General features: G+C 71.7%; 49 protein-coding genes and 1 other annotated feature (1 of these 50 only partly in view). Of the genes, 21 read left to right on the forward strand and 28 right to left on the reverse strand.

From position 1 onward, the window contains the following. Positions 1 to 1,006, forward strand: the 3' portion of a protein-coding gene (locus MFF56_RS09425; RefSeq protein WP_066925203.1) for an efflux RND transporter periplasmic adaptor subunit. The gene continues 269 nt to the left of window position 1, outside the view; 1,006 of the gene's 1,275 nt are visible here — the last part of the coding sequence; its start codon lies beyond the left edge, outside the window; it ends in the stop codon at positions 1,004 to 1,006. A gap of 48 nt (positions 1,007 to 1,054) precedes the next feature. On the opposite strand, the gene MFF56_RS09430 is transcribed toward MFF56_RS09425, so the two are convergent. The 5 genes from MFF56_RS09430 to MFF56_RS09450 all read right to left on the reverse strand — a co-directional run bounded on the left by MFF56_RS09430 (position 1,055) and on the right by MFF56_RS09450 (position 5,479). Beyond that, positions 1,055 to 2,488, reverse strand: coding sequence for an FAD-binding oxidoreductase (locus MFF56_RS09430; protein WP_066925206.1), 1,434 nt, complete (start codon positions 2,486 to 2,488; stop codon positions 1,055 to 1,057). A gap of 156 nt (positions 2,489 to 2,644) precedes the next feature. Then, entirely contained in the window at positions 2,645 to 3,193 is a 549-nt protein-coding gene (locus MFF56_RS09435) for a MaoC family dehydratase (protein ID WP_066925209.1), read from the reverse strand. 74 nt (positions 3,194 to 3,267) lie between these two features. Continuing rightward, positions 3,268 to 4,458, reverse strand: coding sequence for a beta-ketoacyl-[acyl-carrier-protein] synthase family protein (locus tag MFF56_RS09440; protein ID WP_066925212.1), 1,191 nt, complete (start codon positions 4,456 to 4,458; stop codon positions 3,268 to 3,270). Next, positions 4,455 to 4,766 carry an acyl carrier protein gene (locus tag MFF56_RS09445; RefSeq protein WP_066925215.1) on the reverse strand — a complete coding sequence of 104 codons (312 nt, stop codon included), beginning with the start codon at positions 4,764 to 4,766 and terminating at the stop codon, positions 4,455 to 4,457. Before MFF56_RS09445 ends, MFF56_RS09440 begins: the two co-directional genes overlap by 4 nt. 353 nt (positions 4,767 to 5,119) lie before the next feature. Next, entirely contained in the window at positions 5,120 to 5,479 is a 360-nt protein-coding gene (locus tag MFF56_RS09450; RefSeq protein ID WP_066925218.1) for a cupredoxin domain-containing protein, read from the reverse strand. Positions 5,480 to 5,804: 325 nt separating this feature from the next. Between MFF56_RS09450 and MFF56_RS09455 the strand changes: the two genes are divergently transcribed. Further along, entirely contained in the window at positions 5,805 to 8,549 is a 2,745-nt protein-coding gene (locus MFF56_RS09455) for an EAL domain-containing protein (protein ID WP_156453896.1), read from the forward strand. A 191-nt stretch (positions 8,550 to 8,740) separates the two neighbouring features. Here MFF56_RS09455 and MFF56_RS09460 read toward each other — a convergent pair whose 3' ends face one another. Continuing rightward, on the reverse strand, positions 8,741 to 10,138 hold the full coding sequence (locus MFF56_RS09460) for a class II 3-deoxy-7-phosphoheptulonate synthase (RefSeq protein WP_066925224.1): 1,398 nt from the start codon (positions 10,136 to 10,138) through the stop codon (positions 8,741 to 8,743). A gap of 180 nt (positions 10,139 to 10,318) precedes the next feature. Then, entirely contained in the window at positions 10,319 to 10,675 is a 357-nt protein-coding gene (locus tag MFF56_RS09465; protein WP_238229963.1) for a hypothetical protein, read from the reverse strand. Positions 10,676 to 10,876: 201 nt separating this feature from the next. Between MFF56_RS09465 and MFF56_RS09470 the strand changes: the two genes are divergently transcribed. Further along, entirely contained in the window at positions 10,877 to 11,329 is a 453-nt protein-coding gene (locus tag MFF56_RS09470; protein ID WP_066925226.1) for an OsmC family protein, read from the forward strand. Positions 11,330 to 11,410: 81 nt separating this feature from the next. On the opposite strand, the gene MFF56_RS09475 is transcribed toward MFF56_RS09470, so the two are convergent. The 10 genes from MFF56_RS09475 to MFF56_RS09520 form a co-directional block, all read right to left on the reverse strand. After that, positions 11,411 to 12,892, reverse strand: coding sequence for a SulP family inorganic anion transporter (locus tag MFF56_RS09475; RefSeq protein ID WP_066925229.1), 1,482 nt, complete (start codon positions 12,890 to 12,892; stop codon positions 11,411 to 11,413). A 62-nt stretch (positions 12,893 to 12,954) separates the two neighbouring features. Further along, positions 12,955 to 13,010: a sequence feature (sul1 is cis-regulatory element that is thought to sense ions involved in sulfur or methionine metabolism; They are found in Alphaproteobacteria), on the reverse strand. A gap of 96 nt (positions 13,011 to 13,106) precedes the next feature. Continuing rightward, positions 13,107 to 13,385, reverse strand: coding sequence for a hypothetical protein (locus MFF56_RS09480; protein WP_066925232.1), 279 nt, complete (start codon positions 13,383 to 13,385; stop codon positions 13,107 to 13,109). A 60-nt stretch (positions 13,386 to 13,445) separates the two neighbouring features. Continuing rightward, the gene (locus MFF56_RS09485; RefSeq protein ID WP_238229964.1) at positions 13,446 to 15,344 is read right to left on the reverse strand and encodes a hypothetical protein; all 1,899 of its coding nucleotides are present in this window, start codon (positions 15,342 to 15,344) and stop codon (positions 13,446 to 13,448) included. A 126-nt stretch (positions 15,345 to 15,470) separates the two neighbouring features. Further along, positions 15,471 to 17,288, reverse strand: coding sequence for an ATP-binding cassette domain-containing protein (locus tag MFF56_RS09490; RefSeq protein WP_238229965.1), 1,818 nt, complete (start codon positions 17,286 to 17,288; stop codon positions 15,471 to 15,473). 52 nt (positions 17,289 to 17,340) lie between these two features. Next, positions 17,341 to 17,550 carry a hypothetical protein gene (locus MFF56_RS09495; protein WP_066922701.1) on the reverse strand — a complete coding sequence of 70 codons (210 nt, stop codon included), beginning with the start codon at positions 17,548 to 17,550 and terminating at the stop codon, positions 17,341 to 17,343. 79 nt (positions 17,551 to 17,629) lie between these two features. Beyond that, positions 17,630 to 17,944: a polyhydroxyalkanoic acid system family protein gene (locus MFF56_RS09500; RefSeq protein ID WP_066922699.1), complete on the reverse strand. Its 315-nt coding sequence runs from the start codon at positions 17,942 to 17,944 to the stop codon at positions 17,630 to 17,632. A gap of 235 nt (positions 17,945 to 18,179) precedes the next feature. Then, complete coding sequence (locus tag MFF56_RS09505; RefSeq protein WP_066922696.1) at positions 18,180 to 18,533, reverse strand: septal ring lytic transglycosylase RlpA family protein; 354 nt, start codon at positions 18,531 to 18,533, stop codon at positions 18,180 to 18,182. A gap of 587 nt (positions 18,534 to 19,120) precedes the next feature. After that, positions 19,121 to 20,023 carry an SMP-30/gluconolactonase/LRE family protein gene (locus MFF56_RS09510; protein ID WP_066922694.1) on the reverse strand — a complete coding sequence of 301 codons (903 nt, stop codon included), beginning with the start codon at positions 20,021 to 20,023 and terminating at the stop codon, positions 19,121 to 19,123. Between the two features lie 11 nt (positions 20,024 to 20,034). Next, on the reverse strand, positions 20,035 to 20,484 hold the full coding sequence (locus tag MFF56_RS09515; RefSeq protein WP_066922691.1) for a cupin domain-containing protein: 450 nt from the start codon (positions 20,482 to 20,484) through the stop codon (positions 20,035 to 20,037). Positions 20,485 to 20,497: 13 nt separating this feature from the next. Then, positions 20,498 to 21,007: a DoxX family protein gene (locus tag MFF56_RS09520; protein WP_238229966.1), complete on the reverse strand. Its 510-nt coding sequence runs from the start codon at positions 21,005 to 21,007 to the stop codon at positions 20,498 to 20,500. 174 nt (positions 21,008 to 21,181) lie between these two features. Between MFF56_RS09520 and MFF56_RS09525 the strand changes: the two genes are divergently transcribed. The 4 genes from MFF56_RS09525 to MFF56_RS09540 all read left to right on the forward strand — a co-directional run bounded on the left by MFF56_RS09525 (position 21,182) and on the right by MFF56_RS09540 (position 24,763). Next, a complete protein-coding gene (locus MFF56_RS09525; protein ID WP_066922689.1) occupies positions 21,182 to 22,747 on the forward strand; it encodes a GMC oxidoreductase in 1,566 nt (521 codons plus the stop codon). A gap of 165 nt (positions 22,748 to 22,912) precedes the next feature. After that, positions 22,913 to 23,038: a type B 50S ribosomal protein L36 gene (ykgO, locus tag MFF56_RS09530; RefSeq protein WP_003601867.1), complete on the forward strand. Its 126-nt coding sequence runs from the start codon at positions 22,913 to 22,915 to the stop codon at positions 23,036 to 23,038. A gap of 133 nt (positions 23,039 to 23,171) precedes the next feature. Further along, on the forward strand, positions 23,172 to 23,777 hold the full coding sequence (locus MFF56_RS09535; RefSeq protein WP_066922687.1) for a tetratricopeptide repeat protein: 606 nt from the start codon (positions 23,172 to 23,174) through the stop codon (positions 23,775 to 23,777). Continuing rightward, complete coding sequence (locus tag MFF56_RS09540; protein ID WP_238229967.1) at positions 23,774 to 24,763, forward strand: alpha/beta fold hydrolase; 990 nt, start codon at positions 23,774 to 23,776, stop codon at positions 24,761 to 24,763. The genes MFF56_RS09535 and MFF56_RS09540 overlap by 4 nt, the downstream gene beginning before the upstream one ends. A 19-nt stretch (positions 24,764 to 24,782) precedes the next feature. Here the strand turns inward: MFF56_RS09540 and MFF56_RS09545 are convergent, their stop codons facing one another. The 5 genes from MFF56_RS09545 to MFF56_RS09565 all read right to left on the reverse strand — a co-directional run bounded on the left by MFF56_RS09545 (position 24,783) and on the right by MFF56_RS09565 (position 27,948). Further along, positions 24,783 to 25,040 carry a hypothetical protein gene (locus tag MFF56_RS09545; RefSeq protein ID WP_066924936.1) on the reverse strand — a complete coding sequence of 86 codons (258 nt, stop codon included), beginning with the start codon at positions 25,038 to 25,040 and terminating at the stop codon, positions 24,783 to 24,785. Between the two features lie 158 nt (positions 25,041 to 25,198). After that, the gene (locus MFF56_RS09550) at positions 25,199 to 25,633 is read right to left on the reverse strand and encodes a TIGR02301 family protein (RefSeq protein WP_238229968.1); all 435 of its coding nucleotides are present in this window, start codon (positions 25,631 to 25,633) and stop codon (positions 25,199 to 25,201) included. A 29-nt stretch (positions 25,634 to 25,662) separates the two neighbouring features. Then, entirely contained in the window at positions 25,663 to 26,121 is a 459-nt protein-coding gene (locus MFF56_RS09555; RefSeq protein WP_066918658.1) for an NUDIX hydrolase, read from the reverse strand. Next, positions 26,118 to 27,233, reverse strand: coding sequence for a hypothetical protein (locus tag MFF56_RS09560; protein WP_066918660.1), 1,116 nt, complete (start codon positions 27,231 to 27,233; stop codon positions 26,118 to 26,120). Before MFF56_RS09560 ends, MFF56_RS09555 begins: the two co-directional genes overlap by 4 nt. After that, positions 27,226 to 27,948, reverse strand: a complete 723-nt coding sequence (locus MFF56_RS09565; RefSeq protein WP_238229973.1) for an SDR family NAD(P)-dependent oxidoreductase — start codon at positions 27,946 to 27,948, stop codon at positions 27,226 to 27,228. The genes MFF56_RS09560 and MFF56_RS09565 overlap by 8 nt, the downstream gene beginning before the upstream one ends. 226 nt (positions 27,949 to 28,174) lie before the next feature. Between MFF56_RS09565 and MFF56_RS09570 the strand changes: the two genes are divergently transcribed. Beyond that, a complete protein-coding gene (locus MFF56_RS09570) occupies positions 28,175 to 28,750 on the forward strand; it encodes a carboxymuconolactone decarboxylase family protein (RefSeq protein WP_066927422.1) in 576 nt (191 codons plus the stop codon). Between the two features lie 16 nt (positions 28,751 to 28,766). Here the strand turns inward: MFF56_RS09570 and pdxH are convergent, their stop codons facing one another. Further along, complete coding sequence (gene pdxH, locus MFF56_RS09575) at positions 28,767 to 29,345, reverse strand: pyridoxamine 5'-phosphate oxidase (RefSeq protein ID WP_197430761.1); 579 nt, start codon at positions 29,343 to 29,345, stop codon at positions 28,767 to 28,769. Positions 29,346 to 29,498: 153 nt separating this feature from the next. Here pdxH and MFF56_RS09580 point away from each other — a divergent pair, with 153 nt between their 5' ends. From MFF56_RS09580 to fabI, 3 genes are all read left to right on the forward strand, one after another. Further along, positions 29,499 to 30,002, forward strand: a complete 504-nt coding sequence (locus MFF56_RS09580; protein WP_066927425.1) for an RT0821/Lpp0805 family surface protein — start codon at positions 29,499 to 29,501, stop codon at positions 30,000 to 30,002. Positions 30,003 to 30,191: 189 nt separating this feature from the next. After that, positions 30,192 to 31,139 (forward strand): DnaJ C-terminal domain-containing protein, encoded by a 948-nt coding sequence (locus MFF56_RS09585; protein WP_238229969.1) that lies wholly within the window; start codon positions 30,192 to 30,194, stop codon positions 31,137 to 31,139. Positions 31,140 to 31,274: 135 nt separating this feature from the next. Further along, positions 31,275 to 32,129 (forward strand): enoyl-ACP reductase FabI, encoded by an 855-nt coding sequence (fabI, locus tag MFF56_RS09590; protein WP_066919174.1) that lies wholly within the window; start codon positions 31,275 to 31,277, stop codon positions 32,127 to 32,129. Between the two features lie 38 nt (positions 32,130 to 32,167). Here fabI and MFF56_RS09595 read toward each other — a convergent pair whose 3' ends face one another. After that, positions 32,168 to 33,151, reverse strand: a complete 984-nt coding sequence (locus MFF56_RS09595; protein ID WP_066919172.1) for a polyphosphate kinase 2 family protein — start codon at positions 33,149 to 33,151, stop codon at positions 32,168 to 32,170. A 132-nt stretch (positions 33,152 to 33,283) separates the two neighbouring features. On the opposite strand from MFF56_RS09595, the gene MFF56_RS09600 reads away from it, so the two are divergent. Continuing rightward, a complete protein-coding gene (locus tag MFF56_RS09600) occupies positions 33,284 to 33,871 on the forward strand; it encodes a histidine phosphatase family protein (protein WP_066919170.1) in 588 nt (195 codons plus the stop codon). A gap of 214 nt (positions 33,872 to 34,085) precedes the next feature. Next, positions 34,086 to 38,183: a Pls/PosA family non-ribosomal peptide synthetase gene (locus tag MFF56_RS09605; RefSeq protein ID WP_066919168.1), complete on the forward strand. Its 4,098-nt coding sequence runs from the start codon at positions 34,086 to 34,088 to the stop codon at positions 38,181 to 38,183. A gap of 39 nt (positions 38,184 to 38,222) precedes the next feature. Here the strand turns inward: MFF56_RS09605 and MFF56_RS09610 are convergent, their stop codons facing one another. Further along, positions 38,223 to 38,879 carry an alpha/beta hydrolase gene (locus MFF56_RS09610; protein ID WP_066919166.1) on the reverse strand — a complete coding sequence of 219 codons (657 nt, stop codon included), beginning with the start codon at positions 38,877 to 38,879 and terminating at the stop codon, positions 38,223 to 38,225. Between the two features lie 297 nt (positions 38,880 to 39,176). On the opposite strand from MFF56_RS09610, the gene MFF56_RS09615 reads away from it, so the two are divergent. The 7 genes from MFF56_RS09615 to MFF56_RS09645 all read left to right on the forward strand — a co-directional run bounded on the left by MFF56_RS09615 (position 39,177) and on the right by MFF56_RS09645 (position 46,166). Beyond that, positions 39,177 to 40,355 carry a cysteine desulfurase family protein gene (locus tag MFF56_RS09615; RefSeq protein ID WP_066919164.1) on the forward strand — a complete coding sequence of 393 codons (1,179 nt, stop codon included), beginning with the start codon at positions 39,177 to 39,179 and terminating at the stop codon, positions 40,353 to 40,355. A gap of 61 nt (positions 40,356 to 40,416) precedes the next feature. Continuing rightward, positions 40,417 to 41,886 (forward strand): Fe-S cluster assembly protein SufB, encoded by a 1,470-nt coding sequence (sufB, locus tag MFF56_RS09620; RefSeq protein ID WP_066919162.1) that lies wholly within the window; start codon positions 40,417 to 40,419, stop codon positions 41,884 to 41,886. 28 nt (positions 41,887 to 41,914) lie between these two features. Then, complete coding sequence (locus MFF56_RS09625) at positions 41,915 to 42,154, forward strand: cytoplasmic protein (RefSeq protein WP_066919160.1); 240 nt, start codon at positions 41,915 to 41,917, stop codon at positions 42,152 to 42,154. Positions 42,155 to 42,169: 15 nt separating this feature from the next. Continuing rightward, a complete protein-coding gene (gene sufC, locus MFF56_RS09630) occupies positions 42,170 to 42,922 on the forward strand; it encodes a Fe-S cluster assembly ATPase SufC (protein WP_066919158.1) in 753 nt (250 codons plus the stop codon). 3 nt (positions 42,923 to 42,925) lie between these two features. Then, on the forward strand, positions 42,926 to 44,248 hold the full coding sequence (locus tag MFF56_RS09635; RefSeq protein WP_066919156.1) for a SufB/SufD family protein: 1,323 nt from the start codon (positions 42,926 to 42,928) through the stop codon (positions 44,246 to 44,248). A 245-nt stretch (positions 44,249 to 44,493) separates the two neighbouring features. Next, positions 44,494 to 45,738, forward strand: a complete 1,245-nt coding sequence (locus MFF56_RS09640; RefSeq protein ID WP_066919154.1) for a cysteine desulfurase — start codon at positions 44,494 to 44,496, stop codon at positions 45,736 to 45,738. 44 nt (positions 45,739 to 45,782) lie between these two features. Beyond that, positions 45,783 to 46,166, forward strand: a complete 384-nt coding sequence (locus tag MFF56_RS09645; RefSeq protein WP_066919151.1) for an SUF system Fe-S cluster assembly protein — start codon at positions 45,783 to 45,785, stop codon at positions 46,164 to 46,166. A 10-nt stretch (positions 46,167 to 46,176) separates the two neighbouring features. Here MFF56_RS09645 and MFF56_RS09650 read toward each other — a convergent pair whose 3' ends face one another. Beyond that, entirely contained in the window at positions 46,177 to 46,764 is a 588-nt protein-coding gene (locus MFF56_RS09650) for a Uma2 family endonuclease (RefSeq protein WP_066919149.1), read from the reverse strand. 148 nt (positions 46,765 to 46,912) lie between these two features. On the opposite strand from MFF56_RS09650, the gene MFF56_RS09655 reads away from it, so the two are divergent. Continuing rightward, positions 46,913 to 47,287: a HesB/IscA family protein gene (locus MFF56_RS09655; protein ID WP_066919147.1), complete on the forward strand. Its 375-nt coding sequence runs from the start codon at positions 46,913 to 46,915 to the stop codon at positions 47,285 to 47,287. 10 nt (positions 47,288 to 47,297) lie between these two features. Here MFF56_RS09655 and MFF56_RS09660 read toward each other — a convergent pair whose 3' ends face one another. After that, positions 47,298 to 48,362, reverse strand: coding sequence for a GGDEF domain-containing protein (locus MFF56_RS09660; RefSeq protein ID WP_066919145.1), 1,065 nt, complete (start codon positions 48,360 to 48,362; stop codon positions 47,298 to 47,300). 233 nt (positions 48,363 to 48,595) lie between these two features. Continuing rightward, positions 48,596 to 50,050: a DEAD/DEAH box helicase gene (locus MFF56_RS09665; RefSeq protein WP_066919143.1), complete on the reverse strand. Its 1,455-nt coding sequence runs from the start codon at positions 50,048 to 50,050 to the stop codon at positions 48,596 to 48,598. Positions 50,051 to 50,873 lie beyond the last annotated feature (823 nt).

A 50,873-nucleotide genomic window follows, 5' to 3' on the forward strand; every position in this document is an offset into this window, starting at 1 on the left:
CACCGGCTACGTCGCCGAGCGGCGGGTCGATCTGGGCTCCCGGGTCAAGGCGGGCGACGTGCTCCTGCGCATCGCCGCGCCCGACCTCGACCAGCAGCTCGCGCAGGCCGAGGCGCAGGTCGGGCAGATGCGGGCGCAACTCCTCCAGGCCCGCGCGCAGGTCGATCAGGCCCGCGCCAACGTGAACCTCGCCAACGCCACCAACAGCCGCACCTCGACGCTGGCCACGCAGGGCTGGGCCTCGCGCCAGACGGCGGACAACACCCAGGCGAGCGTGCTGAGCCAGACCGCCACCCTCGCCGCCGCCGAGGCGGGCGTGAAGGTCGCGGAGGCGAACCTCAAGGCCCAGGAGGCGACCGTCGACCGCCTCAAGGCGCTCACCGGCTTCAAGGACGTGGTCGCACCCTTCGACGGGGTGGTGACCACGCGCAGCGTCGAGGTCGGCGACCTCGTGCGCGCGGACGGGGGCGGCACGCCGCTCCTCAGCATGGACCGGGACGACGTGCTGCGCATCAGCGTGAACGTGCCCCAGAACGCGGCGGTCGGGGTCAGGCCCGGCGTCGAGGCCGCGATCCGGGTGCCCCAGATCCCGGACCGCACCTTCCGGGGAGTGGTCGAGCGCTCCTCGGTGGCGCTGCTGACCGCCTCCCGGACGCTGACCACGCAGGTCGACGTACCGAACCCGGACGGGGCGCTCAGGGCCGGCCTCTACGTCTACGTCACCCTGCAGATCCCGCGGACCGAGCCCGGCGTGACGATCCCGGCCGAGGCGCTGGTGTTCAACCAGCGCGGCACGCAGGTGGCGCTCGCCGGAGAGGACGGACGGGTCGCGTGGCGCAGCGTCCGGGTCAAGCGCGATTTCGGCCAGACCATCGAGGTCGATCAGGGGCTCGAGGGCCGCGAGCGCGTGGTCCTGAGCCCGCCGGCCGACCTGCGGGACGGCCAGGCCTACGAGCGCGGCGACGAGCCGGAGCGCGACCGGCCGATGCAGGCGGCGAACGGGTAGGGGACCGGGATCCGGGGCGGGGCGCCCCCGCTGCGGTGATGCGGCGGGTCAGGCGCCGGACGACCCGGTCATCGCGCCCGCGTTCATCAGGCCCTGCGGATCGACGGCCCGCTTCACCGCCTCGATCAGGGCGAGGCGGGCCGGGTCGCCGTAGCGCGCGAGCAGGCCGCGCTTGAAGCGGCCGATGCCGTACTCCGCGCTGAAACTGCCGCCGAGGTCGATCGCCACCGCGTAGACCGCGTGGGCGATCCCCGCATCGACCGCCGCGGTGTAGGCGAGCCGGTCGCTTCCCGCCGGCACCATGAGATTGAAGTGGATGTTGCCGTCGCCGACATGGCCGTAGAACGACAGGCGCGTCCCCGGCGCCTCGGCCTCCACGAGCGCCCGTGCCCGGTCCAGGAAGCGGGATACGGCGGAGGTCGGGACCGCGATGTCGAGCTTCACCGACCCGCCCGCGTGCTTCTCCGCCTCGGGGATCGTCTCGCGGATCGTCCACATCTCGCGCCGCTGCCGCTCCGACTGGGCGAGCACCGCGTCCTCGACATGGCCGGCCTCCATCAGCGCCTCCAGGGTCCCCAGGAGGATGTCGTCGAGGGGGATGCGTTCCGAGGAGGCCGAGAGTTCGAGCAGCACCGCGCCGCCGGGACCGGCCGCGAGCCCGAGTTCGGCGCCGCGCATCTCGGCGACGAGCGCCAGCGACGAGGCTGAGATGAGCTCGAAGGTCGAGGCGAGGTCCGCGGTCTCCCGGCGCACCAGGGCCGCGATCTCGGGAATGGGCGCGTCGGCCGCGAGCTGCATCCAGGCCGTGGCGCGCCGGGTCTGGGCGGGCCAGAGCTTGAGCACCACGCCGGTGACGATGCCGAGCGTGCCCTCGGCCCCGATGAAGAGCTGCTTCAGGTCGTAGCCGATGTTGTTCTTGCGCAAGGTCCGCATGTCGGAGAGGAGCGACCCGTCCGGCAGCACGACCTCCAGGCCCAGCACGAGGTCGCGCGTCATGCCGTAGCGCAGCACCTGCAAGCCCCCGGCATTGGTGCCGACATTGCCGCCGAGGCGGCAGCTGCCCTCGGCGCCCAGGCTCAGCGGCAGCAGGCAGCCCCGGGCCTCGGCGGCGGCCTGCGCGTCGGCCAGAATGGTGCCGGCATCGCAGGCGAGGGTGAAGCCGGTGGCATCGACGTCGCGGACCCGGTTCATCCGCTCCAGGCTCACGACAAGCTGCCCGCGGCCGGGCTCCGGCGTGGCGCCGCCGACATAGCCGGTGTTGCCGCCCTGGGGCACGAGGCCGAAGCCGAGGCGGCCGGCGAGGCGGACGATCTCCTGGACCTCCCCGGTCGAGCGCGGGCGCAGGACGCCCGGGGTCTGCCCCCGCATCAGGGCGCGCTGGTCATGGGTGTAGCGGGTCAGGCTGTCGGCATCGGTGACGAGGCCGCCCTCGCCGAGCAGCGCGCGGAAGGGTTCGAGGCCGGCGGAGGACAGGTCTGGCATCCGGATGGGGTGGCTCGCGGCAGGTCACGGGCAGGGCCCGCGGGCAGGGCCGGAGGCGGACGCCCCCGCGCCGACGCCCGGCGGGCACGGCGCGTCACTGTATCGGGTCGGATCCGGGCCGCAACGGCTTCGGCGCGCTCCCGCGCGACGCCGCGCTCACGGGTGCGGCGTCGGCCCGGCGGGCTCCTCGAGCAGGAGCATCAGGGTCAGCTCCGCGGTGAGCGCGCGCGCGCCGCCCTCGGCCTCCACCGTCGCGCCGAGGCGCAGCGCCGCCTTGCCGCCCGGCAGCGCGCCGACCCCGTTGAGCGTGAAGACCGCGCGCACGCGCGTGCCCGCCCGGACGGGGCTCAGGAAGCGAACCTTGTCGGCGGCCATGTTGAGCACCGCCCGCACGCACGGGTGGGCCGGCAGGGCCTCGCCCACCGCCCCGCCGAGCATCGACAGGGTGAGGTAGCCGTGCGCCACCGTCCCGCCGAAGGGCGTCTCGGCCGCGGCCCGCGCCGGATCGACGTGCACGAACTGCCGGTCCCCCGTGGCCTCGGCGAACCGGTCGATCCGGGCCTGATCGACCAGGGTCCAGGCCGAGGCGCCGACCTCGGTGCCGACCCGGCCGCGGAGGTCGGCGAGGAAGGCCTCGGTGCCGGTCGGCGGGGCCTGCCCGGCGCTGTCCGGCTCGGGCCGGGGGAGGGTTTGCGCGCGCGTCATTCCGGATGTCCTTTGGCCGCTATGGCGACCGCCAGCGCCCCGGCAGGCCACCGTTCCGTCCGGCAGGTGCCCCATCAGATCTGACGCAGCACGAGGCTCGCGTTGAGGCCGCCGAACGCGAACGAGTTCGAGATCGCCGCCGGGATCGGCATGGGGCGCGCCTCCACCGGGATCGCGTCGATGTCGAGGTCGGGATCGGGATCGGTCAGGCCGGCGGTCGGCGGCGCCAGGGCGTGCGTCATCGCCAGCACGGTCGCGACGGCCTCCAGCCCGCCGGCCCCGCCCAGCGCGTGGCCCGTCACCGCCTTCGTCGAGGAGACCGGGGGCGGGGCGCTGCCGAAGACCGAGCGCAGGGCCTGGACCTCCGTCAGGTCGTTCGCCCGCGTCCCCGTCCCGTGCGCGTTGACGTAGGCGATGTCGGCCGGTGCGAGGTCGGCCTCGGCCAGGGCCGCGCGCATCGCGCGGGCCATGCCGTCCGCCGAGGGGGCGACGATGTCGCCCGCATCCGCGCCCGCGCCGAGGCTCGCCACCGCGACCTGCGGCCTGCACCCGCGCGCGCGGGCATGCGCCTCGCGCTCCAGGATCACGATGCCGGCGCCCTCCGCGACGACCAGTCCGTCGCGGTCGCGCGAGAACGGGCGGCAGCCCGTGCGGCTCATGATCTTCATGGCGTTCCAGGCCATCAGCGTGCCGCGGGAGAGCGGCGCCTCGGTGCCGCCCGTGATCGCCACATCGACGATTCCGGCGCGCACGAGCTGGGCCGCCACGCCGATCGCCTGCGTGCCCGAGGCGCAGGCGCTCGCCACCACGAAGCACGGCCCCTGCGCCCCGAACGCGATCGAGACCCAGCTCGCCGCGGAGCTGCCCATCGCCCGCACCACCGAGAACGGGTGCGGCCGCTTGTTCTCCACGAACAGGCGCTCGTACTGGGTGTCGAGGCTGGTGAGGCCGCCGCCGCCGTTGCCGATCACCACCGCGACGCGCTCGGGGGCCACGGAGCCCGGCGCCAGGCCGGCATCCGCCATGGCCGCGCGCGCGGCCGCGACCGCCAGGAGGGCGTTGCGGTCGCAGGCGCCGGGCATCGGGATCGGCAGGTCGGAGAAATCCGCGGCGACCGGGATCTCGGCGGCGATGACGCCCGACTCCGGCAGCGCGCGCGCCGGGGTGAAGACCGGGCGGCCCGCGACGAGGCTCGACCAGAAATCCGCGACGGTGAGACCGCAGGGGGCCGCGACGCCCAGGCCGGAGACGACGACGGCACTCACGCGGTGCGGGCCTTGCGCGCGAGGGCGCTCCGGATCAGCGCGACGACGTTGCCGAACGTCATCTCGCCGACGGGCTGCTCGTTCGCGTTGAAGTTCAGCTCGATGCCGAACTTGTCCTCGATCTCGAAGACCAGCTCGACGAAGTCGAGGGAGTCGATCTGCGCCTCCTCCAGCCGGGTCTCGGTGTTCCAGTCGGCGTCGGCCGTCTTCAGATACTTCTTGGCGATCTCGAAGACGCTGGTGACCACCTCGTCGCCGGCATCGGATCCGATCTGGGCGGCGGGTAGGATCGCGGCGGTAGCGGCCATGTGAGAACTCCTCTCGCAAGAACGAGATCAGTTTCAATATTCGGTCGTCATTCCGCAAGTCGTTTATTGGATGTCGAATGTTGAATGGTGTTCATAGTAAATCTCAATGCTCAACTAGCGGTTGTTTCGATTCGCGCTTCTCCCGCGGCGCCGGGTGGCGGCGATCCCTGCCGGGACGAATCGTGTGGGGCCAGGGCGCAGGACGGGCGGCGCTGCGGTCGCTGCGGTCGCGGATCGATCCCGCAGGCGCGGGACCGCGCGCGCCGCGCGAGCGGACGGCGCCCCGGCCCGAGGCAGCGCCGAGCCGGCCCCGGGCTACATCGCAGGGACGGGGTCGCGGAGGCGAGGTGTCGTCAGTTCACCCGGACCAGGAGCTTCATCTTCGGGTGGATGCCGCACAGCACCAGGAAGGTCCCGGATTTCCGGAACACGATCGGCGTGCGGCTGCCCGGTGCCTGATCACCGGAGTCGAAGGTGAAGGCCTCCGACTCGATGTAGACGTGGTGCAGCAGGTCGCTGTCGTCGTTGACGATGGTGACCGTGTCGCCGCGCCCGACCACGAGGCTGCCGGGCTGGAAGGCGCGCCCCTTCTGGGACACGACGTAACCCTCCGGCCCCGCGAGCGCGAGCGCGGCCGTCACCAGGGCGCCGGTCGTCATGCCCGCGGCGAGCGCCAGGGCGGGGAGGGCGAGGCGTCGCGGGAGCGGGCGCATGGGGGCGTCTGGCAAAACCTGTCGGGAGTGTCAGCATAGCGGAGGTGCGATTGATGAAATGTTGTCGTGCTGCGACGCCGTGCGGGATGAACGAGATGCCGTGCGCCTGCTCGGTTCGGCCGAGGCTAATCGCCTCTTAAGATCTTGCACGCATCCTGCGAGAACCTGCTCGGCGAGCGGGCCACAACTTGGCAGGGTTGCCTTGGAACGGAACACGGAACGGCAGGGATTGCCGCCGCATCCGCCATCCGGCGGGCGGGCATGGCGGCGGATCGGGAACGCGGCGGCGACGATCCGCGGCCGGATCCTGTTCGCGTTCCTGACCATGAGCCTCCTGACCGGAGCGCTCGGCCTCTACGCCATCGGCGGCATTCAGCGCGTCGGCGATCTCGTCTACCGGACCTACGACGAGTCGCTGATGTCCATCAACTACGCGCGGGCCACCGCGGCGGACTTCGCCAAGATGCGCGCCGCCTTCGCCCGGCGCAGCGTGGCCGCGGAGCCCGCCGTCGTCGCGAGCCTCGACGGCGAGATCACGGACCTGGCCACGGCGCTGGCGGAGGATCTCGCCATCGCGGTCGAGCGCGCGCAGTCGGAGCGGGCGGTGCGGGCCGGCGAGGGGGTGCAGACGGCGGTAGCGACCTGGGACGAGATGCGCCGCGCCGTCGCGCCCGGGCCCCGCGCGGGCCGCAGCGAGGCCTGGGCCGCCCTCGACCGGCAGGCGGCCGCCGTCGACGCGCAGATCGACCTCTTGGTGAACTACACGGCCGGCGACGGCTTCACGTTCCGGCAGGCCGCCCGGACCCTCGTCGACGAGCAGATCCGCTTTAACGCCGCCGCCACCGGCGCCGCGCTGTTGCTCGCGGGCTTCGTCGCGTGGCTGCTGCACCGGCGCATCGTCGGGCCGCTCGGCGCGGCCTCCGCCGTGGCGCAGCGCATCGCGGCGGGCCGGCTCGACGTCGCGGTTCCGGCCGGCGGCCGGGGCGAGCTCGGCCGCCTGCTCACCGCCATGGCGCAGATGCGCGACAACATCCAGGCGATGATGGAGCGCGAGGTCAGCCAGCGCCGCTCGGCCGAGACGCTGCTCGCCGACGCGCTCCAGAGCTCGCGCGAGGGCATCGTCGTCGTGGACGGGCAGGGGCGCATCGTGCTCGCCAACGCCCGGGCGCTGGAGTTCTTCGAGGGCCTCGGCGGCGCCGTGCAGGCCGGCACCGCGGCGATGCCGGGGACAGGCGCCGCCCCGACGACCGACTACGCCCGGGCGCTCGCCCGGGACGGGGAGACGCGCCTGCCCGACGGGCGCCGCCTGCGGGTCAGCCGCAGCGCCGTGCAGAACGGCGGCTTCGTGGCGGTCTGCACCGACGTGAGCCTCGTCCGCGAGCAGGAGGACCGCCTCACCGAGACCAACAACCGCCTCGATGCGGCGCTCGACAACATGTCCCAGGGCCTGTGCCTCTACGATGCCGGCCGCCGCCTGATGGTGGTGAACCGGCGCTACTGCGAGATCTACGGCCTGCCCGCCGAGGCGGTGGTCCCCGGCATGAGCGCCGAAGAGGTCGTGACCCGCAGCATCGAGGCCGGCAATCATCCGGGCCGCGGCGTCGCCGAGCTGATGCGCCAGGGCCGCAAGGCCTTCGCCAGCACCCTGTTCCAGGAACTCGGCAACGGCCGCGTCGTCGCCATCGCGGCGCGCGAGACGCGAGAGGGCGGGTTCGTCGCCACCTACGAGGACGTCACCGAGCAGCGCCGCGCCGAGGCGCGCATCGCCTTCCTCGCCCACCACGACGCGCTGACCGGCCTGCCCAACCGGGTGAAGTTCGGCGAGCAGGTCGATGCCGCGATGGCGCAGGCCGGCCGCGACGGCGGCGGCTTCGCGGTGTTCTCCCTCGACATCGACGGCTTCCGCCCGATCAACGACACGCTCGGCCGCGCGGTCGGCGACGAGGTGCTGCAGGCCGTGGCCAACCGCCTCTCGGCCTGCGTGCGCGAGATCGACGGCGTCGCCCGCGTCGGCGCCGACGAGTTCGCCATCCTGCAGCGCGGGGTCGAGGGTCCGGAGGAGGCCGCCATCCTCGCCCGCCGCATCCTCGACGTGGTGAGCGCCCCCTACCGCCTCACGAGCCACGGCGTCACGCTCGGGCTCACGCTCGGCATCGCGCTGGCGCCCGGCGACGGCTCGAGCTGCGACCGGCTCCTCAAGAGCGCCGACATGGCCCTCGACCGGGCTAAGCTCGAGGCGCGGGGCGCCTTCCGGTTCTTCGAGCCGGAGATGGACGCGCGCATCCAGGCGCGCCGCCTCGTCGAGCAGGATTTGCGCGCGGCGCTGGCCGCCGAGGCCTTCGAGCTGCACTACCAGCCGATCTACGACCTCGCCTCCGACCGGATCTGCGGCTTCGAGGCGCTCCTGCGCTGGAACCACCCGACCCGCGGCCGGGTGTCGCCGGCCGAGTTCATCCCGGTGGCGGAGGAGATCGGCCTGATCGTGCCGCTCGGCGAGTGGGTGCTGCGCCGGGCCTGCGACGAGGCGAGCCGCTGGCCGGACGGGATCAAGGTCGCGGTCAACGTCTCGGCGGTGCAGTTCACCTCGGCGAGCCTCGTGACGGCGGTCCGCGACGCGCTGCGCAATTCCGGCCTGCCGGGCCGCCGCCTGGAGCTGGAGATCACCGAATCCGTGCTGGTGGCCAATCCCGGCGCGACGACCGCGATCCTGCACAGCCTGAAGGGCTTAGGGGTACGGGTCTCGATGGACGATTTCGGCACCGGGTACTCGTCGCTGAGCTACCTGCGCTCCTTCCCCTTCGACAAGATCAAGATCGACCAGTCCTTCGTGCGCGACCTCGGCGGCCCGAACGGGACCGACTTCATCGTGCGCGCGGTGATCGGGCTCGGCGACAGCCTTGGCATGACGACCACCGCCGAGGGCGTCGAGACGGAGGCGCAGCTCGCTACGCTGCGCGCCGAGGGCTGCGACGAGGTCCAGGGCTACCTGTTCAGCCGCCCGGTGCCGGTCGAGGACGTGCCGGCCGTCATCCGGCGCTGGAACGGCGCCATCCAGCGCGCCATAGCCTGAGACTGGGAACCCTCCGCTGAGCCGCCCCGTTGAATGCAGCTTGCAGTTGTAGGAGTTCCGCGATGCTCAAAGGTGGCCTGCTCTGGCTGATCGGCATACCGCTGCCGATCATCCTCCTGATCTACTTCTTCACCGGCTGGCTGCGCTGAGCCGGGCCGGCGGCGGGCGGGACCCGCCGCCGGCCGGTCGCATCACTCGGCCGCGTCGAGGCGGGGGCGCTCGATCTCGGCGCGCTCCCGCTTGATCAGCTCGGCCGTCAGGAAGGCCACCTCCAGCGCCTGCTCCGCGTTGAGGCGCGGGTCGCAGTAGGTGTGGTAGCGGTCCTGCAGGTCGTCGGCGGTGAGCGCGCGGGCGCCGCCCGTGCACTCGGTGACGTCCTTGCCGGTCATCTCCAGGTGGATGCCGCCCGCGACCGTGCCTTCCGCGCGGTGCACGCCGAAGAAGCCCTCGATCTCCTGCATCACCCGCTCGAACGGCCGCGTCTTGTAGCGGCCGGCCGCGACCGTGTTGCCGTGCATCGGGTCGCAGACCCAGGTCACCGTGCGGCCCTCGCGCTCCACCGCCCGGACGAGCCTCGGCAGGTGCTCGCCCACCTTGTCCGCGCCGAAGCGGCAGATCAGCGAGAGGCGCCCCGCCTCGTTCTCCGGGTTAAGCTGGTCGATCAGGCCGATCAGCCCCTCGGCGGTCATGGACGGGCCGCACTTCAGGCCGATCGGGTTCCGGATGCCGCGGGCGTATTCCACGTGCGCGTGGTCGGGCTGGCGCGTGCGGTCGCCGATCCACAGCATGTGGCCCGAGGTGGCGTACCAATCGCCGGAGGTCGAATCGACGCGGGTCAGCGCCTCCTCGTAGCCGAGCAGCAGCGCCTCGTGGCTGGTGTAGAAATCGGTCGTGCGCACCTCCTGGTGGGTCTCGGGGTTGATCCCGATCGCCTGCATGAAGTGCAGCGCGTCCGACATCCGGCCGGCCACGTCCTGGTAGCGCGAGGACTGGGGCGAGTCCTTCACGAAGCCCAGCATCCAGCGGTGCGCGTTGTCGAGGTTGGCGTAGCCGCCCGTCGCGAAGGCGCGCAGCAGGTTCAGGGTCGCGGCCGACTGCCGGTAGGCCTCGATCTGGCGGCGGGGATCCGGCACGCGGGCCTCGTCCGTGAAGCCGATGCCGTTGACGATGTCGCCGCGGTAGCTCGGCAGCGAGACGCCGTCGAGCGTCTCGGTCGGCGAGGAGCGCGGCTTGGCGAACTGGCCCGCGATGCGCCCGACCTTCACCACGGGCGAGCCGCCCGCGAAGGTCAGCACCAGCGCCATCTGCAGGAAGACGCGGAAGAAGTCGCGGATGTTGTCGGCGGAGTGCTCGTCGAAGCTCTCGGCGCAGTCGCCGCCCTGGAGCAGGAAGGCCTCGCCCGCGGCGACGCGCGCGAGCGACGCCTTCAGCTTGCGGGCCTCACCGGCGAAGACCAGGGGCGGAAAGCTCGCGATCTGGTCCTCGACCGCCTTCAGCACGGCGGCATCCGGATAAGCCGGGACCTGCTGGATCGGCAGACCGCGCCAGCTCTTCGGAGACCAAGTCTTTGACGTCGAACGCTCGCCCATGATCGTAACTCCCGCCACCTCGCGGCGTCGTTTGGCGCGAATCCTCGCGCGAAGCGGCGCTTATAGGGAGGTTCCGAGGGCTTTGCGAGTGTTCGATGCGCGCCTCCGCCCGGCGTCGCGCGCGGGCGACACCGGTCGGAAGCCGCCGCTTGGATCGGCCGCCGCGATCAACCGCCGCGATCAACCGCCTCTTCGCATCGAGCCCGGCAGGTGGTCCTTCGGGTTGACGCGCCCGCCGCCCTCGTCCGGGGTCACGGCGGTCGAGGGCTTGAGGGCCCGCGGGGCCGACACGCCGTCGTTCGGCTTGTGGGGCGCCTCCGGATGCGCCTCATTCACGGTCGTGGTGCCCGGCGGCAGGGTGCCGGCGGTGGGCTGATCGATCCGGCTCGCGGCCGACTGGGCCGAGGCCGGCGCGACGAAGCGGGCGCCCAACGGCGCGGCCGCGCAGACGCCCAGGATGGCGACGAACAGGGCGGTCGCGGGCCCGCCGGCACGTGGACGCAGCCCGCGGTGGGGTCGGTTGTCAGGATGGGGCATCGGGTTGCACCCTGTCGGTGTTCGGTGGGGGGAGCCTGAAGGCTCCTGCTCGAGGATCAGAACGCGGCGTGCGCGCGGTCCGGTTCCCGCGGTGGCCGCGTCGGCGGTCCCGCAGGCGCCGGATGGCTCTCCCGGCGTGTCCGGCGACACGTCCCGCGCGAGCAGGGCGCCCGGGGGCGGGATGAATTCAGGGATGGGATCATGTCGACGCACATCGCCGAGATCGCCTGGGCCCTTCGGCCCGGTGAGGATTTCCCGAACGGACGCTACAGCCGCGGACACAGCCTGAGCTTCGACGGCGGCGCGACGCTCGCCGGTTCCGCCTCGCCCCACGTCGTCGGCAGATGGGCCGTGCCCGCGGCGGTCGACCCGGAGGAGATGCTGGTGGCGGCCCTGTCGAGCTGCCACATGCTGACTTTCCTGCACCGCGCCCGGCTGGCGGGCTTCGTCGTCGGCGCCTACCGCGACCGCGCCGAGGGCGTGTTGGCGGAGATCGCCCCGGGCCGCCGGGCGGTGACGCGGGTGACGCTGCGCCCGGAGATCGCTTGGGCGGGCGGCGAGCCCGATGCGGAGGCGCTGGCCCGCCTCCACCACGAGGCGCACGCGGAGTGCTTCATCGCGAACTCGGTCACGACCGAGGTGGTGGTGGCCTGAGGTCGGAGCCGGTCGATCGCGTCCGCCGTCCTGGATCCTCTCTCGGATCCCCTCTCCCCGCGCGGCGAGAGGGGGCCCCGCTCAATGTGCGGGCTGGGACGGCACGCCCTCCTTGTCGTGCGTGCCGAAGCGCTCCACCAGCGTGGCGCTGGCCGCGTTCAGGCCGATCACCGTGACCTGCCGGCCCTGGCGGCGCGCCTTCGTCACCACGCGGTCGAGGGCGCCGACGGCGGAGATGTCCCAGAAATGGGCCGCGTGCACGTCGATGACGATGCCCTCGAGCGGCTCCAGCACGTCGATGGCATCGCCGAAGCCGCCGGCCGAGGCGAAGAAGATCTGGCCCGTGACGCGGTAGGTCCGCACCCGGCCGTCCGCCGACAGATCGGACGTGACGCGGCTGAGCCGCGAGACCTTGCCGGCGAAGAACACGCCCGAGAGCAGCACGCCCACGAGGACGCCGATGGCGAGGTCCTTCGTGGCGACGACGACCGCCACGGTCGCCAGCATCACGGCCGAGGAGGGCAGGGGGTTGGTGCGCAACGACAGGAGCGAGCGCCACTGGAAGGTGTTCAGCGAGACCATGATCATCACGGCGGTCAGCGCCGCCACGGGCACGATCGCCAGCAGGTCCTGCAGCGCGACCAGGAGGACGAGCAGGGCGCTGCCCGCCACGAAGGTCGAGAGCCGGCCGCGCGCCCCCGACGAGACGTTGATCACCGACTGGCCGATCATCGCGCAGCCGCCCATGCCGCCGAAGAGCGCCGAGGCCATGTTGGCCACGCCCTGGCCGGCGCATTCGCGGTTCTTGTCGCTCGGCGTGTCGGTCATGTCGTCCACGATCTGGGCCGTCAGCAGGCTCTCCAGCAGGCCGACCGCGGCCAGCGTCGCCGCGTAGGGCAGGATGATGCGCAGGGTCTCGAAGGTGAGGGGGACGTCCGGCAGCGCGAAGCTCGGCAGCGCCGAGGGCAGCGCGCCGAGATGCGCGACCGTGCGCACGTCGAGGTGGAACAGAGCGGTGATCGCGGTGAGCGCCGCGATCGCGATCAGCGGAGACGGCACCGCCCGGGTGATGCGCGGGACGCCGTAGATGATGGCGAGCCCCAGCGCGATCAGCCCGTAGGTCGCCGGGGTGACGCCGGTGAGTTCCGGCAGCTGCGCCAGGAAGATCAGGATCGCGAGCGCGTTGACGAAGCCCGTCATCACGGATTGCGAGACGAAGCGCATCAGCCGCCCGAGCCTGAGCAGGCCGGCGAGGATCTGCAGCAGACCCATCAGGATGGTGGCGGCGAACAGGTACTGCACGCCGTGGTCGCGCACGAGATCGACCATCACGACCGCCGTCGCGGCGGTCGCCGCCGAGATCATGGCGGGCCGCCCGCCCGCGACCGCGATCACGCAGGCGATGACGACGGAGGCGTAGAGGCCGACCTTCGGATCGACCCCGGCGATGACGGAGAAGCCGATCGCCTCGGGGATCAGGGCGAGGGCCACGACGATGCCGGAGAGGATGTCGGCGCGCAGGCGCGTGAGGCCGGCGCGCGGTTGGGCTGGGGAACGGGTCATGGAATGTCCGCAGGAGACGTCGGCCCGCACGCGGCGCGTGGGGGTACGGACGGTCTCGATTGCGTGGTCCGGCGGATCGGCGGCCGGAAGAGCCACCCGGGCTTTCACCGGGTCCAGGCGGATGAGGGCGGTCTAGCAGACTTGCGGTGCATCGCAACATGTTGCGGGCGCGCCGCGTCCGCTGTCGCGTCCCCCACCGCGTCCCTGCTTCGCCTCAGGCGCCGTCCGGGCCGGTGCGGTCGGGGCGCACCAGGCTGCCGAGCGCGCAGCCCGCCGCGTAGGCCGCGAGCATCAGCGCGCCGCCGTCCAGCCAGAGGCCGGCCACCCCCGTGACGAGCCCCGCGGCGGCGACGCCCCCGAGGCCGAGCACGGCGGCGGCGAGGCCGAGCGGGACCGCGCGGTCCCGCGGCCAGCCCGAGAGGGCGCCGATGCCGAGCCCGAGGAGGAGGGCCACGGCTAGTCCCGGCCAGAGGCCGGCCAACAGAACGATCACGCGGCGTCACCTCCCAGCGGCCCGCGGCTGGCATGCGGGCGCGTCCGGCGCAAGGATGGGTCAGGGGCTCGGCGCCAGGGCCACGCTGCGGCGCTCGCCCGCCGGCCCGTCGCCGAGCGCCACCTGATCGGCGCCCGCGCCCGCCTGGAGGAGATAGTCCAGAACCGCCTGGGCGCGCAGCCGGGCGAGATCCTCGCCGGAGGGCTCCGGTGCCGGCTCCGGCTTCGCGGCGGACTTCGCCGCCGGCTTGCCCTTGGCCGCCTTTCCCTTCGTGCCTTTCTCCGGAGCCTCGGCCGGCTTGGGCTCCGGTGCGGGCTCCGGCGGCTTCACGTCCTGCGGCCGCTTGGTGCCCGGCGGGTCGGCGTGGCCGGTCACTGCGAGCCGCAGGGTTGGGCAGGCCTTCGCGAGGGCGGCGGCGGCGTCGAGGATCGGGTACATCGCCGCCGTCAGGGCGGTGCTGCCGGGCTCGAAGCGGAGGCGCTCGTTCCAGGCGGCGTCGAAGCCCGCGCGGCAGGACTCGGCGTCGCGCCGCGGCGCGGCCCCGCGCGGCAGCACCGCGACCCGGCTGGTCCAGCCCGCGGGGAGCGCCCGGGGCAGACTCTCGGCCACGCGCGCGGCGCTCTCGCGATAGAGGCTCTCGCCGGTGAGCGCGAGCTGGGCGTCCGCCACCGCGATCTCGCCCTCGGCGAGGTTCGCCAGCGCCGGCACGGCCGCCTCCAGGGCGGCGGCGAGGTTCGGCGGCGCGCCGTCCGCCAAGCGGGTTCGGTCGAGGACGCGCTCGCGGAAGAAGCGCGCGCGCAGGGCCGCCAACAGCCGCTCGCGCGCCTCCGGGCTCGGCAGGTGGCCCGCGACCACGACGCTGTCGGCCTCGCGGCGCAGGCTCACCCGGTAGGGCGAGAGCGGCCGCACCGCGAGCGTCATCGTGCCGGCCGCGACTCCCTTGGGCAGGCGCGCGCGCATCAGCGCCTCGGCCTCGCCCACCGCCTGCGCGTCGAGGGCGTCGCCCGTGACGGTGACCCGGCCGTTCTCGAAGGCGACGCGCCCGCTCTGCAGGAGGTCGGCGAGCGCCAGCATCGCCCCGGCCAGCGCGCGCGGCTCGATCCCGGGGGCCAGGCCGCGCGCGGTCCGGGTGCGGTCGTCCACGAAGGCGCCGCCCGCGGCCTCGGCGGCCGCCCGCCGGATCTCGGCCCGCGCGCTCTCCGAGACCGTGTTGCCCGTGAGCACGAGACCGCCGCCGGACACGCGCTCCACCCCGAAGCGAAAATCGGCCACGCTCGGCGGCAAGATGTCGATGCGCCCGATGCTGTAGCCGCGCGGCGGCTCGCCGAGGCCGGCGCGCAGCGCGTCGTAGGCCTCCACGTCCACCGCCTCGCCGGAGGCCGAGATCACGGTGTCGGTGAGGCTGACCCGGGCGCCGGGGGCGAGGCGCGACAGTTTCGCGGCGGCGTAGGCGGCGGCCGCGGGGAAGTCCGGCGGGGCGCCGCGGGCGGCGCGGGCCTCGTCGTCGAGGGCCGCGCCGGCCGGCAGGGCGGCGACCAGCACCGCCTCGAAGGCGCGGCGGCCGATCTCGGCCGGGCGGCTTCCGGTGAGTGCGACGCCCGTCCCGGTGCGCTCCGCCGACCAGACGAAGGGCGCGGCCGTCTCGACGAGGCCGATGTCGGAGACGATCCGGCGCGGGCTCGGCAGGGCGGCGAGCCGCGTCAGGGCGGCGGCGCGCTCGGCCTCGCCCGGCGCCTCGCCCCGGGCCGCGAGATCGCGGCCCCGCGCGGCGACCCGCAACCAGGGTTCGCCCTCGCGATCCTCCGTGAGGCGCACCACCTCGCGCGCCTCCGCCTCGATCCGCTCGCCGATCCGGGGCGCGGCGAGCAGGGTCGCGCCGCCCCAGGCGACGGCCAGCAGCGGCAGGCCGGCGAGCCAGCCGAACCGGCGGAGACGGGTCTGTCGATCGGGCAGCGGCACGGGCGCTCTCGCAGGGCTGATCCGCAGGCCGTCAGATCAGCCCGACTTTCCGGCATCTTGAAGGCCGCCGTCCATTCCCCCGCCTGCAGAAGGGGCGGGAGGGCGTCGCCCTGCGCGAGCCCCGCCTCAGCCGCCGGCCGCCTCGCGCAGCATCTCCAGTTCGAGCCAGCGGTCCTCGGCCCCCGCGAGTTCGGTCTCGGCCTGGGACAGCATCGTGCTCGCCTTGTCGAAGCGGCCGGGGTCGCGGGCGTAGAGGCCGGGATCGGCCAGGATCTCGCGCAGCTGCGCGATCGCCGCCTCCAGCTTCTTCATGCGCTCGGGCAGCGTCTTCAGTTCGTGCTGGTCCTTGAAGCCGAGCTTCGGCCGCCCCGCGGGCGCGGCGGCGCGCTCGCGCGGCTCGGCCTTCTCGGATCTCGTTTCCTTGCGCCCCGCGGCCGTGCGGGCCTGCACGCCCGCGCCGCGCTGGCCGATCATGTCCGAGTAGCCGCCCGCGTACTCGATCCAGCGGCCCTCGCCCTCCGAGACCAGCACGCTGCCGACGACCCGGTCGAGGAAGTCGCGGTCGTGGCTCACGAGCAGCAGCGTGCCCGCATAGTCGTCCAGCATCTCCTGCAGCAGGTCGAGGGTCTCGAGGTCGAGGTCGTTCGTCGGCTCGTCGAGCACCAGCAGGTTCGAGGGCTGCGCCAGCGCCCGGGCGATGAGGAGCCGGTTGCGCTCGCCGCCCGAGAGCACCGAGACCGGCGTGCGCGCCTGCTCGGGCGCGAACAGGAAGTCCTTGAGATAGCCGATCACGTGCCGGCTCTGGCCGTTGACCGTGACGGAATCGCCGCGCCCGCCGGTGAGCACGTCGCTCACGGTCTGCGTCGGCTCGAGCGTCGCCCGCGCCTGGTCGAGGATCACCGGCTGCAGGTTGGTGCCGAGCCGGATCGTGCCGGAATCGGGGGCGAGCTGGCCCATCAGCAGGTTGAGCAGCGTCGTCTTGCCGGCGCCGTTCGCCCCGACGATTCCGAGCCGGTCGCCGCGGGTGACGCGCAGCGACAGCCGATCGACGATCGTCCGCGCGCCGTAGGCCTTGGCGATGTCCTTCGCCTCGATCACCAGGGTGCCGGAGCCGTCCGCCTCGCTCGCCTGCATGCTGACGCTGCCGACCGGGCGCCTGGCCTCGCGCCGGGCCTGGCGCAGGGCGTGCAGGTTGCCGAGCCGCCGCACGTTGCGCTTGCGCCTGGCGGTGACGCCGTAGCGCAGCCAGTCCTCCTCGGCGGCGATCTTGCGGTCGAGCTTGTGCCGGTCGCGCTCCTCCTCCTCGAAGAAGGCGTCGCGCCACGCCTCGAAGCTGGAGAAACCCTGGTCGATCCGCCGCGTCACGCCGCGGTCGAGCCAGACGGTCGCCCGCGACAGGGCCGAGAGGAAGCGCCGGTCGTGGCTGATCAGCACCAGCGCCGCGCGGCTCCCGCGGAGTTCCCCTTCCAGCCACTCGATCGCCGGCAGGTCGAGATGGTTCGTCGGCTCGTCGAGGAGCAGCACGTCGGGCTCGGGCGCCAGCGCCTGGGCGAGCGCGGCGCGCCGGCCCTCGCCGCCGGAGAGCTTCGTCGGGTTCTCCTCGCCGGTGAGACCGAGGCTCTCCAGGAGGTAGCGGGCGCGGTGGCTGGCATCGCCCGGGGCCAGCCCCGCCTCCACGAAGGCGAGCGTGGTGGGATAGCCGGAAAAATCCGGCTCCTGCGCGAGGTAGCGGATCGTGGTGCCGGGCTGGACGAAGCGCTTGCCGGCATCGGCCTCGACGAGGCCGGCGGCGATGCGCATCAGCGTGGACTTGCCCGAGCCGTTGCGGCCGACGAGGCAGGTCCGCTCGCCGGGCGCGATGGCGAGCTCGGCACGCTCGATCAGCGGCGTGCCGCCGAAGGTCAGCGCGATGTCCTGAAGGGTGAGGAGCGGTGGGGCGGCCATGCGCGGGCTTATGACAGCGCGCGCCGGCCTTCACAAACGCCGCGAAGCCGCCTCAGGCCGTCGGGTTCGCCGGGCCGGTCGGGGAGGACGGTGTCGGGTCGACGACCGGGATCTCGGTCGGCTGGCCGCCGGGCGTCTCGGGCGGGCTGTTGGCCGGGACCTCCGCCGGGCCGGGGCTCGGCACGGTCGGCGGCTCGTAGGGCGTCTCGGATGGGGGACCGGGCTGGTCCGGCACCTCGGGGACTCCGCCGGGATTGGCCATGGCTACGCTCCTGCGCTGGCACGCCGAACGGCCTCGGCGTGTCGCCGCTAACGGGGCGCGGGACAGCCGGTTCCGCCGCCTACTTCTTGGTCAGGAGCAGGGTACCCTCCTTGCCGAGCGACTTCTGGATCTTCTCGGCGAAGATCGCGAGCAGGAAGGGCAGCTTCACCTCGACGCGCACGCTCTCGGGCCCGACATCGATCGCGCCCTCGACCTTCTGGGCGAGGGCCGAGAGGCCGAAATCGAGGCGATCGCCCGTCCAGGCGAGGCGGTCGAGCGCGACGCCGCTCTTGGCGAGCATGCCCTTGCCCTGCTCGACGCCGGTCTCGATCCGGCGGCGCGCCTCCTCGCGGCCGAGGTCGTGCGGGATATCGACGATCAGGGGTTTTGCCATCGCGCGGGGGTTCCTGCTGTGTCAGGCGCGAGATGGGGGCGCGGGCCGCCGGCGGCAACGCCGCGCCTCCGGCTGTGCATGAGGCCGCGCGCGAGACCGCGCGAGAGACCGCGCGAGAGACCGCGAATGCGCGCGCCGGCCCCACCGCGGCATGGGTGGGGCCGGCGCGCGGGTCTCGGGCGAGACCCCGGTCTTCCGTGCGGAGAGATCGGTCCGCCGGTCGTTCGGCGCCGTGTCAGTCCATGACCTGGAGCGAGACGTAGGTCGTGCCGCCCATGCCGAGCGCCCGGGCCGAGCCGCGGGACAGATCGATGATGCGCCCGCGCACGAAGGGGCCGCGATCGTTGATCCGCACGACGACGGAGCGCCCGGTGCGCTTGTCGGCGACCCGCACCCGCGTGCCGAAGGGCAGGCTGCGATGGGCGGCGGTCATGCCGTTGGGGTTGAAGCGTTCTCCGTTCGCGGTCCGATGTCCGCTGCCGTACCAGGAGGCCGCTCCGCTCTGGGCGGAGGCCGGCACGCTGGCGGCGAGCGCCGCGACGGTGCCGAGGATGGCGGCGGTGGTCCGGCAGACAGGCTTCGTGGCCATTCGCATTCCCTTTGTTGTTTGCGACGGCGGGGCCAATCAAACCCGGGCTCGGCCAAAATGAGGCAGGCTCGCGCTGCCCTATTCGCATCACATTTTGGGCGACCGCGCCCTATGCGTTGAGCTTTCATTAAGGGGTGATGCGGCGAAGTATTGTTTACTTCGTTTTTTCTTGGGGGGATGTGCTGGCGGCCGGCGAATGTCAGTGCTCGGAAGCAATCGGCACGATGCGAAAAATTACCTACCATGCCGTGAGATCTGCGCGTGGCGAAACCCTGGATCCCGCTGAATGGGATGCACGTCGGGAACCAGCGGGTCCGAGAAGGGTTCGAGCGCACCGTTCGCGGCGCAGGCCTCCCCGCTTCCCGCCCACGGGAAGAGGCTCGCAGGCCTCGTGTCGTCTCCTCGTGAAGCGCGGGCGACGCCGGTGCGGCGGTGAGGATGGCGGATCCGAAGGAGACGTGCCCGTCGAAGCTCCCTCGACCACGCCCGCGCGTTCGCTCAGCCGACGACAAGTTCGGCCGAGCCCGTTGCCCGCACCCCAGGGAAGGGAGATCCGCTCGATCCGGCGCGATCGACCGGAGGCCGTCTCACACCAGCGCCGCACCGCGCCGGTTGACGTAGATCGCCATCAGACTGTGCGAGACGCAGAGGAACAGGCGGCTGCGGTAGCGGCCGCCGAAGCAGAGGTTCGACACCGCGGCTGGGGTCCGGATCTTGCCGAGGAGCGCGCCGCCCGGGTCGATGACGTGCACGCCGTCGCCCGCGCTCGACCAGAGGTTGCCTTCCTCGTCGCAGCGAAAGCCGTCCGCCATGCCGGGCGCGACCGTGTGGAAGACCTGCGGGTTCGAGAGGCGCCCGTCCTCGCCGACGTCGAAGACCCGGATGTGGCGCGTCGGATCGTCCGCGAACTGCAGGCCCGTCTCGGCCACGTAGAGCCTGCGCTCGTCCGGCGAGAAGCAGAGCCCGTTCGGACCCTCGAAATCGCCCGCCGCCACGCTGAGCGAGCCGTCGCGCGGATCGAAGCGGTAGAGGTTGGCCGGCAGCTCCGGTGCCTGCTTGCCGCCCTCGTAGTCGGTCTGGATGCCGTAGGGCGGGTCCGAGAACCAGATCGTGCCGTCGGACTTGCAGACGATGTCGTTGGGCGAGTTCAGCCGCTTGCCCTGGTACGAAACGACCAGCACCGTGACGCTGCCGTCGAGCTCGGTCCGACTGATCCGGCGCAGCCGGTGCGAGCAGGAGAGGAGCCGCCCCTGCCTGTCGCGGGCATGGCCGTTCTCGAAGCCGACATGCGCGCGGTAGACGCTGAGGCCTCCGCCCTCGCTCCAGCGCATCACCCGGTCGTTCGGAAGGTCGGAGAACAGCAACTCGTCCCGGTCCCCGAACCAGACCGGGCCCTCGCACCAGCGGAAGCCTTCGGCCAGGGTCTCCAGCGGCGCGTTGGGCAGGACGAAGCTCTTGAAGCGCGCCTGCGTGACCTCGAAACCCTCCATGCCGAGCGCCCCTACTTGAACCGCCCCGGCCTGTTCACCGTGGGCTCAACGTCGAGCCCGGTGACGATCATGGTGCAGGGCTCGTCGCCCACCGTGCCCGAAAGGTGGCCCTTGCGGCCGTCGCGCTCGCGGGTGTTCTGGTCCTCGCCGAACATCAGCTCGCCGGGGCCCATCTCGACCCGCTTGCCGTCCATCGTCTCCACGAACCAGCGGCCGGTGAGGATCGCGATCCACTGGGGCTTGGGATTCTCGTGCCAATCGCCGACCCAGCCGACCGGCAGGACCGTGAAGGTCACGCCGGCCTCCGACGGGTCCATCTTGTCGTTCCATTGCGGTGCCACGCCGGGCCCGACGCCCTGGAACTGGAAGTCCGTGAGTTCGAATCGCTCCTGGCGGCTCACGCCCTCGGCGTCGGTGTAGACGTGCCAGTACGGCATGGCGGGAGATGTGGGCTCGGACATCGCGTCGGATCCTTCAGGGTTTGGCGGGCGCTTCGGCCGCGTAGGGGCCGGACGAGAGCGGGTGGCGGACGATCTCGGAGGCCGGCGTGTAGCTGCCGCCGATCACCACGAGCAGCAGCCCGCCCACGAGGCCGAAATTCTTGAGGAAGTCCCAGAAATGGGCCCGGCCGGCGCCGTTGCGCGACCAGAAGGCCGGGTATTCCCAGAACCGGTGGAACAGCACCGCGGTGACCGCGCAGAAGCCCATCAGCACGAAGGCGGCGGCGCGGTCGTACCAGCCGATCACGATCAGCACGGGCGCTACCGTCTCGACCAGGATGCCGAGCACCAGGAGGAGCGCCGGGAAGGGCAGGGGGCCGGAGGCGGCCTGCTCCATCGCCTCGTCCCAGTGCACGACCTTGTCGAGCGCGCTCGGCGGGAACATGCCGACGAGGCAGATCTTCGCCGCGAGCGGCACCGCCACGAGGTTGAGCCAGGTCGCGAGGTCCATCGGGGCGTGCGGGCTCCGGTACGGCGGGGCCATCCCCGATCCGTGCCGCCAACGTTCGCCACGGGTGGGGGTTTCCGGCGACGTGGCACGGAGCGCGGCGCCTGCCGCATCGCAGCGAGCACGATCCCGTGACGGTGCCCGCCGGAACGGCTCGGGAGAGGCCACGTTGCCGGGCTGTCCTATCCTTGCCGCGCGGCGGACCGACCGATGCAGGACCATTACGACATCATCGTCATCGGCTCCGGCCCGGGCGGCGGCTCGCTGACGGCACGGCTCGCCGGGACCGGCAAGCGCATCCTGCTCTTGGAGCGGGGCGACTACCTGCCCCGCAGCCAGGAGAATTGGAGCGCCAAGGCGGTCTTCGTCGATGGCAAGTATCAGGCGGCGGAGACGTGGTACGGCGGCGACGGCCGGGCTTTCCACCCGGGCCTGCACTACTACGTGGGCGGCAACTCGAAGGTCTACGGCGCGGCCCTTCTGCGCCTGCGCGAGCGCGATTTCGGCACGGTGCAGCACGTCGATGGCGTGTCGCCGGCCTGGCCAGTCTCCTACGCGGAGTTCGAGCCCTACTACGCGCAGGCGGAGCGCCTGTTCGCCGTCCACGGCAACCGCGGCGAGGACCCGACCGAACCCTGGGCGAGCGGCCCCTACGACCACCCGGCGGTGAGCCACGAGCCGCGCATCCAGAAGCTCTCGGACGATTGGGCCCGGCACGGCCTCAGGCCCTACCACCTGCCGCTCGGCATCAAGCTCGACGAGCGCAACGGGCGTCCGACGCCGACGAGCATCTGCATTCGCTGCGACGCCTTCGACGGCTTCCCCTGTCTCCTCAACGGCAAGGCCGACGCGCAGGTGATGACGGTCGACCCGACGCTCGCCGCCCACGACAACGTCACGCTGCTCGTCAACGCCTACGTCTCGCGGCTGGAGACCGACCCGTCGGGTAGGACGGTCACCGGCGTGCGGGTGACCCGGGAGGGCCGCGAGGAGCGCTACCGCGCCGATATCGTCGTGGTGGCCTGCGGCGCGCTCTCGTCGGCGCTGCTCTTCCTGCGCTCGGCCAACGCCGCGCACCCGAACGGCCTCGCCAACGGCTCCGATCAGGTCGGGCGCAACTACATGCGCCACAACATGTCGGTGCTGATGGCGCTCTCGAAGGAGGTCAACGACACCGTCTTCCAGAAGACCCTCGCGCTCTCCGACTTCTATTTCGCGTCGAAGGACTGGGCGTTCCCGATGGGCCTGATCCAGATGTGCGCCAAGACGCATCCGGACCAGATCCGCGGCGAGGAGTTTCCGCGATGGACGGGCTTCCTGCCGGACGCGCCCTTCGAGATGGCGGCGCGCCACGCCATGGACTTCTGGCTGCAGAGCGAGGACCTGCCGCACCCGGACAACAGGATCAGCATCGATCGCGAGGGGCGCACGATCCTCGACATCCGCGAGACCAACCGCGAGGCGCACGACCGCCTGCGGGCCAAGCTCTCGGACCTCCTGGAGCCCGCCGGCGCCTATACCTACCTGTTCGAGCGCTCGCTCTATCTCGGCAAGAACATCCCGCTCGGCGGCACGGCGCACCAGGCCGGCACCCTGCGCTTCGGCACGGATCCCAGTTCCAGCGTGCTCGACCTCGACTGCAAGGCGCACGAACTCGACAACCTCTACGTCACCGACGCGAGCTTCTTCCCCTCGATCGGCGCCGTGAACCCGACGCTGACCATCATCGCCAACGCCCTGCGGGTGGCCGACCGCATCGCCGAGCGGATCGCCTGAACGCCTAGATGGCGTCGTAAGCTCAGGCTTGCCTGCCCGGGACGAATCCTGTTAAGGGGACCGCCTTTCCGCGATGCGTTGCGCCGCCATCGCAGGGGGCCCTTCGGGCTTCCCGCTCCCGAAACCCTTGCACGGACGGCAGGCACGCGCCCGCCGAAGCAGAACATGAAGATCCGCAACTCCCTCAAGTCGCTCCGCGGCCGTCACCGCGACAACCAGCTCGTGCGCCGCAAGGGCCGGGTCTACGTCATCAACAAGACCCAGAAGCGCTTCAAGGCCCGCCAGGGCTGAGGCCGACCGCCCGCTTCGGTGGGCGTGCGATCGGAATTCGAGAGGCAGGTGCCGCCCGCGGCGCCTGCCTCTTCGCGTTGGCGCGGCGCTCCGGCGCGTTGACGGGGGGCGCGGGCGCGCACAAGCTCGCACCATGCTGCGCTCCGTCCTCCCCGGCCTGCTCGCCGCCCTGATCGCGGGCTCCGCGCTCGCCGCTCCACCGGGTTTGTCCGGCCGCCCCGAGGCGGAGCAGCCGGCCGAGCGGAAGAAGCCCGCACCGGCGATCAGCCTGGACGATCTCTTCGCGCGCCTGCGCGAGGCCGACGACGACGAGGAGGCCAAGGGTGTCGCCAAGCTGATCGAGCGCCGCCTCGACCGCTCCGGCAGCGCTACGGCGGATCTCCTCACCGACCGTGCCCGGCAGGCGATGAGCGCGAAGGATTTCGCGCTCGCGGCCGAGTTGATGGACCGGGTCACCGCCCTCGAGCCCGCCTGGTCTGAGGGCTGGAACCGGCGCGCCACGGTGTTCTGGCTGCTCTCCGACAAGCAGGCGGCCGTGGCGGATCTGCAGCGCGCCCTGGTTCTCGAGCCGCGCCACTTCGAGGCCTGGGCGGCGCTCGGCCGGATCTACCTGTCGATGGACGACAAGGCGCGGGCGCTCAACGCCTTCCGGCGCGCCGCGGCGCTCTACCCGCGCATGGCCAAGGTCAACGAGGCGATCGACCGCCTCGCTCCCGACGTCGACGGCCGCGACCTGTGAGGGCCGTCCTGGCGGTGCTCGCAGTCCTGGTCGGTACGCCGCTCCTCCTCGGGCTCTGCATCCTGGCGGCGGGCGCGGTCGCGAGCCTCCTGATCGGATGGCGCGCCGGTGCCGCATACCCGCCGGCCGGCCCCTTCGTGCCCGTCGCGGGCGGTCGCCTCGCCACCCTGCAGGCCGGGCCGGAGACGGCCGCGCGCGGAACGGTGGTGCTGATCCACGGCGCGTCGGCCAACGCCGCCGACCCGATGGAGGGCGTCGGCCGTCTGCTCGCGGCGCGGGGCTTCCGGGTGATCGCCTTCGACCGGCCGGGACACGGCTGGAGCGACCGGCTCGACGCCGCGACGCCCGCCGCGCAGGCGGGCCGGATCGCCGAGGCGCTGGTCGCGCTCGATGCCGGTCCCGTGATCGTCCTCGGCCATTCCTGGGGCGGCGCCGCGGCGCTGGCGCTCGCCCTCGACCATCCGGAACGGGTCTCGGCCCTCGCCCTGGTCGCGCCGGTCGCGCTGCCCTTTTCCCGAACGATGACGCTGCCCTGGTACTGGCGGCTCGCCGCGCAGCCGCCCGTCGCGTGGCTGCTCAGCCGGACGCTCGGGCCGCCGCTCGCCCTCTACTACCTGCGCGGCGCCGCGTCCCAGGCCTTCCGGCCCCAGCCCCCGGCCGCGGACTACCTCGGCCGGGCGCGGGTGCCGCTGGGGCTCCGGCCGGGCGCGCTGCTCGCGAATGTCGAGGATCTGATGGGGCTGCCCGCCGCGCTCGAGCGGCAGAGCCCGCGCTACGAGAGCTTGCGCCTGCCCGCGCTGGTCGTCTCGGGCGATGCCGACCCGCTGGTGCGGATCGAGGCCCAGTCCGAGCCGCTCGCGGCTCGCATCCCCGGCGCGCGGCTCCTGCGCCTGCCGGGTCTCGGCCACATGGTGCCGTGGGTGGCGGGCGACCGCCTGGCGGAGGCGGTCGCCGATCTCGCACCGGTCGCGTCGGCGACGCGCTGATCTCCGCGCGGCGGGGCCCTCAGTGCTGCAGGGAGGTGGTGAAGGCACCGCCGCGGATGCGCTCGGGAAACCCTTCCGCGTAGCGGGCGGTGGCCTCCTCGCCGTAGGTCGTGACGAGTTCCTGGAAGGCCGCGAACAGGGCGGCCTGGGCCATGCAGTCGGCGTCGAGCCCGTCCAGGCACCCTTCCGCGAACGCCTCGGAGACGTAGCTCAACGCGACGCGCTTCTCGTCCACATCGGCCTCGATGGGGGCGGTGGTGTGAGTCGAATCGAGCATGGCGTCAAACATCCTTCGCGCCCGACCGGAGGTCGAACGTTCCCGAGGATGATAGGCGGCTCCGCCGCGGCCGGCCAGCCAGGAATTGCGAAGCGGTTAACGCGACCGGTCGATTTGGCGCGATTTCCCAGGTCGCGTTCCGCTGTTGCGCGCCTGCATCATCCGCCGAACCGGCCGGCCAGCGCCTGCGACAGACGCTCGCCCTCGGCGACGAAGCGGGCGGCCGCCTCCTGCGCGGAGGGCGTGCAGATCCGATAGGTCACCGCATAGCTGCGGTAGCCGCGGTTGAACGCCCCGGCAAGGCGGTCGCGCCGCCCCGGTGTGATGCCCTCGGCGTCGATCAGCGCGCGCATCCGGCCGGACCACTCTCCGGCATCGGGCGCCGCGCAGAGCCCGCGCAGGAAGGCGAGCGAGCCGATGATCTCGGACAGGCGCATCAGGTCGCGGTCGTAGGGGGCCGGTTGTTCAGGGGGCGGAGCGGGCTCCTTCTCGGGCGCCTTCGGGGCGGCGCGGGTGGGATTCCGCTGCTGGGCGAGGGCGGGGAGGGAGGCGAGCGGCGCGCAGGCGGCGAGCAGACAGAGGAGAGCGGGCAATCCGGCTCTCGCTCCTTCGCGGAAACCCCTCACAGCACCGGCTCCAGAGCGCTCACGCGGGCGAAGGCCTCGGTCAGGGTACCGACGAGACCGGGCGTCGTGGCGAGTTCCGCCACCTCGTCGAGCCGTGCCCAGCGCACCCCGAGCGCCTCGGGCCCCGCCACCGGCTCGCCGCCCTGCCAGAGCGCCGCGTGCGGGTGCACGACGTAGTGATGGCGCGCGCGGCCCTCGGCGTCGCGATCGATGATCTCGGTCGGCGAGAGCACGCCGACGACCCGCGCTTCCAGCCCAACCTCCTCGCGCAGCTCGCGCAGCGCCGCCTCGGCCAGGGTCTCGCCGGCTTCCACGAGGCCGCCCGGCAGGGTCCAGACGCCGCGCATCGGCGCGTTGGCGCGGGCGGCGAGCAGCACCCGGTCGTCGCGGATCACCGCGATCGAGGCGCCGACGAAGGGGCGTGCCGGAAACAGGCGGCTCTCGGACTCGCTCACGGCTTCGCGCCCTCCGGTGCCACCACGGCGACGCGCCCGTCGGCGAGGCCGACGAGGATCCGCGCGCCCGTCCCGCGCCCCAGCACCGCGACGCCGTGCTCGGCCGCGGCCGGCAGCGCCGCCCGCAACCGCTCGGAGACGCCGCCCTTCACCGACACCAATGCGAGGGCCTGCCCGCCGGCGACCGGCAGCGCGAGGTCGGCATTCCCGGTTCCATCCGGTTCGACCGGCGCGGCGAGATCGGCGTCGGGCGCGCCCGCGCCGTAGCCCTCGGCCTCGGCCGCGAGCGTCACGGCGTCCGCTCCGAGCGTCCAGAGCTGGAGCACGCCGTCGCCCCGCAGGGTCGCCGCCTGCGGCGTGCCGGAGCGCGTGAAATCCGCCAGTGCGGCGATCCGCGTCGGCGCCGTCGGCTGGACCGGCGCGCGCGCCAGGACGCTCCAGTCGGCGCTCCCTGCCCGATGGCCGATCAGCGCGAGGCCGGACCCCGAGGTCCCGTCGAGGGTGGCCGCGAGGAAGGCGGGCCGGCCGGCGAGACGCAGGGCGCGCGGACGCGCGGACGCGAAGACGGAATCCGCTCCGGCCGAGACCGTCACGGTCTTGACCGGCACCGTCTTCGGCTCGGCGGTCACGCCCAGGGGCTGGCGCTCGCGGATGGTGAGGCCGGCCGCACCCGGGACGCCGGCGGCGCGGGTTGGACCGGTCAGGTAGGCCGAGAGCCCGCCGGAGACGGCTCGGCGCGAGCCCGGCAGAGCCCCGCGCGGCGTCTCGGCGGCAGCCAGGCCCTCGATCGCCTCGGCGCCGAGCAGGGTGGTGCGGACCGCGCCGTCCGCGAGCCCGAGCGCGGCGCCGCCGCCCTCGCCCCAGACCACGACGATGGGCGCGCTGTCCTCCTCGCCGGTCTCGAGGGCCGGGACGGCCGCGCGGGGCTTGGCCAGCGGCAGCAGGCCCGAGGTCGCGACCGCGACCGCGACCTCGCTCGCGGGGCCGCGCATCGCGGTGACCCGGAAGGGCAGGTCGAGCACCGTGACGGCGGGCTGGGCCACGGCCGGGGCCGCGATCGCCGCGACGAGCAGCCCCAGCACCGGACCGGCCCCGAACGGGCCGTCAGACATGCTGGCCGCCGTTGATGTGCAGCTCGGCGCCGTTCACGTAGGAGGAGGCCTCGGTGCACAGGAAGTAGATCGCCTTGGCGACCTCGTCCGGGGTGCCGAGCCGGCGCTGCGGGATCTGCTCGACGAGCTTCTCGGTGCCCGGCGAGAGGATCGAGGTGTCGATCTCGCCGGGCGAGATCGCGTTCACCCGCACGCCGAGGGGGCCGAAATCGGCCGCCATCTCGCGGGTCAGCCCCGCGAGCGCCGCCTTCGAGGTGCCGTAGGCCGCACCCGCGAAGGGGTGGACGCGCGAGCCCGCGATCGAGGTGACGTTGACGATCGAGCCGCGGGCGCGGGCGAGCTCGTCGCACAGGCCCCGCGCCAGCAGGATCGGCGCGAAGAAGTTGACCTGGAACACCCGCTGCCAGTCGGCCCAGCCGGTGGCGATCGCGCCGAGCCGCTCGCCCTCGGGGCCCTTGGGCGAGATGCCGGCGTTGTTGACGAGCGCGTGCAGGACGCCGCCCTCGGCCTTCAGGCGCTCGGCCACCTCGCGCACGCCGCGCATCGTGTCCTCGGCGTCGGCGAGATCGACCTGGAGGTGGTCCTCGGGGCCCATCTCCCAGGGGCAGTTCTCCGGGAAGGCGTGGCGCGAGCAGGTGATGACCCGCCAGCCGGCGGCGGAGAACCGCTTCACCGTGGCGTGGCCGATGCCGCGGCTCGCCCCCGTGAGGAGCATGATCCGTCGACGGTCGTTGTGGGGTGGGGCCACGGCCTGCCTCGCTGAGCATTCCGCGGCGGGCGAGCCGCGCCGCCGACGGGCTTGAGGGCCCGGTCTAAGCGCTGCAGCCGTGAAAATCCAGGGCGGCGACCCGCTCGCCGCCGCGGTGCAGCACGGCCGGCGCCTTGACCGGCTCGCTCCGCGCGGTGTCTGCGATGCGGCTCATCCGATCCGGAGCCCGCCGATGCCCGATCCCAGCCGCGACCGCCTCCCACCCCTCGCCGAGACGGCGCTGACGCCCGCACAGCGGAGGGCGGCGGAAGCTTTCGAGACCGCCCGCGGGACCCCTGTCTTCGGGCCGTTCTGGCCCCTGCTGCGCAGTCCCGATCTCATGCTGCGCGCGAGCGAGATGGGACTGTACCTGCGCTACGGCAGCGCGCTGCCGCTCGCGCTCAGCGAGTTCGCGATCCTGATCGTCGCGCGGCTGTGGAGCCAGCAGCTCGAGTGGCACATCCACCATCCGATCGCCCTGAAGGCCGGCGTCTCGCCGGAGACCGCCCAGGCGATCGCCGAGGGCCGTCGCCCGGAGGGCATGAGCGCGGACGAGGAACTGGTCTGGACCTTCTCGACCGAGCTTCAGCACAATCGCGCCGTCAGCGACCCGACCTACGCGGCGCTCGTCGCCCGCTTCGGCGAACGGGGCGCGGTCGATCTGGCGGGCATCAACGGCTACTACGCGCTGCTGGCCATGACGATGAACATGGCCCGCACCGCCTTGCCGGAGGGCGCCGAGCCGCCGCTCCGGTCGCTGACGCCCTGAGGGGCGGAGGCCGGCCTCAAGGGTAGAGCCGCGACCGCGTCCAGCCGTCGCCGGACCGGGTGAAGCGCACCCGGTCGTGCAGGCGATAGTCGCCGTTCTGCCAGAACTCCAGGCTGGTCGGCTCGATCCGGAAGCCGGTCCAGTGCTCCGGCCGCGGCACCGGCTCGTTCTCGTAGCGCGCGGCGAGTTCGGCCACGGCCGCCATCAGGGTCGCCCGGTCGGCGAGCGGGCGCGACTGCCGGCTCGCATGCGCGCCGAGGCGGCTCTGCGGGTGGCGGCTCGCGAAGTAGGCGTCCGCCTCCTCGGGCGTGACAGGCGTGACCGCACCGCGGGCGCGCACCTGCCGGCGCAGGCTCTTCCAGTGCAGCACCAGGGCCGCCTGTGGATTCTGGGCAAGCTCCTCGCCCTTGGTCGATTCCGTGTTGGTGTAGAAGACGAAGCCGCGCGCGTCGAAGCCCTTGAGCAGCACGATCCGCACGTCCGGCAGCCCGTCCGAGCCGGCGGTGGCGAGCGCCATCGCGTTCGGGTCCTCGGGCTCGGCGGCCTCCGCCTCCTTCATCCAGGCCGCGAACAGGGCGAACGGATCCTCGGCCAGGGTGAAGTCGGCCGGCACCGCGCCCGGCGCGTGGGCGGAATCACCGATCGTTAACGGCTCCACGGCTTAGTCCTCTCTCATGGCATCCGGTCGGGGGCACCGATGGGGCGCTCTAGCGTTGGGCCTCACGCGGTGGCGGAGAGTTCAGGTGTAATGCGGCAGGGCGCGTGTAAAGACCCCCGGGGGACCCCCGTCGGCCGGGCGTGCCGGCTCGTGATCGGCGCCGGGCTCCTCGCGCTCCTGTGCGGGTGCAGCCAGCCGCTTCTGGTGTTCCGTCAGGCGCCCGAGGAGCCCGCCCGCGCCGAGGCCGCGGAGGCGGGTGCCGAGCCGGCCGTCACCGGCAGCATCTCGAAGCGCCCGTCGAGCTTCGGCCCCGACCTGGGCGAGGAGGATTGGCGCCGCGCCCGGGCCGCGCTGGGTGTCGCCCTCGATCCGCAGGGCAACGGCCGCCCGGTGAAGTGGGACAACCCGGAATCGGGCCTGCGCGGATCGATCAACCCGACGGGGCTTCCCTATGTCGCCAACGACCTGATCTGCCGCGACTTCCTCGCCTCGGTGATCGCGCCCGAACGCAGCCGCTTCGTGCGCGGAACCGGCTGCAAGCCCTCCGGGGGCAGCTGGGAACTGCGTCACCTGCGCGCTTCCAGATCGGCCTGACGAGCCGGTCCGTCAGCGCGCCGCGCGGGCCATCCCCCGCGGCGCTTGACGGCGCGCGCAAAGGAGCCGACTTTCTCCGGTCAGGCCGTTGCGGAAAAGCAACACAGGTCCCACATCCGGGCCGAGATCGCCGGACAGGCGCGAACCGCCGGTCCGGCAACGGTGCACGACAGCCAGTCCCAAGAGGCCATGCGCAATCCCTACGACGTGCTGGGCGTTCCCAAGAACGCGAGCGAGGCCGACATCAAGAAGGCCTATCGCAAGCTGGCGAAGGCCCACCATCCCGACCGCAACAAGGACGACGCGAAGGCGAAGGACCGCTTCGCCGAGGCCAACAGCGCCTACGAGATCATCGGCGACGCCGACAAGCGCAAGCAGTTCGACCGCGGCGAGATCGACGCCGACGGCAAGCCGCGCGCGACCGGTTTCGAAGGGTTCGGCGGCTTCGGCGGCGGGCGCGGGGGCGGGGGCGGGGGCGCCTACGACTTCGACTTCTCCGGCCGGAGCGGCCGTGGCGGCGGCATGGGCGGTGGCGGCGGGATGGGCGAGGACATCTTCTCGCACATCTTCGGCGAGGCCTTCCGGGCAGGCGGCGCCGGTCCGGGCGCCGGGCAGCAGCGCCAGGCCGCGCGCGGCGAGGATGTCGCGGCCGAACTCAGCGTGACGCTGGAGCAGGTCGGCGGCGAGGAGAAGCTGCGCCTCGTCCTGCCCACCGGCCGCGAGGTCGACGTGGTGATCCCCAAGGGCGTGGTCGATGGTCAGACCATCCGCCTGCGCGGCCTCGGCCAGCCCGCCATGCGGGGCGAGCCGGGCGACGCGCTCCTCACCATCCGCGTGCTGCCGCACCCGCGCTTCAAGCCCGAGGGCGCCGACCTGCGCGTCAGCGTCGACGTGCCGCTGGAGGACGCGATCCTCGGAGGCACCATCCGGGTGCCGACGCTGACCGGTGCCGTCGAGATGAAGATCCCCGCGATGACCAGTTCGGGCCGCACCTTCCGCCTGCGCGGCAAGGGCCTGCCGAGGAAGGACGGCAGCCGCGGCGACCTGCTCGCCACCAGCGCGATCGTCCTGCCGCCGGCCGACGAGGCGGCCCTCACCGAGTTCGCGAAGACCCGCCGCGCCGCCAAGGCGGTCTGAGACCGGCCCCGCCGTCGCCGCCCCAGGCTTCCGTCAACGGTGAGGCTCCGCTAAGGAGACCCACGGCGCAGAAGGCCGCCCGGTCCCCGGACCGGGTGCACCTCTGGCGTCGGCGGCATTCTTCTCGGGTGAGTCATGGCGGATATCGGCGCGGGTGAGGATCGCGGGGCACGCACCGGGACCGGTCTCCTCGCCGGCAAGCGCGGCGTCGTCCTGGGCGTCGCCAACAACCGCTCGATCGCCTGGGGCATCGCCAAGAGCCTGCACCAGCACGGCGCCAAGCTCGCCTTCACCTACCAGGGCGAGGCCCTCAAGAAGCGCGTCGAGCCGCTGGCCCGCGAGGTGGACGCCCACGTGGTCGGCCATTGCGACGTCACCGACCCGGCCTCGATCGACGCCGTCTTCGCCGAGACCGCGAAGGTCTTTCCCGAGGGCATCGACTTCGTGGTGCACTGCATCGCCTTCTCGGACAAGGACGAGCTGACGGGCCGCTACATCGAGACCTCCGAGGGCAACTTCTCGAAGTCGCTCCTGATCTCGTGCTACTCCTTCACGGCGATCGCCCAGCGGGCCGAGAAGCAGATGCGGGAGGGCGGCTCGCTCCTCACGCTGACCTATTACGGCGCCGAGAAGTGGATGCCGCACTACAACGTCATGGGCGTGGCCAAGGCCGCGCTCGAGGCCTCGGTGCGCTACCTCGCGGCCGATCTCGGCCCCTCGAACATCCGCGTCAACGCGATCTCGGCCGGCCCGATCAAGACGCTGGCCGCCTCGGGCATCGGCGATTTCCGCTACATCCTGAAGTGGAACGAGTACAACGCGCCGCTGCGCCGGACCGTGACGATCGGCGAGGTCGGCGAGACCGCGGCCTATCTCGTCTCCGACATGAGCCGGGGCATGACCGGCGAGATCCTGCACGTCGATGCGGGCTACCACGTCGTCGGCATGAAGAACCCGGACGCGCCCGACCTCAGCCTCGACAGGGACTGAGGTCGAGCCACCGTGCCCGAACGGCCGTCCGAAGACCCTCAGTCGGGCACCTTCAGGTCGGCGATGCCCCGCGGGGCCTCGGGGAATTGCGGGTCCATCGCCTCCAGCGTGTCGGCGATGGTGCGGGCGATCACGAGGTTGCGGAACCACTTCCGGTTGGCCGGCACCACCTGCCAGGGCGCGTGCGGCGTCGAGCACTGGTTCAACGCGTCGTCGAAGGCGGCCTGGTAGGCGTCCCAGGACTTGCGCTCGACGAGGTCGGCCGGATCGAACTTCCAGTGCTTCTGCGGGTCGGCGATGCGGGCCTCCAGCCGCTCCCGCTGCTCGTCCTTCGAGATGTGCAGGAAGAACTTGAGGATCGTCGTGCCGGAGGCTGTGAGCAGGCGCTCGAAATCGTTGATCAGGTCGTAGCGCATCCGCCAGACCGGCTCGGGCACGAGGCCCTTCACCCGCACCACCAGCACGTCCTCGTAGTGGCTGCGGTTGAACACGCCGATCATGCCGCGGCCGGGCGTGCGGGCGTGGTAGCGCCAGAGGAAGTCGTGATCGAGTTCCTCCGCGCTCGGCACCTTGAACGAGGCGACCGCGCATCCCTGCGGGTTCACGCCTTCGAGCACGGCGCGGATGGTGCCGTCCTTGCCGCCGGTGTCGATCGCCTGCAGCACGATGAGCAGGCTGCGGCGGCGCTCGGCGTAGAGCCGCTCCTGCAGATCCTGGATCCGGGCGCGTTCGGCGGCGAGCATGGCCTTGGCCTCCTGCTTGTCGAGGCCGCCGTCGGCGTTCGGATCGATCGCGGCGAGGCTGAAGGGGCGGCCCGGCTCGACCGTGACGACGCCCGCCGCTGCGCGGACCGGCGGCAGCGCGATGGCCGCCCCCTGGCGCCGCTCGATCCGCTCCGCCGCGTCCACCCAGTCGGCGGAGGTCGGCGGATGTGGATCGGGTGCGGAAGAGCCGCGCAGCTTTGTCGCGGGTTTCGGGGCCTTGTGGGATGCGCGGCGCTGCTGTCCCTGCTTCTTTGGCATGAAACTCTCGTCGTCCGGACAGAGGCCGTCCGATCAGGCATCTGAGGAGGAATCGTGAGCTTGGCAACGACCGGCGCGCCGCCGCGTTCCGAAACCTGCGGGGACGCGGCCTCGTCCTCGATCCGGGCTACCATGCGGACCATCTACTTCATCCGGCACGGCCAGACCGCGTGGAACGCGGAAGGACGCCTGCAGGGCCAGCGCGACATCGACCTCAACCCGACCGGCGAGGCCCAGGCCCGCGAGGTCGCCGACCGGCTGGCCGATGTCGCGGGCGACGACCTCGCCACGGCCGATTTCGTGGCGAGCCCGCTCACCCGTACCCGCCGCACCATGGAGATCCTGAGGGCGCGCCTCGACCGCGACCCCACCGCCTACCGCGCCGACGACCGGCTCCGGGAGATCAACTTCGGGGCCTGGGAAGGCTCGACCTGGGCGGAGATCCGGCGGCGCGACCCCGGCGGAGCCCACGCGCGCGACCGCGACCGCTGGCGCTACCGCCCGCCGGGGCTCTCGGGCGAGAGCTACGCCATGCTGACCGAGCGCGTCGCCCCGGTCCTGGCCGAACTCGGTCCCGCGACCGTGATGGTGGCCCATGGCGGCGTCGCGCGGGCGGTGCTGGTGGCGCTCGGCCATCTCGACGCCTACGCCGCCCCGCGCATCGGGATCCGACAGGGCGTGGTTCTGGTGCTCGATGCGAAGGGCTGGCGCTGGGCGTGAGAGCGCCGGGCCGATCCGGCGTTCCACCCGGATTCACTCTTCCGGCCCTATGGTGCAGGCGTGCCGGTGGATCTATCTCCGGCCCCGCCCCGATCTCGGCGCGATCGGGGGTTAGAGCGCGCCGCGTCCCGGTCTTTGTTCCGGACGCGACCGCGGCGCCTCGCCGGGGCGCGGACGACAGGTATCCGGTCGAGGGCCGGAAGCGGAGTAGCGTATGAGCAGTCTCGCCGAGGGTATCCGGCCCGAGACGGATGGTGGCGAGGCGGATCGGCGCGCGCGCTCGGCCGGCCGCGCCGTCCTGCGCGGGCCTGTCCGGCCCGACCTGATCCGCGACGAGGTTCTCCCCGAGATCTTTCGCAAGACCGCCCGCCTGCGTGGCGCGCACCCGGCGCTGATCGACGGCGCGACCGTGGTCGCGGGCGGGCGCCACCCGCACCTCACCTACGCGGAGGTCCTGGGGCGTGCCGAGCGGATCGCCGCCGGCCTCGCCCATCGCGGGATCGGGCCCGGCGACGTGGTCGGGCTCTGGATGGCCCGTGGGCCCGACCTGCTCGTCGCGCAGGTCGGCATCGCCCTGTCGGGCGCGGCCTGGTTGCCCTTCGACGCGGAGGCGCCGGCCGACCGCGTCGGGATCTGCCTCGACGACGCGGCCGCCGCGGCGCTCCTCGTCTCGGAGGCGCTGGCCGCGCAGGCACCGGACGCAGCTCCCGTGCTCACGACCGCTGCCCTCGACGCGCAGACGCCTGCCGGTGCCCCCGTGCCCGACCCGCGCGCGGCCGGTCTGACGCCGGGCCATCCCGCCTACCTGATCTACACCTCCGGCTCGACCGGCGTGCCGAAGGGCATCGTCATCAGCCACGCCAACATCTGCCATTTCCTGCGCTCGGCCAACGCCCTCTACGGGATGCGGGCGGACGACGTGGTGTTCCAGGGCGCCTCGGTGGCCTTCGATCTCTCGATGGAGGAGATCTGGGTGCCCTACCTCGTGGGCGCGACGCTCTTCATCGCCTCGCCGACGATGATGGGCGACCTCGAATCGCTGCCGGGCATCCTGGAGGCGGAGGGCGTCACGGTGCTCGACACCGTGCCGACGCTGCTCGCCATGATCGCGGGCGACCTGCCGCGGCTCCGGCTCGTGCTGCTGGGCGGCGAGGCCCTGCCCGAGCCGCTGGTCGCGCGCTGGGCGACGCCAGGGCGCCAGCTCTTCAACACCTACGGGCCGACCGAGGCGACGGTGGTGGCCACCGCCGCCGAGATGCGCCGGGGTGAACCCGTCACCATCGGCGGGCCGATCGCCAACTACACCGTCTACGTGGCCGACGAGGCGCTCAACCTGCTCGGGCCCGGCGAGCAGGGCGAGTTGCTGATCGGCGGCCCCGGCGTCGCGGCGGGGTACCTGAAGCGGCCCGAGCTGACGGCCGAGAAGTTCGTCCCGAACCCCTTCGGTGGGGACGGCATCGACCCGGTGCTCTACCGCTCGGGCGACGCGGTCTCGCTGGACGCGGCCGGCAACATCCTGTTCCACGGCCGTATCGACGATCAGGTCAAGGTCCGGGGCTTCCGGGTCGAACTCGGCGAGATCGAGTCCCGCATCCGGGCCGAGGCCGGCATCAATCAAGCCGCGGTGGTGCTGCGCGCCGACGACGGGGTCGATCGCCTCGTCGCCTTCCTGGTGCCGGAGCGCGGCGCGGAGATCGACCGCTCGATCCTGCGCCGCGCGCTCTCCGAGCAGATGCCGCCCTACATGGTGCCGGCCCATTACGAGGTCGCCGAGAGCCTGCCGCGGCTCACCTCCGGCAAGGTCGACCGCAAGGCGCTCCGCATCGCCCCGCTGACGGTGGTCGCGGCCGAGGCCGACCAGGAGCCGCCGAGGAACGAGACCGAGGCGGCGCTGCTGGCGGCCGCCCAGCAGGTCTTCGGCAATCAGCCGATCGACCTCGCCGGCGACTTCTTCGCCGATCTCGGCGGCCACTCGCTGCTCGCCGCCCGCTTCGTCTCGGCGGTGCGCGAGGTTCCGGCGCTCGCGGGCATCACCCTGCCGGACGTCTACCGCGAGCGGACGCTCCGGGCGATGTCGGACGTGCTGATCGCCCGCACCGGCGGCGTCGGCGCCGAGGCTGCCGTGCGCGACCTCGCCTTCGCGCCCCCGCCGCTCCTGCGCCGGGCGCTCTGCGGCCTCGCCCAGGCCATCGCTCTGCCCTTCGTGATCGCGCTCGCCACCTCCCAGTGGCTCGGCATCTTCGTCACCTACCTGCTGCTCACCGGCGGCGGGCTCGGCTTCTTCGGCGAGATGGCGGTGCTGCTCGCCGTCTATGTCGGCATCAACGCGGTCACCGCGACCGTCGCGGTCGCGGCCAAGTGGTTGGTGCTCGGGCGGACCCGGCCCGGGCGCTACCCGCTCTGGGGCGTGTACTATTACCGCTGGTGGCTGGCCCAGCGCCTCGCGCCCCTGGTCCACGTGAAGTGGCTCCAGGGCTCACCCGCCATCGCGATCTACCTGCGCCTGATGGGGGCCAGGATCGGACGCGACGTGCTGATTTCGGACATCGAGATCGGGGCACCGGACCTCCTGACCATCGGCGACCGCGCCTCGCTCGGCGGACGCCTCGTGATCGCCAACGCCGAGATCGTCGGCAACGAGCTGGTGATCGGCCGCGTGGCGATCGGCGCGGAGGCCGCCGTCGGCACCTCCTGCGTGGTCAGCCACGACACCGTGATCGGCGACTACGCCGAGATCGCCGACCTCACCACGGTCCCGACCGGCTCACGCGTCGGCCGGGCCGAGCGCTGGGACGGCTCGCCGGGGCGCCGGGTCGGCACGGCGGATCCCGCGGCCCTGCCCGCCCAGGCGGAGGCGTCGCCCGGCCGCCGCGGCCTCTTCCTGGCCCTCTACGTCCTGCTGCTCGCCGCGATTCCGGCGGTCGGCCTGCTGCCGATCTTCCCGGCCTTCTACATCTTCGACCAGATCTCGGACTCGCTCAGCGACCTCACCGACATCGACTACCACTTCTACCTGCCGCTGCTGACTTGGCCGACCGCCATGCTGATGACGGCCGGCACGGTGCTGCTCATCACCGGGATCCGCTGGCTCGCGCTGCCGCGCACGCGCTCGGGCACCCACTCGGTCCATTCCTGGTTCTACCTGCGCAAGTGGTCGCTGGCGCTCGCCGTCGAGGTGACGCTGGAGACGCTCTCCTCGCTCTTCGCCACCGTCTACATGCGGGCGTGGTACCGGCTGATGGGCGCCCGGATGGGGCAGGGGGCCGAGATCTCCACGAACCTCGCCGGGCGCTACGACCTCGCGGAGATCGGGGCGAAGAACTTCGTGGCCGACGAGGTGGTGTACGGCGAGGAGGAGATCCGCCGCGGCTGGATGCATCTGGCCGAGACCCGCACGGGCGCGCGCGTCTTCGTGGGCAACGACGCCGTGGTGCCGCCGGGTGCGGTGATTCCGGACGACGTGCTGATCGGCATCAAGTCGAAGCCGCCGGAGAACGCCGCGATGGCTCCGGGCGAGACGTGGTTCGGCTCGCCGCCGATCCGCCTGCCGGCGCGCCAGCGGGTCGATCTCGGCTCGAACGCCCAGACCTACGAGCCGGGCCTCTGGCCGAAGCTGCGCCGCGGCATCTTCGAGGCCTTCGCGACCTCGTTCTCGCCGATGCTCTACATCACCCTCGCGATCACCGCGATCGACTGGTACTTCTATCCCGCGATCCTGGAGCGGGATTGGTGGGGGCTGGCTTTCGCCTTCGTGGCGGTGAGCGTGGTCATCGCGCTGATCCAGTCCTCGGCCGTCATCGGGATGAAGTGGCTGCTGATGGGCGTCTACAAGCCCGGCATGCGCCCGATGTGGTCGTGGTGGGCGATGCGCACCGAGGCGATCGCGGTGGCCTACTGGGGGCTCGCCGGCAAGGTGCTGCTGGAGCACCTGCAGGGTACGCCCTTCCTGCCCTGGGTGCTGCGCCTGTTCGGCGTGAAGGTGGGACAGGGCGTCTGCATGCTCACCACCGACGTCACCGAGTTCGACTGTGTGGAAATCGGCGATTACAGCGTGATCAATCGGACCTCGGCGCTGCAGACGCACCTCTACGAGGACCGCATCATGAAGATCGGCCGGGTGAAGATCGGCCGCGGCGTCTCGGTCGGCGCCTTCGCGACAGTGCTCTACGACACGAAGGTCGGCGACTACGCGCGGCTGCGCCCGCTCACCATCGTGATGAAGGGCGAGTCGATCCCCGCCAGCACCGAGTGGGAGGGCGCGCCGGCCGTGCCGGTGGTGCACGCACCGGAGGCGCAGAAGGCCGCGGTGTAACGTTCCCTCCCCCGCAGAAGGGGGAGGGTGTGCGATCCGCTACGCCACCTCGTCCCGGCCGCCCAGCCGCTTGTCGAGATAGGTGTCGACGGTCTGGGTCAGCTCGTCGACCTTGCCGTCGAAGAAGTGGTTGGCGCCCTCCACCATCTGGTGCTCGATGATGACGCCCTTCTGGGTCTTCACCTTCTCGATCACCGGCATCACCTCGCGCGCCGGGGCCACGCGGTCCTCCGAGCCGTGCACGAACAGGCCCGAGGACGGGCAGGGCGCCAGAAAGGTGAAGTCGTAGCGGTTGGCCATCGCGGCGATCGAGATGAAGCCCTCGATCTCGGGGCGGCGCATCAGGAGCTGCATGCCGATCCACGAGCCGAACGAGACGCCCGCGATCCAGCAGGACTTCGCCTCCGGGTTCACCGACTGCACCCAGTCAAGCGCGGCGGCCGCGTCCGAGAGTTCGCCCGAGCCGTGGTCGAACGCGCCCTGGCTGCGGCCCACCCCGCGGAAATTGAAGCGCAGGGCCGCGAATCCGCGGTTGGCGAAGGTGTAGAAAAGATTGTACACAATCTGATTGTTCATCGTACCCCCGAATTGGGGGTGCGGATGCAGGATGATCGCGATCGGGGCGCCGCGCTTCTTCGGCGCCTGATAACGGCCTTCCAGTCGGCCGGCCGGACCGGTGAAGATGACCTCGGGCATACTTGTCTCTGACTCCTGTGGCGGATGCAGGTGCACGCCTGCGTCACGCCGCGCTTCGTCCCGCGACCGCCTTGACTCGGCTCGCGCCCGACTTACAAGCGCTCTTAGAACGGTTCTAGGCGATTAGAATCGTTCTAAAATAAGGTTCGGTCGCGATCGGCACACCGGTGCTGCTTCGGCCAAACCCTTCGCGCGTCGTCGTTCCTCGGCCCTGATCGTGCGGGTTCCGCGGGGGCTTAGCACGATGGTGGGGGCGAAAAGCAAGGAAATGTCACACCTGAGGATGACGAAGAGCCGATGAGCCCGGAGCGCGCCTATCTCGACCACAACGCCACCTCGCCGGTCCGGCCCGAGGTTGCGGCTGCGGTCGCGCGCGCGCTGGCACTGCCGGGCAATCCCTCCTCGGTGCATGCCGAGGGCAGGGCGGCCCGGGCCGCCCTCGAGGCCGCCCGCGCCCAGGTTGGCCGGCTCGTCGGCGCCCCGGCCTCCCGCGTGGTGTTCACCAGCGGCGGCACCGAGGCGGCCAACGCCGCGCTGTCGGGTGCGCTGCGTCGCGCCGGCTCGCCCGCGCCGACCCGCTTGCTTGTCGGTGCGACCGAGCACCCCTGCGTCGCCGTCGGCCACCGGTTCGCGGAGGGCGCGGTCGAGGTTCTGCCGGTGACCGCTGCGGGCGTGATCGACCTCGGCGCGCTGGCCTCCCGTCTCGATGCCCTGCGCGACGAGGCGGTCCTGGTCTCGGTCCACGCGGCCAACAACGAGACCGGCGTGGTCCAGCCGCTCGCCGAGATCGTCGCTCTGGCCCGGCGGCATGGGGCCGCGCTGGTGCACAGCGACGCGGTGCAGGCGGCCGGGAAGATCGCGTTGGATTTCACCGCCCTCGGCCTCGACGCCCTGACGCTGTCCGGCCACAAGTTCGCCGCCCCGAAGGGCGTCGGCGCGCTCGTGCTCGGCGCGGGCGTGAGCCTGGAGGCGGCCTTCGTCCGCGGCGGCGGCCAGGAGGCGCGCCTGCGCTGCGGCACCGAGGCCCTGCCGGCCCTGGTCGGTATGGGCGTGGCGGCGGAGATCGCGCATGCCGTCCTTGCGGAGGAGGGCGCCCGGCTGGCGGGCCTGCGGGACGCGCTGGAAGCGGGCGTTCTGGCGCGTGCTCCCGACGCGGCGGTGTTCGGCGCGGACGCGCCGCGGCTGCCGAACACTTTGAGCTTCGCCGTGCCGGGCCTCGACGCGCCGACCGCCCTGATCGCCCTCGACCTCGCCGGTGTCGCGGTGTCGTCGGGTTCGGCCTGCGCGTCCGGCAAGGTGGCGCGCTCTCCCGTGCTTGCCGCGATGGGCGTGAGCCCTGCGCTCGCCACGGGGGCGCTGCGCGTCAGTTTCGGCTGGAATTCGGGCATTGAGGACGCATCGCGGTTTCTCGACGCCTTCGAACGGGTGATTCACACCCTATATAAGCGGCGAGGGGAAGCGGCCCGAGCCGCGTAGAACCCAAGCCATCCGAGAGACAGCCCCGGTCCTTGAAGCCGGTGATGCTTAGGAGACGCTGATGCCTGCTGTGCAGGAAACCATCGACCGGGTCCGTTCGATCGACCTGGACCAGTACAAGTACGGGTTCGAGACCGTGATCGAGATGGAGAAGTCCGAGAAGGGCCTCTCCGAGGACGTCGTCCGCTTCATCTCGGCCAAGAAGAACGAGCCCGAGTGGATGCTGCAGTGGCGCCTCGACGCCTACAAGCGCTGGCTCACCATGAAGGAGCCGGAGTGGGCGCGCGTCTCCTACGACCGGGTCGATTACGACAACATCTACTACTACGCCGCGCCGAAGCGGAAGGGCCCCGAGTCGCTCGACGAGATCGATCCCGAGATCCTGAAGACCTACGAGAAGCTCGGCATCCCGCTGCGCGAGGTCGAGGTGCTGGAAGGCATCGCGCCGGAGCGCCGCGTCGCGGTCGACGCCGTGTTCGACTCGGTCTCGGTCGCCACGACCTTCAAGAAGGAGCTCGAGAAGGCCGGCGTGATCTTCATGCCGATCTCCGAGGCCATCCGCGAGTACCCGGACCTGGTGCAGAAGTACCTCGGCTCGGTCGTGCCGGTGACGGACAACTTCTTCGCGACGCTCAACTCGGCCGTGTTCTCGGACGGCTCGTTCGTCTACATCCCGCCGGGCGTGCGCTGCCCGATGGAGCTGTCGACCTACTTCCGCATCAACGAGCGTGACACCGGCCAGTTCGAGCGTACGCTGATCATCGCCGACAAGGGCAGCTACGTCTCGTACCTTGAGGGCTGCACCGCCCCGAAGCGCGACGACAACCAGCTCCACGCCGCGGTGGTCGAACTCGTCGCGCTGGACGACGCCGAGATCAAGTACTCGACCGTCCAGAACTGGTACCCGGGCGACAACGAGGGCAAGGGCGGGATCTACAACTTCGTGACGAAGCGCGGCGATTGCCGCGGCGCCCGCTCCAAGATCTCGTGGACGCAGGTCGAGACCGGCTCGGCCATCACCTGGAAATACCCGTCCTGCATCCTGCGCGGCGACGAATCCCGCGGGGAGTTCTACTCGATCGCGGTGTCGAACGGTATGCAGCAGGTCGATTCCGGCACCAAGATGATCCACCTCGGCAAGAACACGACGAGCCGGATCATCTCGAAGGGCATCTCGGCGGGCCGCTCGCAGAACACGTATCGCGGCCTCGTCTCGGCCCACAAGAAGGCCAAGGGCGCCCGCAACTTCACGAACTGCGACTCGCTGCTGATCGGCGACCAGTGCGGCGCACACACCGTGCCCTACATCGAGTCGAAGAACGCGTCGGCGGTCTTCGAGCACGAGGCCACCACCTCGAAGATCTCCGAGGAGCAGAAGTTCTACTGCCAGCAGCGCGGCCTCTCCGAGGAGGAGGCGACCGCGCTCATCGTCAACGGCTTCGTCCGCGACGTGCTGCAGCAGCTGCCCATGGAGTTCGCCGTCGAGGCCCAGAAGCTGATCTCGATCAGCCTGGAAGGCTCGGTGGGCTGATCGCCTGGGCGATCCTTACGAAGACGACGTGCTGCGGGCGGCCCACCGGCACTGCTCGCGGCACGCCGACGAGGTGACGAGCAGCGCCGCGTGCGGCTGTTTCTACTGCCTGGAGATCTTCGCGCCGGACGAGATCGAGGAGTGGATCGCCCAAGAGGGCACCCCCCTCTGCCCCCGGTGCGGCATCGATGCGGTGATCGGCGACCTCTCCGGCTTTCCGGTAGCCCGCCGAGCCTTCCTGCAGGCGATGCATCGGCTATGGTTTTGAAGGACTTGGACTAGAATGCTTGAGATCAAGAACCTCGTCGTGCAGATCGAGGACAACCGTATCCTGAATGGCCTCAACCTCACCGTAAAGGACGGCGAGGTCGCCGCCATCATGGGCCCGAACGGCTCGGGCAAGTCGACGCTCTCCTACGTCATCGCCGGCAAGGAGGATTACGAGGTCCTCGACGGCGAGATCCTGCTCGACGGCCACAACCTGCTCGAGATGGAGCCCGACGAGCGCGCCGCCGCCGGCGTGTTCCTGGCCTTCCAGTACCCGCTGGAGATCCCGGGCGTCGGCACGATGACCTTCCTGAAGGCCTGCATGAACGCGCAGCGCCGCGCCCGCGGCGAGGGCGAGATCTCGACCCCCGACTTCATCCGCGCGGTCAACGCGGCGGCCGACCGGCTCGAGATCAACAAGGAGATGCTCAAGCGGGCGCTGAACGTCGGCTTCTCCGGCGGCGAGAAGAAGCGCATGGAGATCCTCCAGATGGCGCTCCTGCAGCCGAAGTTCTGCGTGCTCGACGAGACCGATTCGGGCCTCGACATCGACGCCTTGCGCATCGTCTCCGAGGGCGTCAACGCGCTGCGGGCTGAAGGACGCTCCTTCCTCGTCATCACCCACTACCAGCGGCTCCTGAACCACATCGTGCCCGACACCGTGCACGTCATGTCGAAGGGCCAGATCGTGAAGACCGGCGGCAAGGAGCTGGCGCTGGAGCTCGAGGCCTCCGGCTACGCCGAGTACCGCACGAGCGAGGCCGCGTAAGCCATGGCCGAGATCGCAAACCTCCGCTCCCCCGCCGAGGCCGGCCTCTCGAAGCTGTTCGAGTCGTCCCGCCAGGCCTTCGCCGCCGAGACGGCCATCAGCCGCGAGGAGGCCTTCCGCTTCTTCGAGGCGACCGGCCTGCCGAGCCGCCGGGTCGAGGCCTTCAAGTACACGGACCTGCGCGCCGCCATCACCGAAGCCGCCCCGCCGGCCGAGGCGCCCGCGCTCGACGTTGCCAAGGCAGCGGTCGCCGGGGCCCGGGGCTTCGCCGGCATCGAAGCCGCGCGGCTGACCTTCGTCAACGGCCACCTCGTGCCCGAGCTGTCCGACCTCGACCGGATCCCGGAGGGCGTCACCGTCGTCCCGATGGGCGAGGCTCTGGCGAAGGGTGATGCCGGGCTGAAGCTGCTCGCGCCCGTCGCCCAGGCGCGCGAGAACCCGATCTATCAGCTCAACACCGCCTTCCTGGCGGACGGCGCCCTGATCACGGTGGCGGCGGGCGCCAAGCCCGAGACGCCCGTGCACCTGCGCTTCGTCGGCACGGGCGAGACGCCGTTCTCGACCGCGACCCGCGTGCTGGTGCAACTCGGCACCGACGCCGAGTTCTCCCTGCTGGAGAGCCACGAGGGCCCGAACGGCGTGACCACGCAGCCGAACGACGCGCTCGACGTCGTCATCGGCGAGCGGGCCGCCTTCCGGCACACCCGGCTCAACATCGAGGGCGACGCAGCGATCGCGCTCTCGACCCTGTCGCTGAAGCTCGAGCGCCAAGCCAGCGTCGAGAGCATGAACTTGGTGACGGGCGCGGTGCTCTCGCGCCACCAGATCTACGTGCACATCGCGGGTGACGACACCAACGTGGTCGTCAACGGCGCCGCCATGCTGCGCTCCGGCCAGCTCGCCGACTCGACGCTCCTCGCCGACCACGCGGCTGTCGGCGGTGTCGGCCGCGAGCAGTTCAAGACGGTGATCGACGGCGACGCCACCGGCGTCTTCCAGGGCAAGATCATCGTTCGGCAGATCGCGCAGAAGACCGACGGCAAGATGAAGTCCGACTGTCTGCTCCTCACCGACGAGGGGCAGATGATGAACAAGCCGGAGCTTGAGATCTTCGCCGACGACGTCGCCTGCGGCCACGGCGCCACCTGCGGCGCGCCGGACGAGGATCTGCTCTTCTACCTGATGGCCCGCGGTCTGCCGCGCGCCGCCGCCCAGAGCCTGCTCGTGCAGGCCTTCGTCGGCGAGTCGGTGGAGGCCGTCACGCACGAGGGCGCCCGCGCGGCGCTGATCGGCGAGATCGAGGCTTGGCTCGCCGCCCGCGCTTGATGCGCCCAACCCTCCCCCCACTGGAACTCGGGCTTGCCCGAGTTCCACAGATGGGTGCCCAGATCGGGCAAACCCGATCTGGGTGGGGGAGGGTGCCGAACGGAGTGAGGCGGGAGAGGGGACACCGCTTCAAGCAGAGGCTCGATATCGATGCCGAACTCCGTCGCTCCCCTCGCCCGACCCTCGCCGACGCGAGGGCCACCCCCTCCCGCGAAGGGGAGAGGGAGATCCGCGAGCGTGACCCGATGAACGCACCCGTCCTCAACACCGGCTACGACGTCGCGGCGATCCGTCGGGATTTCCCGATCCTCGCCCAGCAGGTCTACGGCAAGCCGCTGGTCTACCTCGACAACGCGGCCTCGGCCCAGAAACCGCGGCAGGTCATCGACGCGATGGTCTCCTGCATGGAGACGGGCTACGCCAACGTCCATCGCGGCCTGCACTACATGGCCAACGCCGCGACCGAAGGGTTCGAGGGCGCGCGCGAGACCACGCGCCAGTTCCTCAACGCGGCCTCCACCGACGAGATCATCTTCACCCGCAACGCCACCGAGGCCTACAACCTCGTGGCCTCCTCCATGGGCTGGGCCGGTCTGATCGGGGAGGGGGACGAGATCATCCTCTCGATCATGGAGCACCACTCCAACATCGTGCCCTGGCACTTCCTGCGCGAGCGCCGCGGCGCCGTGATCAAGTGGGCGCCGGTCGATGACGACGGGAACTTCCTCGTCGAGGAGTACGAAAAACTGTTCACGCCGCGCACCAAGATGGTGGCGATCACCCACATGTCGAACGTGCTCGGCACGGTGACGCCGGCCGCCGAGATCGTGCGCATCGCCCACGCCCACGGCGTGCCGGTGCTGCTCGACGGGGCGCAGAGCGCGGTGCACCAGCCGGTCGACGTGCAGGCCCTCGACTGCGACTTCTTCGTCTTCACCGGCCACAAGGTCTACGGCCCGACCGGGATCGGCGTGCTCTACGGCAAGAAGGCGTGGCTCGACCGGCTGCCGCCCTACCAGGGCGGCGGCGAGATGATCCGCACCGTCAGCCAGGACGCGATCACCTACAACGACCCGCCGCACCGCTTCGAGGCCGGCACGCCGGCGATCGTCGAGGCGGTGGGGCTGGGGGCGGCGCTGGAATACATGATGGCAATCGGGCGCGAGACCATCGCGGCGCACGAGGCGCGGCTCACCGCCTACGCCCAGGAACGGCTCGGCGCGATGAACGCGGTCCGGCTGATCGGTACGGCGAAGGACAAGGGCGGCGTGATCGCCTTCGAGATGAAGGGGGCGCACGCCCACGACATCGCTACCGTGATCGACCGGCAGGGCGTGGCGGTCCGCGCCGGCACCCACTGCGCCATGCCGCTGCTCCAGCGCTTCGGTGTGACCTCGACCTGCCGGGCCTCGTTCGGCCTCTACAACACCACGGACGAGATCGACGTGCTTGCGGAGGCGCTCGCGAAGGCCGAGATGCTGTTCGCCTGATTCTTTTACGACGCGGCCCGCCGGCGCGGCCCGAGGAGGTTTGGATGAGTACCGATGCGACCATCACCGGCGGCGCCAACGCCCCGAAGGTCGAGGGCGCCTCGGCGATCCCGCCGGCCGAGCTCGACCGTCTGACCGACGAGATCGTGACGGCCCTGAAGAGCGTCTACGACCCCGAGATCCCGGCCGATATCTACGAGCTCGGCCTGATCTACCGGGTCGATATCGGTGACGACCGCGCGGTCGCGATCGACATGACGCTGACCGCCCCGGGCTGCCCGGTGGCCGGCGAGATGCCGGGCTGGGTCGAGAACGCGGTCTCGGCGGTGCCGGGCGTGCAATCCTGCACCGTCACGATGGTGTTCGACCCGCCGTGGGACCAGAGCCGGATGTCCGACGAGGCCCGCGTCGCGCTGGATATGTGGTAGGGCGCGGCGATCAGGCCGGTGTGCCACCGGCCTCGAACTGCATGTCGTCGTAGATGTCGGCGAGCGCGAGCCGCGCGCCGATCTCGGGCAGGTCGATGATGTCGGCCATCGCCTCGTAGGTCTCGGCTTCCCAGGCGTCCTCCCGGCGGCGATACAGGACGGCGCCCGGGAAGCGCGTCTCCACGAGGAGGATGCAGCGGAGCGTCGGGTGGCGCCGGTACTCGTCGAGCTTGCGGAAGCGGTCGATGCTGCTGGTCGAGGGCGAGAGCACCTCGACGACGAGACGCGGCGGCCGGCTCTCGTAGGTGTCGCGGACGAGGTCGGCGCACTCCACCGTGACGTCGGGACGCCGCAGGGTCGCGATCCCGGTGCGCAGCGCGATGTCGTCCGTGGTCGGCCGGCAACCGCTGCCGCGGAGCTGGTTTCCCAAGCTGATGATGATGTTGACGGTGGCCCGGTCGTGCTGGGCGCTGGCGCCGGTCATCATCTTCACGTGGGGTACCGGCACGCCGTCCACGAGTTCGTAGAGCCCGTCCTGCCCGAGCTGCCACTGAAAGAACTCCTCCAGCGTCATGCGCCGCATCGCGGGTTCGGCCATCGCGTCCTCCTCGGGGTGGATCCTAGCACGGAAGGCCGGAGTCGTGGCCGCGATGCGGTGGACCGGAGCGGGCGCGATGCTTATCTCTGGGGCGTACCAGAACACGCACCCGCCCGGGCCTTGAACCCGGAGGCAGGAGAGCGAGACGATGTCAGGTTTCAAGGTGATGTCGCTGACCGATGCGGCGGCGACCCGGATCAAGGCCATCATGGCAGACGCGGAGCGCCCGATCGCGGGCCTGCGCGTCGGCGTGCGGAACGGCGGCTGCGCCGGCATGTCCTACACGATGGAGTATGCCGAGGCGCGCAACCCCGGCGAGGACGTGGTCGAGGACAAGGGCGTCAGCGTCTTCATCGATCCGAAGGCGGTGCTGTTCCTGCTCGGCACCGAGATGGATTTCCAGACGACGAAGCTCGCCTCGCAGTTCGTGTTCAACAACCCGAACCAGACTTCGGCCTGCGGCTGCGGCGAGTCGGTCGCGATCACGCCCGCGAGCCCGGAGCGCCTCGGCGCCCCGGCCTGAGGGCACCCGCTCAGGCGACGTCCTGAAGGACGTCCGCCCCGACGGAATCGTCGATGGTCCGGTTGCGGCCCGCGCGCTTGGCCGCGAACATGCAGAGGTCGGCCCGCTCGAGCAGCGAGACGGGCGAGTCGCCGGCCTTGTGGACGGCGACGCCGACCGAGACGGACACCCGGCCCAGGGACTCGCCGGTCGAGCGCTTGACGAGGTCGCGGCCCATCACGCTCTGTCGCACGGCCTCCGCGATCACCCGCGCCTCCGCGCGCTCCAGGCCTGGCAGGACGATGCCGAATTCCTCGCCGCCGAAACGGGCGAGCGTGGCCTGCGGGCCGGCCGATTCGCGCATCACGATCGCCACGAGCCGCAGCACCTGATCGCCCGTGAGATGACCGTACAGGTCATTGAAGCGCTTGAAGAAGTCGATGTCGAGGACGACGAGGCTCATCGGAGTCCCCGTGACGGCGGCGGACTCGACGGAGGTTCGCAGCACCTCCTCGAAATGCTTGCGGTTCGATAGGCCAGTAAGCGGATCGGTCAGGCTCTCCAGCCGAGTCGCCTCCAGCTTCTCGCGCAGCATCTCGATCTCGGCCCGGCTCTCGCGCATCCGGGCTTCGAGCACCCGGTTGCTGGTGGCGACCTCCCGCGTCTTGCCGACAAGGGTGCCGACGATCTCGCGGACGCGCTCGCGGGTGACCGCATTCTGCGTCAGGTCCTGGCTGAGGCTCGACAGCGAGGCGTTGTAGGCGGCGGCTGAGCCGACCGAGAGATCGAGCATCTCCATCACGCCCGCGATCTCGCTGAGCATGGTCGCACTGGTCTCGCCCGCGATGTCGGCGAGGCGACCACCCGCGAGGTGCTGCTCGAACAGCGCGTCGGTGTCTGCCTCGGTCAGGGCCTGCTTCTGCCCGATCAGCCGCTTGAGCGCGTCGTTCATCAGCGGATGGTGGCCCGCGACGTAGCTGTACCAGACCGTGTAGGCGCGCGGCGTGGCCGACGGCCCGTAATCGCGCATCAACTCCTGCACCCTCTGGGCGAGGGCGAAGCTGTAGTCGCGATCCGCGTGGCGCCCCTGGCTCATCCTGGTCCTGTCGCTGCTTGGGCTCGCGCCGCGTCGGCACAGGCCAGCCCAGATGCACTGTAGGGACGAGGGATGGATGGAGTGTTAAAGCCCGCCGGCCGAGAACTAACTTATGTCGAGAACCCGACAGTAGGAAGGCTGCAATTCGGGCTGCAACCGCTGCACGAATGTAGAACCGGGGCCGATATGACAGTCGAGCCCCGCGCCCTGAGTAGTCGTGCGGGCCGGAGGCGTCACGACTCCCGCTTGACGGGTACCGGCCGGAGGAGGAAGGCCGGAACGTGCGAACCGAGGCCGACCGGCGTATCGCCGTCGGCTTCCGGCCGGCGGGACGGGCGGCGCTCGTCGCGCACCCGCTCCGGCACCGCGGTGCGGACAGCCGGTTCCGGCATGCGCGGGGGGGCTTCGCTGCGCTCGCGCTGGGGCACGGCCCGTCGGCTGCCGCGTCCCTCGCCGCGCGTTTCCGCGGCCTTGCCACGGCTGCGCCGCTCCGTCCCCGAACGGGAGCCGCGATGGCGCGTGCGCGTCTCCTCGCTCCCCGACTCGTCCTCGCTGACGGAGGTGAGGTCGCCGTCGAGCCAGGGGATCGGCTTGCCGATCAGCGACTCGATCGCCTGGAGGGAGCGGTCGTCGCCGCTGCCCACGAGCGTGAACGCGGCACCGGCCCGGCCGGCCCGGCCGGTGCGGCCGATCCGGTGCACGTAATCCTCCGGATGGTGCGGCACGTCGAAGTTGAAGACGTGGCTCACCGCCGGGATGTCGAGGCCGCGCGCGGCGACGTCCGAGGCGACGAGGAGCGGGGTCTCGCCCGCGCGGAAGGCGTCGAGGGCCGCCATGCGGGCGCGCTGGTCCATATCGCCGTGGAGCGCGGCGGCGCCGAAGCCGTGTTTGACGAGCGATTTCTGCAGCAGGGCCACGTCGCGCTTGCGGTTGCAGAAGATGATGCCGTTCTTCAACTCCTCCGCATTGCGGATCAGCCGGCGCAGGCGGTCGCGCTTGGCGTGGCCCTCGGAGCCCGTCGCGACGAGGCGCTGCACGATTGTCTCTGCGGTCGAGGCGGGGCGGGCCACCTCGACGCGCTGCGGGTTGTGCAGGAACATATCGGCCAGGCGCTCGATCTCCGGCGGCATGGTCGCCGAGAAGAAGAGCGTCTGCCGCGTGAAGGGCACCATCTTCACGATGCGCTCGATGTCGGGGATGAAGCCCATGTCGAGCATGCGGTCGGCCTCGTCGATGACGAGGAGTTCGACGCCGGTCAGCAGCAGCTTGCCGCGCTCGAAATGGTCGAGGAGCCGGCCCGGGGTGGCGATCAGCACGTCGGTGCCGCGGGTCAGCTTGGCGTCCTGGTCGGCGAAGGAGACGCCGCCGATGATCAACGCTACGTTGAGCTTGTGGTTGGTGCCGTAGCGCTCGAAATTCTCCTCGACCTGCGCGGCGAGCTCGCGCGTCGGCTCGAGGATCAGCGTGCGGGGCATCCGGGCGCGGGCGCGGCCGGTCTCCAGCAGGGTCAGCATCGGCAGCGTGAAGGCCGCGGTCTTGCCGGTGCCGGTCTGGGCGATGCCGAGCACGTCGCGCCGGGCGAGTACGTGCGGGATGGCCTGAGCCTGGATCGGGGTCGGTTCGGTGTAGCCGGCGGCCGAGACGGCCTGCAGGACCTTGTCGCTCAATCCGAGGTCGGAGAAGGGCATCAGATATGTGAACCGTTGCGCGCGGGATCGGACCAGCCGGCGCGGAGGGGTCGGTCGCTGCAACGGCTGCCGGGTCGGCATGGGCCGGATGGCGCAGCGCAGTCGGCCGACTCGTCGGGAACCTGGCCTGGAACCCACCGTGCACGTAAGTGTGCCAGACACTTAGGACGTTGCTGCCTCTTGTCAATCTTGTGCTGGCGCGATCGCCCTGTTTTCCGTGGGGAATTCGCCGCGCGACCCGCGCCTCGGACTGCCGCGGCACATGGTGGTGCGATCCCGGCGGTGTGATCCCGGCGGTGTGATCCCGGCGGCGCGATCCCGGCGGCGCGGGCGCGATCGCGCCGGCGATCCCTGAGCGATCCCGTGGCCGGAAGTAAAAAGCCGGCCTCCGGTTATTATGCAGGCTTCGGATGCGCCTGCGCGGATCTCCGCGCAGGCGCGCCGCGGTTTCGCCTCAATTGATCCGGCGCGCCGCCGCCGGCTAATCAGCTTCCCGCCTGCTATAACCTCCATGTGCGCGGGAGCACATCCGCTCCGGGATCTGCCTGCGGCCAGCGTAAACTTCACCTTTCGTTGAGAGCTCCGGTTTTATCTGGCCGAGCTTGTTGCAGGAAAGCGACAGACCCCTCGGCCACGAGGACCTACAAGCGGCCCGGCTTTGCCACACAGGACCCAGGACCCAATGAAAAAGCTTCTCCTCGCTTCGACCGTGCTCGCCGGCCTGACCGCTGCCGCCTCGGCCGCCGACCTTCCGCGTCGCGCCGCTCCGCCGCCGGTCTTCACGCCGGTGCCGGTCTTCACCTGGACGGGCTTCTACGCCGGT

The sequence above is a fragment of the Methylobacterium hispanicum genome (assembly GCF_022179285.1).
Classification (GTDB): Bacteria; Pseudomonadota; Alphaproteobacteria; order Rhizobiales; family Beijerinckiaceae; genus Methylobacterium; species Methylobacterium hispanicum.

Excerpts from the sequence above, each read along its gene's own strand:
- MFF56_RS09430 (WP_066925206.1), bottom strand. The coding sequence starts at position 2,488 with ATGCCAGACCTGTCCTCCGCCGGCCTCGAACCCTTCCGCGCGCTGCTC.
- MFF56_RS09435 (WP_066925209.1), bottom strand. The coding sequence starts at position 3,193 with ATGACGCGCGCGCAAACCCTCCCCCGGCCCGAGCCGGACAGCGCCGGG.
- MFF56_RS09445 (WP_066925215.1), bottom strand. The coding sequence starts at position 4,766 with ATGGCCGCTACCGCCGCGATCCTACCCGCCGCCCAGATCGGATCCGAT.
- MFF56_RS09450 (WP_066925218.1), bottom strand. The coding sequence starts at position 5,479 with ATGCGCCCGCTCCCGCGACGCCTCGCCCTCCCCGCCCTGGCGCTCGCC.
- MFF56_RS09455 (WP_156453896.1), top strand. The coding sequence starts at position 5,805 with ATGAGCCTCCTGACCGGAGCGCTCGGCCTCTACGCCATCGGCGGCATT.
- MFF56_RS09460 (WP_066925224.1), bottom strand. The coding sequence starts at position 10,138 with ATGGGCGAGCGTTCGACGTCAAAGACTTGGTCTCCGAAGAGCTGGCGC.
- MFF56_RS09465 (WP_238229963.1), bottom strand. The coding sequence starts at position 10,675 with ATGCCCCATCCTGACAACCGACCCCACCGCGGGCTGCGTCCACGTGCC.
- MFF56_RS09470 (WP_066925226.1), top strand. The coding sequence starts at position 10,877 with ATGTCGACGCACATCGCCGAGATCGCCTGGGCCCTTCGGCCCGGTGAG.
- MFF56_RS09475 (WP_066925229.1), bottom strand. The coding sequence starts at position 12,892 with ATGACCCGTTCCCCAGCCCAACCGCGCGCCGGCCTCACGCGCCTGCGC.
- MFF56_RS09490 (WP_238229965.1), bottom strand. The coding sequence starts at position 17,288 with ATGGCCGCCCCACCGCTCCTCACCCTTCAGGACATCGCGCTGACCTTC.
- MFF56_RS09495 (WP_066922701.1), bottom strand. The coding sequence starts at position 17,550 with ATGGCCAATCCCGGCGGAGTCCCCGAGGTGCCGGACCAGCCCGGTCCC.
- MFF56_RS09500 (WP_066922699.1), bottom strand. The coding sequence starts at position 17,944 with ATGGCAAAACCCCTGATCGTCGATATCCCGCACGACCTCGGCCGCGAG.
- MFF56_RS09505 (WP_066922696.1), bottom strand. The coding sequence starts at position 18,533 with ATGGCCACGAAGCCTGTCTGCCGGACCACCGCCGCCATCCTCGGCACC.
- MFF56_RS09510 (WP_066922694.1), bottom strand. The coding sequence starts at position 20,023 with ATGGAGGGTTTCGAGGTCACGCAGGCGCGCTTCAAGAGCTTCGTCCTG.
- MFF56_RS09515 (WP_066922691.1), bottom strand. The coding sequence starts at position 20,484 with ATGTCCGAGCCCACATCTCCCGCCATGCCGTACTGGCACGTCTACACC.
- MFF56_RS09520 (WP_238229966.1), bottom strand. The coding sequence starts at position 21,007 with ATGGCCCCGCCGTACCGGAGCCCGCACGCCCCGATGGACCTCGCGACC.
- MFF56_RS09525 (WP_066922689.1), top strand. The coding sequence starts at position 21,182 with ATGCAGGACCATTACGACATCATCGTCATCGGCTCCGGCCCGGGCGGC.
- ykgO (WP_003601867.1), top strand. The coding sequence starts at position 22,913 with ATGAAGATCCGCAACTCCCTCAAGTCGCTCCGCGGCCGTCACCGCGAC.
- MFF56_RS09535 (WP_066922687.1), top strand. The coding sequence starts at position 23,172 with ATGCTGCGCTCCGTCCTCCCCGGCCTGCTCGCCGCCCTGATCGCGGGC.
- MFF56_RS09545 (WP_066924936.1), bottom strand. The coding sequence starts at position 25,040 with ATGCTCGATTCGACTCACACCACCGCCCCCATCGAGGCCGATGTGGAC.
- MFF56_RS09560 (WP_066918660.1), bottom strand. The coding sequence starts at position 27,233 with ATGTCTGACGGCCCGTTCGGGGCCGGTCCGGTGCTGGGGCTGCTCGTC.
- MFF56_RS09565 (WP_238229973.1), bottom strand. The coding sequence starts at position 27,948 with ATGCTCCTCACGGGGGCGAGCCGCGGCATCGGCCACGCCACGGTGAAG.
- MFF56_RS09570 (WP_066927422.1), top strand. The coding sequence starts at position 28,175 with ATGCCCGATCCCAGCCGCGACCGCCTCCCACCCCTCGCCGAGACGGCG.
- MFF56_RS09580 (WP_066927425.1), top strand. The coding sequence starts at position 29,499 with ATGCGGCAGGGCGCGTGTAAAGACCCCCGGGGGACCCCCGTCGGCCGG.
- MFF56_RS09585 (WP_238229969.1), top strand. The coding sequence starts at position 30,192 with ATGCGCAATCCCTACGACGTGCTGGGCGTTCCCAAGAACGCGAGCGAG.
- fabI (WP_066919174.1), top strand. The coding sequence starts at position 31,275 with ATGGCGGATATCGGCGCGGGTGAGGATCGCGGGGCACGCACCGGGACC.
- MFF56_RS09595 (WP_066919172.1), bottom strand. The coding sequence starts at position 33,151 with ATGCCAAAGAAGCAGGGACAGCAGCGCCGCGCATCCCACAAGGCCCCG.
- MFF56_RS09600 (WP_066919170.1), top strand. The coding sequence starts at position 33,284 with ATGCGGACCATCTACTTCATCCGGCACGGCCAGACCGCGTGGAACGCG.
- MFF56_RS09605 (WP_066919168.1), top strand. The coding sequence starts at position 34,086 with ATGAGCAGTCTCGCCGAGGGTATCCGGCCCGAGACGGATGGTGGCGAG.
- MFF56_RS09610 (WP_066919166.1), bottom strand. The coding sequence starts at position 38,879 with ATGCCCGAGGTCATCTTCACCGGTCCGGCCGGCCGACTGGAAGGCCGT.
- MFF56_RS09615 (WP_066919164.1), top strand. The coding sequence starts at position 39,177 with ATGAGCCCGGAGCGCGCCTATCTCGACCACAACGCCACCTCGCCGGTC.
- sufB (WP_066919162.1), top strand. The coding sequence starts at position 40,417 with ATGCCTGCTGTGCAGGAAACCATCGACCGGGTCCGTTCGATCGACCTG.
- sufC (WP_066919158.1), top strand. The coding sequence starts at position 42,170 with ATGCTTGAGATCAAGAACCTCGTCGTGCAGATCGAGGACAACCGTATC.
- MFF56_RS09635 (WP_066919156.1), top strand. The coding sequence starts at position 42,926 with ATGGCCGAGATCGCAAACCTCCGCTCCCCCGCCGAGGCCGGCCTCTCG.
- MFF56_RS09640 (WP_066919154.1), top strand. The coding sequence starts at position 44,494 with ATGAACGCACCCGTCCTCAACACCGGCTACGACGTCGCGGCGATCCGT.
- MFF56_RS09645 (WP_066919151.1), top strand. The coding sequence starts at position 45,783 with ATGAGTACCGATGCGACCATCACCGGCGGCGCCAACGCCCCGAAGGTC.
- MFF56_RS09650 (WP_066919149.1), bottom strand. The coding sequence starts at position 46,764 with ATGGCCGAACCCGCGATGCGGCGCATGACGCTGGAGGAGTTCTTTCAG.
- MFF56_RS09655 (WP_066919147.1), top strand. The coding sequence starts at position 46,913 with ATGTCAGGTTTCAAGGTGATGTCGCTGACCGATGCGGCGGCGACCCGG.
- MFF56_RS09660 (WP_066919145.1), bottom strand. The coding sequence starts at position 48,362 with ATGAGCCAGGGGCGCCACGCGGATCGCGACTACAGCTTCGCCCTCGCC.
- MFF56_RS09665 (WP_066919143.1), bottom strand. The coding sequence starts at position 50,050 with ATGCCCTTCTCCGACCTCGGATTGAGCGACAAGGTCCTGCAGGCCGTC.